54 protein-coding genes, 2 tRNA genes, 1 pseudogene and 1 riboswitch (2 of these 58 running past the window's edge) are annotated in these 56,068 nt (G+C 71.3%); of the genes and pseudogenes, 24 read left to right on the top strand and 33 right to left on the bottom strand.

Annotated features, from left to right (window positions below; genetic code table 11):
* Both KYY02_RS03315 and KYY02_RS03310 read left to right on the top strand, forming a co-directional pair.
* Positions 1-68: the 3' end of an ATP-binding protein gene (locus tag KYY02_RS03315; RefSeq protein WP_359046028.1), read on the top strand. Its footprint begins 346 nt before the window's first position; only the last 68 of its 414 coding nucleotides appear in the window; its start codon lies off the left edge, out of view; its stop codon occupies positions 66-68.
* A 17-nt stretch (positions 69-85) separates the two neighbouring features.
* Positions 86-1,183, top strand: a complete 1,098-nt coding sequence (locus KYY02_RS03310; RefSeq protein ID WP_371235861.1) for an RNA polymerase sigma factor SigF — start codon at positions 86-88, stop codon at positions 1,181-1,183.
* Positions 1,184-1,204: 21 nt separating this feature from the next.
* On the opposite strand, the gene KYY02_RS03305 is transcribed toward KYY02_RS03310, so the two are convergent.
* Positions 1,205-1,642, bottom strand: a complete 438-nt coding sequence (locus KYY02_RS03305) for a hypothetical protein (protein WP_371235860.1) — start codon at positions 1,640-1,642, stop codon at positions 1,205-1,207.
* A gap of 106 nt (positions 1,643-1,748) precedes the next feature.
* On the opposite strand from KYY02_RS03305, the gene KYY02_RS03300 reads away from it, so the two are divergent.
* Entirely contained in the window at positions 1,749-2,717 is a 969-nt protein-coding gene (locus KYY02_RS03300; protein WP_371235859.1) for a diacylglycerol/lipid kinase family protein, read from the top strand.
* Positions 2,718-3,035: 318 nt separating this feature from the next.
* Complete coding sequence (locus tag KYY02_RS03295; protein ID WP_030219886.1) at positions 3,036-3,293, top strand: WhiB family transcriptional regulator; 258 nt, start codon at positions 3,036-3,038, stop codon at positions 3,291-3,293.
* Positions 3,294-3,430: 137 nt separating this feature from the next.
* Here the strand turns inward: KYY02_RS03295 and KYY02_RS03290 are convergent, their stop codons facing one another.
* On the bottom strand, positions 3,431-4,906 hold the full coding sequence (locus KYY02_RS03290; RefSeq protein ID WP_371235858.1) for a sensor histidine kinase: 1,476 nt from the start codon (positions 4,904-4,906) through the stop codon (positions 3,431-3,433).
* Between the two features lie 505 nt (positions 4,907-5,411).
* Between KYY02_RS03290 and nagB the strand changes: the two genes are divergently transcribed.
* The 7 genes from nagB (at position 5,412) to KYY02_RS03255 (ending at position 13,500) form a co-directional block, all read left to right on the top strand.
* Complete coding sequence (gene nagB, locus KYY02_RS03285; RefSeq protein WP_371235857.1) at positions 5,412-6,197, top strand: glucosamine-6-phosphate deaminase; 786 nt, start codon at positions 5,412-5,414, stop codon at positions 6,195-6,197.
* Between the two features lie 159 nt (positions 6,198-6,356).
* Positions 6,357-7,121 carry a GntR family transcriptional regulator gene (locus tag KYY02_RS03280; protein ID WP_371235856.1) on the top strand — a complete coding sequence of 255 codons (765 nt, stop codon included), beginning with the start codon at positions 6,357-6,359 and terminating at the stop codon, positions 7,119-7,121.
* A gap of 218 nt (positions 7,122-7,339) precedes the next feature.
* Entirely contained in the window at positions 7,340-7,606 is a 267-nt protein-coding gene (locus KYY02_RS03275; protein WP_371235855.1) for a DUF3311 domain-containing protein, read from the top strand.
* Complete coding sequence (gene mctP, locus KYY02_RS03270) at positions 7,603-9,231, top strand: monocarboxylate uptake permease MctP (protein ID WP_371235854.1); 1,629 nt, start codon at positions 7,603-7,605, stop codon at positions 9,229-9,231. Before KYY02_RS03275 ends, mctP begins: the two co-directional genes overlap by 4 nt.
* Before the next feature lie 77 nt (positions 9,232-9,308).
* Positions 9,309-9,812, top strand: a complete 504-nt coding sequence (locus KYY02_RS03265; RefSeq protein ID WP_371235853.1) for a GNAT family N-acetyltransferase — start codon at positions 9,309-9,311, stop codon at positions 9,810-9,812.
* A gap of 15 nt (positions 9,813-9,827) precedes the next feature.
* A riboswitch (cobalamin riboswitch) is annotated at positions 9,828-10,001 on the top strand.
* A 125-nt stretch (positions 10,002-10,126) separates the two neighbouring features.
* A complete protein-coding gene (locus KYY02_RS03260) occupies positions 10,127-12,487 on the top strand; it encodes a ribonucleoside-diphosphate reductase subunit alpha (protein WP_371235852.1) in 2,361 nt (786 codons plus the stop codon).
* Positions 12,487-13,500 (top strand): ribonucleotide-diphosphate reductase subunit beta, encoded by a 1,014-nt coding sequence (locus KYY02_RS03255; protein WP_371235851.1) that lies wholly within the window; start codon positions 12,487-12,489, stop codon positions 13,498-13,500. Before KYY02_RS03260 ends, KYY02_RS03255 begins: the two co-directional genes overlap by 1 nt.
* A 72-nt stretch (positions 13,501-13,572) precedes the next feature.
* Here KYY02_RS03255 and KYY02_RS03250 read toward each other — a convergent pair whose 3' ends face one another.
* From KYY02_RS03250 to KYY02_RS03205, 10 genes are all read right to left on the bottom strand, one after another.
* Positions 13,573-14,943, bottom strand: a complete 1,371-nt coding sequence (locus KYY02_RS03250; protein WP_371235850.1) for a bifunctional albaflavenone monooxygenase/terpene synthase — start codon at positions 14,941-14,943, stop codon at positions 13,573-13,575.
* Entirely contained in the window at positions 14,940-16,025 is a 1,086-nt protein-coding gene (gene cyc1 / locus KYY02_RS03245) for an epi-isozizaene synthase (protein WP_371235849.1), read from the bottom strand. The genes KYY02_RS03250 and cyc1 overlap by 4 nt, the downstream gene beginning before the upstream one ends.
* 221 nt (positions 16,026-16,246) lie before the next feature.
* A complete protein-coding gene (def, locus tag KYY02_RS03240) occupies positions 16,247-16,897 on the bottom strand; it encodes a peptide deformylase (RefSeq protein ID WP_371235848.1) in 651 nt (216 codons plus the stop codon).
* 149 nt (positions 16,898-17,046) lie between these two features.
* Positions 17,047-18,027 carry a tetratricopeptide repeat protein gene (locus KYY02_RS03235; RefSeq protein ID WP_371235847.1) on the bottom strand — a complete coding sequence of 327 codons (981 nt, stop codon included), beginning with the start codon at positions 18,025-18,027 and terminating at the stop codon, positions 17,047-17,049.
* A 102-nt stretch (positions 18,028-18,129) separates the two neighbouring features.
* Entirely contained in the window at positions 18,130-19,431 is a 1,302-nt protein-coding gene (locus tag KYY02_RS03230; protein ID WP_371235846.1) for an HD-GYP domain-containing protein, read from the bottom strand.
* Positions 19,428-20,819 (bottom strand): HD-GYP domain-containing protein, encoded by a 1,392-nt coding sequence (locus tag KYY02_RS03225; RefSeq protein ID WP_371235845.1) that lies wholly within the window; start codon positions 20,817-20,819, stop codon positions 19,428-19,430. Before KYY02_RS03225 ends, KYY02_RS03230 begins: the two co-directional genes overlap by 4 nt.
* Before the next feature lie 145 nt (positions 20,820-20,964).
* Positions 20,965-21,276 carry a mycothiol system anti-sigma-R factor gene (rsrA, locus tag KYY02_RS03220; RefSeq protein WP_371235844.1) on the bottom strand — a complete coding sequence of 104 codons (312 nt, stop codon included), beginning with the start codon at positions 21,274-21,276 and terminating at the stop codon, positions 20,965-20,967.
* Positions 21,273-21,959, bottom strand: coding sequence for an RNA polymerase sigma factor SigR (sigR, locus tag KYY02_RS03215; protein ID WP_371235843.1), 687 nt, complete (start codon positions 21,957-21,959; stop codon positions 21,273-21,275). The genes rsrA and sigR overlap by 4 nt, the downstream gene beginning before the upstream one ends.
* 254 nt (positions 21,960-22,213) lie before the next feature.
* A complete protein-coding gene (locus KYY02_RS03210; protein ID WP_371235842.1) occupies positions 22,214-22,927 on the bottom strand; it encodes an alpha/beta hydrolase family protein in 714 nt (237 codons plus the stop codon).
* Position 22,928: 1 nt separating this feature from the next.
* Positions 22,929-23,735 carry an SOS response-associated peptidase gene (locus KYY02_RS03205; protein WP_371235841.1) on the bottom strand — a complete coding sequence of 269 codons (807 nt, stop codon included), beginning with the start codon at positions 23,733-23,735 and terminating at the stop codon, positions 22,929-22,931.
* Between the two features lie 981 nt (positions 23,736-24,716).
* Here KYY02_RS03205 and KYY02_RS03200 point away from each other — a divergent pair.
* The 4 genes from KYY02_RS03200 (at position 24,717) to KYY02_RS03185 (ending at position 28,380) form a co-directional block, all read left to right on the top strand.
* On the top strand, positions 24,717-25,439 hold the full coding sequence (locus KYY02_RS03200; protein ID WP_371236011.1) for a M50 family metallopeptidase: 723 nt from the start codon (positions 24,717-24,719) through the stop codon (positions 25,437-25,439).
* A gap of 148 nt (positions 25,440-25,587) precedes the next feature.
* Positions 25,588-26,928 carry a 3-phosphoshikimate 1-carboxyvinyltransferase gene (gene aroA, locus KYY02_RS03195; RefSeq protein WP_371235840.1) on the top strand — a complete coding sequence of 447 codons (1,341 nt, stop codon included), beginning with the start codon at positions 25,588-25,590 and terminating at the stop codon, positions 26,926-26,928.
* A gap of 9 nt (positions 26,929-26,937) precedes the next feature.
* The gene (gene rsgA, locus KYY02_RS03190; protein ID WP_371235839.1) at positions 26,938-27,948 is read left to right on the top strand and encodes a ribosome small subunit-dependent GTPase A; all 1,011 of its coding nucleotides are present in this window, start codon (positions 26,938-26,940) and stop codon (positions 27,946-27,948) included.
* A 108-nt stretch (positions 27,949-28,056) separates the two neighbouring features.
* Positions 28,057-28,380 carry a DMT family transporter gene (locus KYY02_RS03185; protein ID WP_371235838.1) on the top strand — a complete coding sequence of 108 codons (324 nt, stop codon included), beginning with the start codon at positions 28,057-28,059 and terminating at the stop codon, positions 28,378-28,380.
* Between the two features lie 7 nt (positions 28,381-28,387).
* On the opposite strand, the gene KYY02_RS03180 is transcribed toward KYY02_RS03185, so the two are convergent.
* Positions 28,388-28,510: a hypothetical protein gene (locus KYY02_RS03180; protein WP_371235837.1), complete on the bottom strand. Its 123-nt coding sequence runs from the start codon at positions 28,508-28,510 to the stop codon at positions 28,388-28,390.
* A pseudogene (locus KYY02_RS03175) lies at positions 28,501-28,569 on the bottom strand (TetR/AcrR family transcriptional regulator); the annotation flags it as partial. The pseudogene KYY02_RS03175 and the gene KYY02_RS03180, both read right to left, overlap by 10 nt.
* A 127-nt stretch (positions 28,570-28,696) precedes the next feature.
* On the opposite strand from KYY02_RS03175, the gene hisN reads away from it, so the two are divergent.
* Together hisN and KYY02_RS03165 are read left to right on the top strand one after the other, a co-directional pair.
* On the top strand, positions 28,697-29,497 hold the full coding sequence (hisN, locus tag KYY02_RS03170; protein ID WP_371235836.1) for a histidinol-phosphatase: 801 nt from the start codon (positions 28,697-28,699) through the stop codon (positions 29,495-29,497).
* Between the two features lie 169 nt (positions 29,498-29,666).
* Complete coding sequence (locus tag KYY02_RS03165) at positions 29,667-30,068, top strand: CBS domain-containing protein (RefSeq protein WP_371236010.1); 402 nt, start codon at positions 29,667-29,669, stop codon at positions 30,066-30,068.
* Between the two features lie 71 nt (positions 30,069-30,139).
* Here the strand turns inward: KYY02_RS03165 and KYY02_RS03160 are convergent, their stop codons facing one another.
* Positions 30,140-31,591: a catalase gene (locus KYY02_RS03160; protein ID WP_371235835.1), complete on the bottom strand. Its 1,452-nt coding sequence runs from the start codon at positions 31,589-31,591 to the stop codon at positions 30,140-30,142.
* A gap of 144 nt (positions 31,592-31,735) precedes the next feature.
* On the opposite strand from KYY02_RS03160, the gene KYY02_RS03155 reads away from it, so the two are divergent.
* Entirely contained in the window at positions 31,736-32,152 is a 417-nt protein-coding gene (locus KYY02_RS03155; RefSeq protein ID WP_371235834.1) for a Fur family transcriptional regulator, read from the top strand.
* Positions 32,153-32,253: 101 nt separating this feature from the next.
* Here KYY02_RS03155 and KYY02_RS03150 read toward each other — a convergent pair.
* The 4 genes from KYY02_RS03150 to KYY02_RS03135 form a co-directional block, all read right to left on the bottom strand.
* A tRNA-Met gene (locus KYY02_RS03150) sits at positions 32,254-32,327 on the bottom strand.
* Between the two features lie 174 nt (positions 32,328-32,501).
* Complete coding sequence (locus KYY02_RS03145) at positions 32,502-34,319, bottom strand: tetratricopeptide repeat protein (protein ID WP_371235833.1); 1,818 nt, start codon at positions 34,317-34,319, stop codon at positions 32,502-32,504.
* A gap of 223 nt (positions 34,320-34,542) precedes the next feature.
* Positions 34,543-34,616 (bottom strand) — tRNA-Met (locus KYY02_RS03140).
* Positions 34,617-34,671: 55 nt separating this feature from the next.
* Positions 34,672-37,608, bottom strand: a complete 2,937-nt coding sequence (locus tag KYY02_RS03135) for a UPF0182 family membrane protein (RefSeq protein WP_371236009.1) — start codon at positions 37,606-37,608, stop codon at positions 34,672-34,674.
* A gap of 164 nt (positions 37,609-37,772) precedes the next feature.
* Between KYY02_RS03135 and KYY02_RS03130 the strand changes: the two genes are divergently transcribed.
* A complete protein-coding gene (locus KYY02_RS03130; protein WP_371235832.1) occupies positions 37,773-38,315 on the top strand; it encodes a PPA1309 family protein in 543 nt (180 codons plus the stop codon).
* 9 nt (positions 38,316-38,324) lie between these two features.
* On the opposite strand, the gene KYY02_RS03125 is transcribed toward KYY02_RS03130, so the two are convergent.
* From KYY02_RS03125 to KYY02_RS03110, 4 genes are all read right to left on the bottom strand, one after another.
* Positions 38,325-39,419, bottom strand: a complete 1,095-nt coding sequence (locus tag KYY02_RS03125) for a YlbL family protein (RefSeq protein ID WP_371235831.1) — start codon at positions 39,417-39,419, stop codon at positions 38,325-38,327.
* 99 nt (positions 39,420-39,518) lie between these two features.
* Complete coding sequence (locus KYY02_RS03120) at positions 39,519-39,683, bottom strand: hypothetical protein (protein WP_371235830.1); 165 nt, start codon at positions 39,681-39,683, stop codon at positions 39,519-39,521.
* Between the two features lie 168 nt (positions 39,684-39,851).
* A complete protein-coding gene (locus KYY02_RS03115) occupies positions 39,852-40,310 on the bottom strand; it encodes a molybdenum cofactor biosynthesis protein MoaE (protein WP_371235829.1) in 459 nt (152 codons plus the stop codon).
* 97 nt (positions 40,311-40,407) lie between these two features.
* On the bottom strand, positions 40,408-41,520 hold the full coding sequence (locus KYY02_RS03110) for an SDR family oxidoreductase (protein ID WP_371235828.1): 1,113 nt from the start codon (positions 41,518-41,520) through the stop codon (positions 40,408-40,410).
* 192 nt (positions 41,521-41,712) lie between these two features.
* Between KYY02_RS03110 and KYY02_RS03105 the strand changes: the two genes are divergently transcribed.
* The gene (locus KYY02_RS03105) at positions 41,713-43,149 is read left to right on the top strand and encodes a zinc-dependent metalloprotease (RefSeq protein ID WP_371235827.1); all 1,437 of its coding nucleotides are present in this window, start codon (positions 41,713-41,715) and stop codon (positions 43,147-43,149) included.
* Positions 43,146-43,667, top strand: coding sequence for an NUDIX hydrolase (locus KYY02_RS03100; RefSeq protein WP_371235826.1), 522 nt, complete (start codon positions 43,146-43,148; stop codon positions 43,665-43,667). Before KYY02_RS03105 ends, KYY02_RS03100 begins: the two co-directional genes overlap by 4 nt.
* Before the next feature lie 47 nt (positions 43,668-43,714).
* On the opposite strand, the gene KYY02_RS03095 is transcribed toward KYY02_RS03100, so the two are convergent.
* The 4 genes from KYY02_RS03095 to KYY02_RS03080 all read right to left on the bottom strand — a co-directional run bounded on the left by KYY02_RS03095 (position 43,715) and on the right by KYY02_RS03080 (position 47,589).
* On the bottom strand, positions 43,715-44,470 hold the full coding sequence (locus KYY02_RS03095) for an AIM24 family protein (RefSeq protein ID WP_371235825.1): 756 nt from the start codon (positions 44,468-44,470) through the stop codon (positions 43,715-43,717).
* A gap of 17 nt (positions 44,471-44,487) precedes the next feature.
* Positions 44,488-45,168, bottom strand: a complete 681-nt coding sequence (locus KYY02_RS03090) for an AIM24 family protein (protein WP_371235824.1) — start codon at positions 45,166-45,168, stop codon at positions 44,488-44,490.
* 11 nt (positions 45,169-45,179) lie between these two features.
* Positions 45,180-46,838, bottom strand: coding sequence for a TerD family protein (locus KYY02_RS03085; protein WP_371235823.1), 1,659 nt, complete (start codon positions 46,836-46,838; stop codon positions 45,180-45,182).
* A 136-nt stretch (positions 46,839-46,974) separates the two neighbouring features.
* Positions 46,975-47,589: a M48 metallopeptidase family protein gene (locus KYY02_RS03080; protein ID WP_371235822.1), complete on the bottom strand. Its 615-nt coding sequence runs from the start codon at positions 47,587-47,589 to the stop codon at positions 46,975-46,977.
* A 205-nt stretch (positions 47,590-47,794) separates the two neighbouring features.
* Here KYY02_RS03080 and KYY02_RS03075 point away from each other — a divergent pair, with 205 nt between their 5' ends.
* Together KYY02_RS03075 and KYY02_RS03070 are read left to right on the top strand one after the other, a co-directional pair.
* Positions 47,795-49,021: a TOMM precursor leader peptide-binding protein gene (locus KYY02_RS03075; protein WP_371235821.1), complete on the top strand. Its 1,227-nt coding sequence runs from the start codon at positions 47,795-47,797 to the stop codon at positions 49,019-49,021.
* The gene (locus KYY02_RS03070) at positions 49,014-50,381 is read left to right on the top strand and encodes an ABC1 kinase family protein (RefSeq protein WP_371235820.1); all 1,368 of its coding nucleotides are present in this window, start codon (positions 49,014-49,016) and stop codon (positions 50,379-50,381) included. Before KYY02_RS03075 ends, KYY02_RS03070 begins: the two co-directional genes overlap by 8 nt.
* A gap of 386 nt (positions 50,382-50,767) precedes the next feature.
* On the opposite strand, the gene KYY02_RS03065 is transcribed toward KYY02_RS03070, so the two are convergent.
* The 4 genes from KYY02_RS03065 to KYY02_RS03050 all read right to left on the bottom strand — a co-directional run bounded on the left by KYY02_RS03065 (position 50,768) and on the right by KYY02_RS03050 (position 54,308).
* Positions 50,768-51,091 carry a putative WhiB-interacting protein gene (locus KYY02_RS03065; RefSeq protein ID WP_371235819.1) on the bottom strand — a complete coding sequence of 108 codons (324 nt, stop codon included), beginning with the start codon at positions 51,089-51,091 and terminating at the stop codon, positions 50,768-50,770.
* On the bottom strand, positions 51,088-51,456 hold the full coding sequence (locus KYY02_RS03060; protein ID WP_371235818.1) for a WhiB family transcriptional regulator: 369 nt from the start codon (positions 51,454-51,456) through the stop codon (positions 51,088-51,090). Before KYY02_RS03060 ends, KYY02_RS03065 begins: the two co-directional genes overlap by 4 nt.
* Before the next feature lie 166 nt (positions 51,457-51,622).
* Complete coding sequence (locus KYY02_RS03055; protein WP_371235817.1) at positions 51,623-51,928, bottom strand: hypothetical protein; 306 nt, start codon at positions 51,926-51,928, stop codon at positions 51,623-51,625.
* A gap of 163 nt (positions 51,929-52,091) precedes the next feature.
* A complete protein-coding gene (locus KYY02_RS03050) occupies positions 52,092-54,308 on the bottom strand; it encodes an ATP-dependent DNA helicase UvrD2 (RefSeq protein ID WP_371235816.1) in 2,217 nt (738 codons plus the stop codon).
* A 184-nt stretch (positions 54,309-54,492) separates the two neighbouring features.
* Between KYY02_RS03050 and KYY02_RS03045 the strand changes: the two genes are divergently transcribed.
* Positions 54,493-54,750 (top strand): mycoredoxin, encoded by a 258-nt coding sequence (locus KYY02_RS03045; protein ID WP_371235815.1) that lies wholly within the window; start codon positions 54,493-54,495, stop codon positions 54,748-54,750.
* Between the two features lie 224 nt (positions 54,751-54,974).
* Here KYY02_RS03045 and nudC read toward each other — a convergent pair whose 3' ends face one another.
* Positions 54,975-55,931, bottom strand: coding sequence for an NAD(+) diphosphatase (gene nudC, locus KYY02_RS03040; protein ID WP_371235814.1), 957 nt, complete (start codon positions 55,929-55,931; stop codon positions 54,975-54,977).
* A gap of 125 nt (positions 55,932-56,056) precedes the next feature.
* Positions 56,057-56,068: the final stretch of a dipeptidase gene (locus KYY02_RS03035; protein WP_371235813.1), read on the bottom strand. The gene runs 1,401 nt beyond the window's last position; 12 of the gene's 1,413 nt are visible here — the last part of the coding sequence; the start codon falls outside the window, past its right edge; it ends in the stop codon at positions 56,057-56,059.

Below are 56,068 nucleotides of genomic sequence, written 5' to 3'. Positions count from 1 at the left end.
TGGACGAGGACAAGACCGTGTCGATCAGCCTCCACAAACAGCGCGGCGCGGGACCCGGGCCGGCGTGAGGAGCGAGGACGGGCCGGTGCGGGACGAAGAACGCGGCACACGGGAGCTGCCGGCCGAGCGCGTGCCGGACGGCATCGACGGCATCCCCGAGCAGGCCCGGCCTCATCCGGAGGACGACTCCACGGAGACCGCCTCCCCGGGTGGCGGGCGGCCCGGGGGCACCGCGCGGAGCGCGGCCGGACCGGCCGGGGCCGGTCCGGCGGGGGACGAGGCGAGCGCTCGGGGAAGGGCGACGGGCGGGACGATGAGCGAGCACGAGCGACACGCCGAGGACGAGGCGCCGCGGGCGCCCGCCGCCCGGGGTGCCCGGAGCACCCCCGGCACTCCGGGCGCCCAGAGCGGGCACGCGCACCACGACCCGCAGGACCGCAGCGGGGCGCGCGCCCTTTTCCTCGAGCTGCGCACGCTGCAGGACGGCACCCCCGAGTACGCGGAGCTGCGCAACCGCCTGGTGCGCATGCACCTGCCGCTGGTCGAGCACCTCGCGCGCCGCTTCCGCAACCGCGGTGAGCCGCTGGACGACCTCACCCAGGTCGCCACCATCGGTCTGATCAAGTCGGTCGACCGCTTCGACCCCGACCGGGGCGTGGAGTTCTCGACGTACGCGACGCCGACGGTCGTCGGCGAGATCAAGCGGCACTTCCGCGACAAGGGCTGGGCGGTGCGCGTGCCGCGCCGGCTGCAGGAGCTGCGACTGTCGCTCACCACGGCCACGGCTGAGCTCTCCCAGCTGCACGGCCGCTCCCCCACGGTGCACGAGCTGGCCGAGAAGCTGGCCATCTCCGAGGAGGAGGTCCTGGAGGGCCTGGAGTCCGCGAACGCCTACTCCACGCTGTCCCTGGACGTCCCCGACACCGACGACGAGTCCCCGGCGGTCGCCGACACCCTCGGCGCCGAGGACGAGGCGCTGGAGGGCGTGGAGTACCGGGAGTCGCTCAAGCCGCTGCTGGAGGACCTGCCGCCGCGCGAGAAGCGGATCCTGCTGCTGCGCTTCTTCGGCAACATGACCCAGTCGCAGATCGCCCAGGAGGTCGGCATCTCGCAGATGCACGTCTCCCGGCTGCTGGCCCGCACCCTGGCCCAGCTGCGGGAGAAGCTGCTCGTGGAGGAGTGACCCGGCACGACCGCCCGGGTGCTACTTGCCGGCGTTCCCGGGTCCCCGGATGCCGAGGGCCCGGGTCGTCTCGGGGTTGACCAGCAGGACGAGGGCGGTGACCGCCACGACGGCGAGCGCGATCCCGGCGGGGATGGCCACGCTGTCGGAGCGCAGCAGGTTGTAGGCCACCGGCAGCGCGATGATCTGTGTGATGACGGCGGGGCCGCGGCTCCAGCTCCGCCGGGCGAACAGTCCCCGCGCGGCGAGCAGCGGGAGCAGCGCGAGCACGATCAGCGTCACCCCGCCGGTGACGGCCTGTCGGCGGTCGTCCGGTTCGCCGGTGAGGGCGAGGACCGACATCCACACTCCGCCGGCCACCAGCGCGAGCCCTTCCAGGGCGGCCAGCGCCGCGGCGTACGTCAGACGGCGCGGGCGGGGGCCGGTGGCGTCCGGGGTGGTGGTCTGCTCACTGCTCACCCCTGAAGGGTAGCCCTCGCCGTGCACCCTCCCCTGTCGAGGTACACGCCCCCTCCGCCCCGCCTCGGTCTGGGCCCGGTACCACTGAGTAGGTACCCTGCACGTCATGCGTGCACTTCTCGTGGTCAACCCGGCGGCAACCACCACCAGTGCGCGCACGCGCGATGTGCTGATCCACGCGCTCGCCAGCGAGATGAAGCTGGAGGCGGTCACCACCGAGTACCGCGGGCACGCACGCGACCTGGGCCGGCAGGCCGCGGAGAGCGACGACATCGACCTGGTGGTGGCCCTCGGCGGGGACGGCACGGTCAACGAGGTCGTCAACGGTCTGCTGCACGCGGGGCCAGCCCCGGAGCACCTGCCCGGCCTCGCCGTGGTCCCCGGCGGCTCCACCAACGTCTTCGCCCGCGCCCTGGGCCTGCCCAACCAGCCCGTTGAGGCCACCGGCGTCCTGCTGGACGCGCTGCGCGAGGGCCGCGAGCGCACCGTCGGCCTGGGTCTGACCTCGGGCACGCCGGGCTCGGAGGACGAGGCCGTACCGGCCCGCTGGTTCACCTTCAACGCGGGGCTGGGCTTCGACGCCGGCGTGGTCGGCCGGGTGGAGCAGCAGCGGGAGCGCGGCAGGAAGTCGACCCACGCGCTGTACATGCGCCAGGTGCTCCGCCAACTGCTCGGCGAGCCGCACCGGAGGCGCGGGGTGATCACCCTGGAGCACCCCGGCGAGGTGCCGGTCACCGATCTGGTGCTCTCCATAGTCTCGAACACCTCGCCGTGGACGTTTCTCGGCAATCGTCCGATCTACGCGTCGCCTAAGGCCTCGTTCGACACCGCGCTCGATCTCTTCGGTCTGAGCCGGCTCTCCACCGCCGCGGTTGCCCGGTATGGCACCCAGTTGCTCACTTCGTCCCCGGAGCGCGGACCTCGCGGCGGGCATGCGGTCTCCCGGCACGATCTGACACGCTTCACCTTGCATTCGAAGGTGCCGCTCCCCCTCCAGATGGACGGTGACCACCTGGGGCTGCGAACCAGCGTGACGTTCACAGGCGTACGCCGTGCACTGCGTGTGATTGTGTGAGCAGAAAGGGCCAAAGTCCTTTCAGTCGAACGTTTAGGCCAGGGTCCACCCCATGGAAGTACGGCTGTGACCTAGTCGACACCGAAGAATCAAAAAAAACTTTCCAGAAGGGGTTGTATCCGTAGCCGAGGTTTGCGAGTCTCTTCTTGGCGATCGGGACGGCCCGCAACATCGGCCTCCACAGATCGCCGGAACCCCTCTTCAAACCCAAGGACGACGTCAGGGAACCTGGCGTTCGGCCCTTCCCTTGTCGAGGGATTCGTGAAAGCGTTCACATTCACAAGCAATCGCAGTACATACCCAGGAGAGGTAGCAGCCATGGACTGGCGTCACAACGCCGTTTGCCGCGAGGAAGACCCCGAGCTCTTCTTCCCCATCGGCAACACCGGTCCTGCGCTGCTGCAGATCGAGGAAGCCAAGGCCGTCTGCCGTCGCTGCCCGGTGATCGAGAGCTGCCTGCAGTGGGCACTCGAGTCCGGTCAGGACAGCGGCGTCTGGGGTGGTCTCAGCGAGGACGAGCGTCGCGCGATGAAGCGCCGTGCCGCCCGCAACCGGGCCCGTCAGGCCTCCGCCTGACAATCCACCCCTGCTGACAGCCTGAGCTTGGCGGCGCGTACGGCGCGTACGCATCTCCCGCCCCCGAGCCGCAGCGCGCAGTTGAGCACGAGCCCCGGCCGCATTCAGCGGTCCGGGGCTCGTGCCGTCCGCGCCCGCTACTTGTCCGACTGCACCGGGACGTCCAGGATCACCCTGGTCCCCCGTTCCGGGGCCGGCACCATGTCGAAGGTGCCGCCCAACTCGCCCTCCACCAGGGTCCGTACGATCTGCAGGCCGAGGTTGCCCGCGGTGTGCGGGTCGAATCCCTCGGGCAGACCCACGCCGTCGTCCTGCACGGTGACCAGCAGGCGGGTCTCCTTCGTGGTGCCGCCGCGGACCGCCGACACCTCCACGGTGCCGGTCTCGCCCTCGCGGAAGCCGTGCTCCAGGGCGTTCTGCAGCACCTCGGTCAGCACCATCGACAGCGGTGTGGCGACCTCCGCGTCGAGTATGCCGAAGCGGCCCGTGCGCCGGCCGGTGACCTTGCCCGGGGAGATCTCGGCGACCATCGCGAGGACGCGGTCGGCGATCTCGTCGAACTCCACCCGCTCGTCAAGGTTCTGGGACAGCGTCTCGTGCACGATCGCGATGGACCCCACCCGGCGGACCGCTTCCTCCAGCGCCGCACGTCCCCGCTCGGACCCGATGCGCCGTGCCTGCAGCCGCAGCAGCGCCGCCACCGTCTGGAGGTTGTTCTTCACCCGGTGGTGGATCTCCCGGATGGTCGCGTCCTTGGTGATCAACTCGCGTTCGCGACGGCGAAGTTCCGTGACATCACGGAGCAGCACCAGCGAACCGATGCGCGTCCCCTTCGGCTTGAGCGGGATCGCCCGGAACTGGATCACGCCGTCGTGCGCCTCGATCTCGAACTCGCGCGGGGCCCAGCCACTGGCGACCTTGGCCAGCGCCTCGTCCACCGGCCCGCGGGAGGGGGCCAGTTCGGCGGTGGTCTGCCCGAGGTGATGCCCCACCAGGTCGGCGGCGAGACCCATGCGGTGGTACGCGGACAGGGCGTTCGGGGAGGCGTACTGGACGATGCCGTCGGCGTCGAGCCGGATCAGCCCGTCGCCGACGCGGGGCGAGGCGTCCATCTCGAGCTGCTGGTTCGCGAACGGGAAGGAGCCGGCCGCGATCATCTGCGCGAGGTCCGAGGCGCTCTGGAGATAGGTGAGCTCCAGCCGGCTCGGGGTGCGCACGGTGAGCAGGTTGGTGTTGCGCGCGATGACCCCGAGGACGCGCCCCTCACGCCGTACGGGGATGGACTCGACCCGTACGGGAACCTCCTCGCGCCACTCCGGGTCCCCCTCGCGCACGATCCGGCCCTCGTCCAGGGCCGCGTCCAGCATGGGGCGGCGTCCGCGCGGGACGAGATGGCCGACCATGTCGTCCTGGTACGAGGTCGGGCCTGTGTTGGGCCGCATCTGGGCGACGGAGACGTAGCGGGTGCCGTCGCGGGTGGGGACCCACAGGACCAGGTCGGCGAAGGAGAGGTCGGAGAGCAGCTGCCACTCCGAGACCAGCAGATGGAGCCACTCGAGATCGGTGTCGTCGAGGGCGGTGTGCTGGCGTACGAGTTCGTTCATGGAGGGCACGCCAGCGAGCGTACCCGGCGGTCTGCGAGGGCCCGGGACACCCGCGGGCCGCGGCGCCTGGGAGGGACCCTCAACCCTCCCGGCACCGCAGCCCGGAGCAACATCGGCCGTGGGGTGTGCGGTCCCGGTCGGCCGAGGGACGAGGAGCCGGGGCAGTCAGGGCAGAGAGCTCCGGTTCCTCGGTTCCGCCTTCCCGTGCGGGGAAGACAGGCTTGTCGTGTCCTGCTACGCATTGTGGACTAGACCACTGTCCCTGTAAATGCGTCGGACGTCGCTCTTCGGTTCTTCGCGGCGTGTTGCCGTCGGCCCGCTCCCGCGGGCGTCCGTCATGCAGCCTAACCCGTGGGGTTCCCGCGCGGGGCCGGTCGGCCGGGTCGATTTCTGCGCGCCCCCCGCACCCGCTCTGTTAGATTTAGATTGGTCTAAACCACATTGCACCACCGGACGGACCCGTGCCGACGGGTCCGGTCCCAGTCGAGTCCCTCTCGAGATCGGCAGGCCCACCGTGGAAGTTGTCATCGTTGCGGACGCCAGGACGGGCGGCGAGCTCGTCGCCGAGGCCATGGCGCAGCTCCTGCGGCGCAAGCCCGACGCCCTGCTCGGCGTGGCCACCGGCTCGACACCGCTGCCCGTCTACGAGGCGCTGGCGGCCAAGGTGCGCTCCGGTGGCGTGGACGCCTCCCGGGCTCGGATCGCCCAGCTCGACGAGTACGTGGGACTGCCCGCCGACCACCCCGAGTCCTACCGCTCGGTGCTGCGGCGCGAGGTGCTGGAGCCGCTCGGCATCGGGATGGACTCCTTCATGGGCCCCGACGGCACCGCCGAGGACGTGCAGGGCGCGTGCGAGGCGTACGACAGGGAGCTGGCCGGGGCCGGCGGCGTGGACCTCCAGCTGCTCGGGATCGGCACGGACGGGCACATCGGGTTCAACGAGCCGTGCTCCTCGCTCGCCTCCCGCACCCGGATCAAGACACTGACCGAGCAGACCCGGGTGGACAACGCCCGCTTCTTCGACGGCGACATCGACCAGGTCCCGCACCACGTCATCACCCAGGGCATCGGCACCATCCTGGAGGCCCGGCACCTGGTCCTGCTGGCCACCGGCGAGGGCAAGGCGGACGCGGTCGCCGCGACCGTCGAGGGGCCGGTGGCGGCGGTGTGCCCGGCGTCCGCGCTGCAGTTGCACCCGCACGCCACGGTGGTCGTCGACGAGGCCGCCGCCGCCAAGCTGAAGCTCGCCGACTACTTCCGCCACACCTACGCGAACAAGCCGGACTGGCAGGGCATCTGAGCGGCCGCCCGTGGTCTGGACCATCCCTCGCCCCAGGGGTATACAGAGGAGATCACGGAGCGTGCGGGGGCAGACCCCCGCCCCGAGCCGTGCCACGATGTCAGCCGTGGCCGACGGGGATGTCGGTCGTTTCGGCACTCGAAGCCGGGAAGGCAGAGCATGAGCACCGACGTCAGCAGTGCGGAGAACGAGGGTGGGACCACGGTCCGTACGGCGCGTGTGCCCAAGTACTACCGGCTGAAGAAGCACCTGCTCGACATGACGGAGACGGCGCCGCCCGGCACGCCGGTCCCGCCCGAGCGCACCCTGGCGGCGGAGTTCGACACCTCGCGCACCACCGTGCGCCAGGCGCTCCAGGAGCTGGTGGTCGAGGGGCGCCTCGAGCGCATCCAGGGCAAGGGCACCTTCGTCGCGAAGCCCAAGGTCTCCCAGGCGCTCCAGCTCACCTCGTACACCGAGGACATGCGCGCCCAGGGCCTGGAGCCCACCTCGCAGCTGCTGGACCTCGGCTACATCACCGCCGACGACCGGCTCGCCGGGCTGCTCGACATCACGGCCGGCGGGCGGGTGCTGCGCATCGAGCGGCTGCGCATGGCCAACGGCGAGCCGATGGCCATCGAGACCACCCATCTGAGCGCCAAGCGCTTCCCCGCGCTGCGCCGCAGCCTGGCGAAGTACACCTCTCTCTACACCGCCCTCGCCGAGGTCTACGACGTCCGTCTCGCGGAGGCCGAGGAGACCATCGAGACGTCCCTGGCCACCCCGCGCGAGGCCGGTCTGCTCGGCACCGACGTCGGCCTGCCGATGCTGATGCTGTCCCGGCACTCGCGGGACCGCGGCGGACAGCCGGTGGAGTGGGTGCGGTCGGTGTACCGGGGTGACCGGTACAAGTTCGTCGCCCGTCTGAAGCGCCCGCAGGAGTGACGCCGGCGGGCCCGAGCCGGGCCCGAGCCGTCTCCGGAACGCCCCGCGGACTCCCGGTGGAACGGGTGGTCGACAAGGTTCTCGTCGCTGCCGGCTCCCGGTCGAGCCGCTTCCCGGGCGCCGCTCCGCCGACGAGGGGGTTACGGCCGCACCGCACCCTGACCTAGATTTCCCTGCGCACGACCGCCGGTGATCAGTGAGGGGACGGGAGCCGTCTGATGTCGCAAGCCCCAGAAACCAGAGGAGGGCCGGTGGTGACGCCCATGCGGGTCGTCATCGCCCTCTGTCTCGTCGCGCCGTTCGTGGCCCTGCTGTGGGTCGGTTCGTACGCCAGGACCGAACCCGTCGTCATCGGCATCCCGTTCTTCTACTGGTACCAGATGCTGTGGGTGCTCGTCTCCACCGTGCTGACGATGGTCGCGTACAGGCTCTGGCAGCGTGACCAGCGCGCCCGCTCGGCCTCGAAGGGCGGTGCGTCGAAGTGAACGACGGCGTGAACGGCGTGGCACTCGCCGTCTTCGTCTTCTTCTTCGTGCTGGTCACGGCCATGGGATTCCTGGCCGCACGCTGGCGCAAGGCCGAGAACGAGCACAGCCTCGACGAGTGGGGACTGGGCGGGCGGTCCTTCGGGACCTGGGTCACCTGGTTCCTGCTCGGCGGCGACCTGTACACCGCGTACACCTTCGTGGCCGTACCGGCGGCGATCTACGCGGCGGGCGCGGCCGGCTTCTTCGCGGTGCCGTACACGATCCTGGTGTACCCGCTGATCTTCACCTTCCTGCCCCGGCTGTGGTCGGTGTCGCACAAGCACGGCTACGTCACGACGTCCGACTTCGTGCGCGGCCGGTTCGGCTCGAAGGGCCTGTCGCTGGCGGTCGCGCTCACCGGCATCCTGGCCACGATGCCGTACATCGCGCTCCAGCTGGTCGGCATCCAGGCCGTGCTGGACGTGATGGGCGTCGGCGGCGGCGAGGACACCCACTGGTTCGTCAGGGACCTGCCGCTGCTGATCGCCTTCGGCGTGCTGGCGGCGTACACGTACTCCTCGGGTCTGCGGGCCCCCGCGCTGATCGCGTTCGTCAAGGACACGCTGATCTACCTCGTGATCGCGGTGGCGATCGTCTACATCCCGATCAAGCTGGGCGGCTTCGACGAGGTCTTCGCCTCCGCGAGCGAGGCGTTCGGCCGGACCGACCCGGCCACGGGCGCGCCGCGCGGTGCGCTGGTACCGGACGAGGCGGGCCAGTGGACGTACGCCACGCTGGCGCTCGGCTCGGCGCTCGCGCTGTTCATGTACCCGCACTCGATCACCGCGACGCTGTCCTCGCGCAGCCGTGAGGTGATCCGCCGCAACACCACGATCCTGCCGCTGTACTCCCTGATGCTGGGCCTGCTGGCGCTGCTCGGCTTCATGGCGATCGCGGCCGGGGTCGAGGTCGACAACGGTCAGCTGGCGATCCCGCAGCTGTTCGAGAACATGTTCCCGGACTGGTTCGCGGGCGTGGCCTTCGCGGCGATCGGCATCGGCGCGCTGGTGCCGGCGGCGATCATGTCGATCGCGGCGGCGAACCTGTTCACCCGCAACATCTACAAGGACTTCATCAAGCCGGACGCGACGCCGAAGCAGGAGACCCAGGTCTCCAAGGCCGTGTCCCTGCTGGTGAAGGTGGGCGCGCTGGTCTTCGTCCTGACCATGGACAAGACGGTCGCCATCAACTTCCAGCTGCTGGGAGGCATCTGGATCCTGCAGACCTTCCCGGCGCTGGTGGGCGGTCTGTTCACCCGCTGGTTCCACCGCTGGGCGCTGATCGGCGGCTGGGCGGTCGGCATGGCCTACGGCACGGTCGCCGCGTACGGGGTGGCCTCGCCGACGCAGAAGCACTTCGGCGGGTCGTCGAAGGAGATCCCCGGCATCGGCGAGATCGGCTACATCGGCCTCACCGCGTTCGTGCTCAACGTCCTGGTCACGGTCGTGCTGACCTTCGTCATGAGGGCCGTCAAGGCGCCCGAGGGCGTCGACCGGACCAAGCCGGAGGACTACACGGCGGACGTGGGCGACCCCGGTGTCCGGGTCGAGCTCCCGCCGGCCACGGCGGACAGCGCCCACTGAGGCGGCGGGTACGGAGGTGACGGGCCGTCGGGGAGAACCGGTGGCCCGTCGTCGCACCCGTCCGGCACACTCCGCTCATGGACCTCGTCATCCGGCCGGTGGAACCCGGCGAGTACGAGGAACTCGGTGAGATCACCGCGCAGGCCTACCTGCTCGACGGGCTGCTGGACTTCGGGGAGAGCGACGGGTACCTCGGTGAGCTCAGGGACGTGGCGAAGCGGGCCGCCGCCGAGGTGCTGGTCGCCGTGGAGAACGGGGCGGTGCTGGGCGGGGTGACCTTCGTGCCGGGTCCCGGCCCGATGGCCGACACAGCGGGGCCGGGCGAAGCGGAGATCCGGATGCTGGCGGTCGCCCGCGCGTGCCGGGGACGGGGCGCCGGGGAGGCTCTGGTGCGTGCCTGCGTGGACCGGGCGCGGGCCGTCGAGGGATGCGGACGGGTCGTGCTGTCGGCCCAGCGCACCATGCGTGCCGCCCACCGCGTCCACGAGCGGGGCGGTTTCACCCGCACACCGGAACGCGACTGGTACCCGCTGCCGGAGCTGGACGACATCGTGCTCCTCACCTATGAGTTGACGCTCTGAGACCAGCACGACACAAGATATGGGGTTGCTGGCGGCAGTCGGCACAAGATGTATGCTCATGCTCGCTGTCGTCGCAGGGGAATCCGGTGTGAGTCCGGAACTGTCCCGCAACGGTGTACCCATGCCTGCCCTCCCCGAGGCGCGCGCACGGGCGTCAGTCCGAGGACCTGCCGACAGTGCGCCCGGCCGTCCGGTCCGGGTGCCTGGACGTCCGGGCCTCGTGGAATGGGCCGGTGGACGCGGCGCCGCGTGCGCTCGTGTGCTGCCCTCCTGCCCTCTTCGAGGCCCCGTGCCGAGCGAGGGAGAGCCCCCACGTGACCATCGCGCCAGCCGATCCGGCCTCAGCGATCGACGTGACCGAGGAGAGCGGCGGTCCCGGTGCCGCGCTGCTGCGGACCCTGACCGAGCTGACCGCCGACCTGCCGGACGCCGACCCCGGCCGGGTCGCCGCCGCCGCGCTGCGCGGCCGGTCCGCTTCCGCCGACGCGGCGGAGCTGCGGGAGCTGGCCACCGAGGCGGCGGCCGGGCTCATCTCCGAGGACCCGGCCTACTCCCGGCTCGCCGCCCGGCTGCTGACCATCGGCATCCGCGCCGAGGCCGCCTCGCAGGGCGTCACCTCGTTCACCGGGTCCGTCGCGACCGGGCACCGCGAGGGCCTGATCGCCGACCGGACCGCCGGGTTCGTCCGGTCGCACGCCGCCCGCCTGGACGCGCTGATCGCCCCCCGGGCCGACGACCGCTTCGGCTACTTCGGCCTGCGCACCCTGTACAGCCGCTACCTGCTGCGGCACCCGGTCACCCGCAAGGTTGTCGAGACGCCCCAGCACTTCCTGCTGCGGGTCGCCGCCGGACTCGCCGAGGACGACAGCGCGCGCTCCGTGGACGAGGTCGCCGCGCTGTACGGGCTGATGAGCCGCCTGGACTACCTGCCCTCCTCCCCCACGCTGTTCAACTCCGGCACGCGCCACCCGCAGATGTCGTCCTGCTACCTCCTCGACTCCCCCAGGGACGAGCTGGACTCGATCTACGACCGCTACCACCAGGTCGCCCGCCTCTCCAAGCACGCCGGCGGCATCGGCCTGTCCTACTCCCGCATCCGCGCCCGGGGTTCGCTGATCCGCGGCACCAACGGGCACTCCAACGGCATCGTCCCGTTCCTGAAGACGCTCGACGCCTCGGTCGCCGCCGTGAACCAGGGCGGGCGGCGCAAGGGAGCGGCGGCGGTCTACCTGGAGACCTGGCACTCCGACATCGAGGAGTTCCTGGAGCTGCGCGACAACACCGGTGAGGACGCCCGCCGCACGCACAACCTGAACCTCGCGCACTGGGTGCCGGACGAGTTCATGCGCCGGGTGGACACCGACGGGCAGTGGTCGCTGTTCTCCCCGGCGGACGTGCCCGGACTGGTCGACCTGTGGGGCGAGGAGTTCGACGCGGCGTACCGGGCCGCCGAGGCGGAGGGCCTGGCGCGGAAGACCCTCCCGGCCCGCGAGCTGTACGGCCGCATGATGCGCACCCTCGCACAGACCGGCAACGGCTGGATGACCTTCAAGGACACCGCCAACCGCACGGCGAACCAGACCGCCGAGCCGGGCCACGTCATCCACTCCTCGAACCTGTGCACGGAGATCCTGGAGGTCACCGACGACGGGGAGACCGCGGTCTGCAACCTGGGGTCGGTCAACCTCGGCGCCTTCGTGGCGGACGGGGACATCGACTGGGAGCGCCTGGACGCGACCGTGCGCACGGCCGTGACGTTCCTCGACCGGGTCGTCGACATCAACTTCTACCCGACCGAGCAGGCGGGCCGCTCCAACGCCCAGTGGCGCCCCGTCGGTCTCGGCGCCATGGGCCTGCAGGACGTCCTCTTCAAGCTGCGGCTGCCCTTCGACTCCCCGGAGGCGAAGGCCCTGTCCACGAGGATCGCCGAGCGGATCATGCTCGCCGCGTACGAGACCTCCGCCGACCTCGCCGAGCGCTGCGGCCCCTTCCCGGCCTGGGAGAAGACCCGTGCCGCCCGGGGCGTGCTGCACCCCGACCACTACGGCGTCGAGCCCACCTGGCCGGAGCGCTGGGCGGCGCTGCGGACGCGGATCACCTCCGTCGGGATGCGCAACTCGCTGCTCCTCGCGATCGCGCCCACCGCCACCATCGCGTCGATCGCGGGCGTGTACGAGTGCATCGAGCCGCAGGTGTCCAACCTGTTCAAGCGCGAGACGCTGTCCGGTGAGTTCCTCCAGGTCAACTCGTACCTGGTGGACGACCTGAAGCGGCTCGGCGTGTGGGACGCGCGCACCCGTGAGGCGCTGCGCGAGGCGGGCGGCTCGGTGCAGGGCTTCGCCTGGATCCCCGAGGACGTGCGGCGGCTGTACCGCACCGCCTGGGAGATCCCGCAGCGCGCTCTGATCGACACGGCCGTCGCCCGCACCCCGTACCTCGACCAGGCCCAGTCGCTGAACCTGTTCCTGGAGACGCCGACCATCGGCAAGCTCTCCTCGATGTACGCGTACGCCTGGAAGCAGGGCCTGAAGACCACGTACTACCTGCGCTCCCGCCCGGCGACCCGGATCGCCCGCGCGGCGGCCCGGACCACCGTCCCCGTCCAGCAGGCGGCCGACCCCGAGGCCGTCGCCTGCTCCCTGGAAAACCCCGAGTCCTGTGAGGCCTGCCAGTGATGACCAGCGGAACCAAGAACCTGCTCGACCCGGGCTTCGAGCTGACTCTGCGCCCCATGCGCTACCCCGACTTCTACGAGCGCTACCGGGACGCCATCAAGAACACCTGGCACGTCGAGGAGGTGGACCTCCACTCGGACGTGGCCGACCTGGCGAGGCTCAGCCCCGAGGAGCAGCACCTGATCGGCCGGCTGGTCGCGTTCTTCGCGACCGGCGACTCGATCGTGGCGAACAACCTGGTGCTGACCCTGTACAAGCACATCAACTCCCCGGAGGCGCGGCTGTACCTGTCGCGGCAGTTGTTCGAGGAGGCGGTGCACGTCCAGTTCTACCTGACCCTGCTGGACACGTACCTGCCCGACCCGGACGACCGGGCGGCGGCCTTCGCGGCCGTGGAGAACATCCCGTCCATCCGGGAGAAGGCCGAGTTCTGCTTCCGGTGGATGGACTCGGTGGAGGAGATCGACCGGCTGGAGACCCGGTCGGACCGCCGGCGCTTCCTGCTGAACCTGATCTGCTTCGCCGCGTGCATCGAGGGCCTCTTCTTCTACGGGGCGTTCGCCTACGTCTACTGGTTCCGCGGCCGGGGCCTGCTGCACGGTCTGGCGACCGGCACCAACTGGGTGTTCCGCGACGAGACGATGCACATGTCCTTCGCCTTCGACGTGGTCGACACCGTGCGCAAGGAGGAGCCGGAGCTGTTCGACGAGCAGCTCGGGCAGCAGGTCACCGACATGCTGCGCGAGGCGGTCGAGGCGGAGCTGCAGTTCGCGCGTGACCTGTGCGGGGACGGGCTGCCGGGCATGAACACCGAGTCGATGCGCCAGTACCTGGAGTGCGTCGCGGACCAGCGGCTGGTGCGGCTGGGCTTCGCGCCGGTGTACGGCTCGGAGAACCCGTTCTCCTTCATGGAGCTCCAGGGCGTCCAGGAGCTGACGAACTTCTTCGAGCGGCGTCCGTCCGCGTACCAGGTCGCCGTGGAGGGCACGGTCGACCTGGACGAGGACTTCTAGGACGCCGTGCGCCCCGGTGCCGCCCCACGCCGCCCCTGCGGTGCGGTGCGGCGCCGCGCGCCGGGCGGCCGGTCAGCGGGGCACCGCCCGCAGCAGCAGGCCGCGCGGCCGCAGCGTGATGCCGATCCGGGGCCGGAGGTCGGAGCCGGGCACGTGGGCGAAGCGGTAGGCGGAGGCGACCACCGCGGTGACGAGCGTGAGTTCGGCCATCGAGAAGTGGTCGCTGGGGCACTTGCGGTTGCCCACGCCGAACGGGCTCATCGCGTACCTGGGCACGTTCCCCGCCCGCTCGGGGAGCCAGCGGTCGGGGTCGAACTCCTCGTGCCGCTCGTACGAGCGCCGGTCGCGCTGGACCGCGTACGGGCTGTAGATGAGGTCCGCTCCCTCGGGAATGCGGTATCCGCCGAGTTCCGTGTCGGTCACCGCGCGGCGGGTCAATATCCACACGGCCGGATACAGCCGCAGGGTCTCGACGACGACATTCGCGGTGTACTCCAGCTTCCGGACGTCCTCGAATGCGACCGGTCGGTCGCCCACGACGGTTCTCACCTCTTCGCGGATCCTGTCACCGACTTCCAGGTGCTCGGTGAGAACCAGGAGGAGCGACATGATCGTGGCTCCGACGGTTTCACTGCCGGGGGTGAGGATGGCGACGACCTGGTCGTGGATCTCCTGTTCCCCTATGGGCTCGCCGTTCTCGTCCCGCGCCTCCAGCAAAGCCGTCAGCAAATCGTTCGGCTTTCGACCGCTCGCCCGCCGGTCGGCGACGATCTCGTCGACCAGGACATGCAGATCGGCCAGCGCGCGGTTGAATTCCCGGTTGGCCGGGAGCGGAACCCTGTAAAGCGGTCCGAGCGGTACCACCATGCGCCGGTACATGCCGCTGAACAGCGTGGCGAGGTCGGCGCAGACGCGCTCCGCCCGGGCGTCCATGGAACTGCCGCGCATCAGGCAGCGGGCGGTGACCCGGACGGCCATCCGGAAGGACTCCGCCGTGACGTCCAGCACCTCCTTGGAACGCCAGCGCTCCACGAGCGCGTACGCCTCCTCCGCCATGATCGGCCCGTACGCGGGAATGGCGTCGAGCTTGAACGCGGGCTGGATGGTGCGGCGCTGGCGCCGGTGCAGCGGGCCGTTGGCGGTGGCGACGCCCTCCTTGCCGAGCAGGTCCTCCAGGGACTCCCACAGTGGTCCGGCGATGATGTAGTCGGGGCTCAGCGCCACCGCCCCGGTGAGGGCGGGGGTGGTGACGGCGTACACCGTCTTCGGGCCGAGCTTGAGGCGCACCACGTCGCCGTGGTCGCGCAGCCGGGACATGAAGGACAACGGATCGCGCGCCAGCCTCCAGCCGTGGCCGAGGACGGGCACTCCTCCGCCGGCCACGGGGGGTTCGCGCAGCGGGGGCACCTCGGCCGCCCCGGGGTTCGCCGACCCGACGCTCATGACTCACCTGCCGCTTCGTTGTCGACGTACGGGGGTGTGGACCGGTCGTCCCAGCTGTCGACCCGGTACCGGCCGGACTCGTGGTGGAACCAGTAGACGGAGCTGAACCAGTTCCGCATGTTGCCGACGCAGGCGCGTACGGCGGCACTCGTTTCCTTTCCTCCCACCGTGCCGTCGTCGAGGGTGTCCGCGAAACGCAAGGCGTCCCTCTCGGCGTCCTGGAATTCGCTGATGCATTCCTCGACGCGCCGCCTCACTTCCGTGATCGCCTCTTCGAGTGCGAGTTCCTCGTGGATGACGAGACTGATACCGAGGTTGTGCACCTCACTGCCCGCCATCTCCTTCGGCAGCGAACACAGGTCGTTGTACCAGGCGGCGAATTCCTGACTGAGCAGTGCCGCTTTCCGGTAGGCGGGGTTCTGTCGTACCTCGTCCGGCAGTTCCCTTCCCGCGCTCGGCTCCAGGAGATCGGTCCATATCCAGTGCGCGAAGGTGAGCCGGCGCAGTTCCAGGTATTCCTCGACGGTGGGGACGATCCCCTCCGTGCGGTTGCGGAACTCCCGGTCGTACGCCTCGATCACCTCGTGGAAGTGCCGGGCGAACCGGTCGTTCCAGCCGCCCGGCAGGAACGCGTACAGCCGCTCCACGCTGTCCGCGAGCCCCGCCACCACCGGGTCCCCGTGATCCAGGTGGTCGCCGGGGCTGTCGAGGGCCCTGTGCAGCCGGTCCTTCAGCCGCAGCCAGGCGGCGGCGCGGCCGTGGACGATGTCACGGTCGTGCCGGTCGTCCCAGACGAAGAACCACGCGCTGTAGTCCGCTATCGCCTGCAGGACGTCGTCGGGGGCGCCGATGTAGTAGCCCGCCATGAGGTCGGTGTAGCACAGGCCATCGGCATGTTCCTCCACCTTGTCCGCCGGCATGAGCCGCTTTCCGAGCAGCCATGCCCGGGTCTCCTCCCGAAGCCGCGGCCAGTACGGGTGGAATTTCCGGGGAAAAGCCGTCTCGATCACCGGGAGGGACAGCGCCGGTGGAACTGCGATGATGGTCGGTGTCGATGTGGTGCCGTGTGACAACGCATGCACGAACAATCCCCTCTCTGCCGCCAGTCGGCGTGCGCCCGCCCCCGAGCCGGGCGCACGCCGTGCGTATCCCCGCACACCCATTCAGCACCACGAGTGACCGTTCTGGGGACGGATTTGCTTCTTTCGCTCCCACAAGGGGCCGCACAGGCGAACGGCGCCCGATCGAGGAAGTGCTCGATCGGACGCCGTCGGTGAGGAGGCGGAGGGGCTCCGGAGGCCGGTCAGTCGTTGGCCACCACGGGGTAACGCGGCTCGTTCTCGGCCATCTGCCGCAGCGCGTCCTTGCGTTCGCGCTTGGACAGCCGGTCGATGTAGAGGTAGCCGTAGAGGTGGTCGGTCTCGTGCTGCAGACACCGTGCGAAGTAGCCGGTACCGCGCACCCGGACGGGGTTGCCCTTCTCGTCCTGGCCGGTCACTTCGGCGTAGTCGGGACGGGCCAGCGGCATGTACGCCGTGGGCACCGACAGGCAGCCCTCGTTGCTGTCGTCCAGCCGACGCCTCTCGGCGGGCAGTTCGACCAGCTTGGGGTTGCAGAGCACGCCGACGTGCCGCACGCCCTCGTCGTCCGGGCAGTCGTAGACGAAGACCTTCTTGTCCACGCCGATCTGGTTGGCGGCCAGGCCCACACCCTCGGCGGTGCGCTGACTGGCGAACATGTCGGCGACCAGTTGCTGGAGCTCGTCGCCGAAGTCCGTGACGTCCTCGCACTCCTGGTGCAGTACCGGGTTGCCGACCACGGTGATCGGGCGCGAGGTGCCGCGCTCCCGCCACGCCGTCTCGCGCTCCTCGCAGTCCTCCGTATCGATGACATATCCCTCGTCGTCGACGGGGAGCACGCCCGCGTTCTGCTGATCGGTGTCCTGCTGAGCCATGACCGACGTACGCCTTCCTCAGTGAAACCCAGGTTGATGCTCGATACAGGGTACGGGGAACGCGTCCCGAAAGGGCGCGGGACCGCGTCGACGGGCGGCTCCGCCGCACGGGCGCGATCACCCCGTGAACCCACGGCCGGCGAACGGTCTCAGCACACCTCTTCGAGATCCCGCCAGTCCCGCGAGTCCGGGCTGTCCGCAACCCACCCGTCCAGCAGCCCCCGAACGAGAGAGGCGGGGGCCGCCACCCCGCACTCCCGCTCCGGCACCCACAACTGCCCGTCCGTACGGTGCCCCAGCGGCCCGGGGTGCCCCGGCTCACTGTGGTCGTGCGGATCCAGGTGCTCGCCCTCCCCCTCGTCGGACGGCATCCGGGACTCCGAGCACATCCGGCACAGCAGCCGCACGGAGGACGACCAGTCCTCGGCCGCGAACCCGGCGTCGGAGGCGAGCTGCTCCAGCGCGTCCCGGTCGTCCTCGGTCGCGGCCTCCAGCAGCACCACCCAGGTCGGTACCGGTGAGGGCGCCCACAACTCGATCTCGTCGAACACCGGGTAGGTGTGCCCCGCGGCGGTGCTCCGCTCCCCGTGCGGTACGCCGTCGTGCAGGACGACCTCGCCCCAGCGGCGCCCCGAGGACGGCAGCGGAATGGAGAGCACCTCGATCCGGGCGGGGTCGAGGCGTCGCCCCCACACCACCTCCGCCTCCCCCTCCGGGGACAGCCGTACGGCCGCGCTGCCCAGGTCCATGCCGAGGGGCTCGCCGGAGTCGGTGGCCGGGCCGGGGACCTTGAGTCCGTAGGCCTGCCAGGCCCGCCGGGCCAACGGCCAGTCCTGCAGGGCGGTGGCGGCGATGCCGACGTTCCACCAGTCGGGGGCCCCGGTGTCACGGTCGAGCAGCGCCACGGCCCGCAGTCCGGCGGCCCGCGCCTGCTCCCAGTCGTGCCGGAACTTGTGCAGCAGCGCGAGGTTGAACCAGGACTCCGACAACCAGGGCTCCAGATCGGCGGCACGGGTCAGCAACGCACCCGCGTCCTCGTACCGGCCGTCGCCGATGAGCGTGAACGCACGGTCCGTGGCCTGCCGCCAGGAGGCGGAGGGCCGGTTCCGTCCCTTGCCGAAGATCCTCACGATTCCCGCCTGCCAGTTCCGTCGGTGGGCTGGCTGTGCCTGTCCGCGCCCCCGGACACCCTCTCCTTCGCATCCAACCACGTACGGCCGCGAGGGCGCTCATTACCCATGGGTTACCCAGCCTCGGCCGGGGTCAGACAGTCCCGTCCGTGGTCCCCGCCACGATCGGCCTCCGTGTTCACGCGTACCCTCCGTGTTCCGTGACAGCACCCGGGCCAGTGCTTCGACCACCTCCGGCGCGTACTCGCCGGCGGCGCCCAGGCGCAGTTCCTCCAGCGCGGTCAGCGGCCCGCCCGGCCCTCCTTCCCTGGACGTCTCCTCGTACGCGTTGACCACCCGGACGATACGCGCGGCGAGCGGCTGCTCCCGGTGCGGGTCGGCCTGGCGTTCGACGATCGCGGCCACGCGCGGGTCCACCCCGGTCTGGCGCACCACGGCGCCGCCGAGCAGCGCGATCCGCCGCTGTTCGGCGACCGGAAGGACGGCGGTGGCGCCGCCGGGGACCGGGTCGACGAGGCTGAGCTGGCCGATGTCGTGCATCAGGGCGGCGTACTCCAGCACGGTCAGTTCGGGTTCGGTCAACCCGAGGTCCCTGCCCACCGCCCGGCTGAGCCCGGCGACCCGGCGGGCGTGTCCGGCCGGGGTGTACCCGGCGATCTCGGTGGCCCGTGCGAGGGAGGCGATGGCCTGCCGGTAGGTGGCGCGCACGGCGGCGTACCTCCGGTAGGACAGTTGTGCGAGCAGCAGGGGTACGGAGAAGACGGGCAGCGCCCACAGCCCCACGACCGCGACCCCGAGCGCCATCACCGCGCCCGTGGCGATGACGGCGGCCCCGATGCCGGGCACGGCCCGCAGTTCACCGCGCAGCGTCGGCAGGAAGGGCCATCCGGCGCGGGAGTGGGCCAGCGCGGCGGCGAGCACGGCGTCGCACAGCGCGGTGAGGGACAGCAGGGCGAGCAGCAACAGCGCGTGGGCGGGGCCTCCCCAGCCGTCGAAGGCGCCCCGGTTGTACAGCGGCTGGAAGCACACGGCGGCGAACCCGACGGTCAGCACCCTGCGGGCCGACAGGTCGAGGGCCGGGCCCCCGCCACGCCCGACGTGCGGCACGCTGCCGAGCAGGAACGCGGCGAGCACCACGGTGACGACCTGGGCGGCGCCGTGCTGGGTGGGCCGCCCCGCGGTCTCGCCGAGCAGCGCGTACGACAGCGAACCCGCGGCGGCGAGCGGCGCGGCCTCCCTGATCCGTGTCCCGTTGCGCCGGGTGAGCTCACCGACGGCGATGAGCACCCCGAAGGCCAGGGCGGTACCGCGCTCCTCGACGCCGTCGTAGAGGGTGGCGCCGAGGGAGCCCGCGGCGAGGCCGGCGGCACACAGGTGCAGGACGGTGTGGAGCCGGGGTCTCATCGGCGCGCCCCGGGCCGGCCGGCGACCGGTTCGGCGGGCCCGGACACGGCGCCGGGCCGTATGCCGCCGGCCGGCCGGGGGTCGTCGGCGGTCACCGCCGGATGCCAGCCACCCCGGCCGATCGCCCGGGTCAGCGCGGCCACCATCCGCGGGTCGAAGTGGGCGCCCGCGCACCGCCGGAGCTCCTCCAGTGCCACGGGGACGGGCCGCGCCCTGCTGTAGGAGCGGTTGGAGGTCATCGCGTCGAAGGCGTCGGCGACGGCGACCACCCGCGCGGACTCCGGGATCTGACCGCCCGACAGCCCGTAGGGGTAGCCGGTGCCGTCCAGCCGTTCGTGGTGGTGCAGGACCGCCGCGCGGGCCTCGCCGAGGAAGGAGATCCCCCGCACCATCTCGTGCCCGTACTCGGGGTGCAGTTCGATCACCCGGCGCTCCTCGGGGGTCAGCGGACCGTCCTTGGTGAGCAGCCGGGTGGGCACGCCGAGCTTGCCGACGTCGTGCAGGATGCCCGCGAAGCGGAGCACCTCGACGCGTTCGTCGTCCATGCCGAGTTCCCGCGCGATCATCATGGACGCCCGTCCGACGCGTTCGCTGTGCCCGCGCGTGTAGCCGTCCTTGATGTCGACGGCCTGGACGAGCGCGCGGATCGTCGCCTGGTGGGCGGCCCGCTCCCGGTGGTACTGGGCGAACGCCCACCAGGAGACGCCCATCGGCGGCAGCACGAGCAGCGCGGCCACGGGACCGTAGGGGCTGCGCCACAGCAACGCCATCATGAGTCCGGCCAGGCCGTGCACGGTGATCGGTGCCAGCGACCTGAGGAACAGCCGCCACCAGGCGGCCGGCGCCGAGATCCGCTTCCCGCGCGGGAGCGCGCCGGGCGCCGGAACGCCGCCGTCCAGCAGGGTGAGCACCAGACAGAACACCAGCACCGCGGCCCCGGCCGTGCCGAGCGCGCCCGGGACGTCGCAGTCCGCCACCGCGTCCCGGCCGCCGACCGCCAGGTGGACCCGGCCCGCCGCCCATACGGCGAGCACCAGCCGGCCGGCCCGCCAGAGCCTGCGTGCCGGGCACGTGCGCTGTCCCACGGGGAGCAGCAGCGCCCCGGGGAGCGCGACCAGCGCCGCGGCGGACGGTGGCAGCAGGAAGGCCCCGGCGAGCAGGACGGGGTGAAAGGTTCCGCCCGGATGCGAAGCCGCGGCCGGACGCGGCCGGGCGAGGTGCTCGCAGCCCGCGTACAGCGCGGCGAGCAGGACCACCGCCCACCAGGAGAAGCGGACACCGCCCGGCGGTGACACCGGGCTCCCGGGGACCAGCGGCAGCAGACAGAGCAAGGCGGGCGCGGCGACACAGGCGGCATATGCGCGGGCCCGCGCCGGTAACGCCTCCATGAACCCCTCCCCGACCGTGCCCGCCGGCACTCGGCCTGTCGCCTGCCAGGTTCTGGAGCCTAGGGCGACGGAGCGTGCCTCCACGGGCCGATAACCGGCGGATTAGCACGTTCGAGTGACACAGGGGCCGGGGAACCGCGGGGTGTCAGGACTCCTGCGGGGTGGCCGACGCGGCCGTGACGTCCTGGTCGGGAACGGCCTGGCCGGAGCGGATCAGGTCGAGCCGGCCCATGACCTTGGAACGCAGGTCGCCCGGCACGTCGTCCTGTCCGCAACAGCGCTTGACCAGCTTCTTCACCGCCTGCTCGAGCCCGTACTTCTCCAGGCACGGCGAGCACTCCTCGAAGTGGTGCTCGAACTTCACGCAGTCGGAATCCGGCATCTCACGGTCGAGGAACTCGTAGAGATGATCGAGGATCTCGCTGCAATCCGTCTCGTGCGGCTCTCCGCAGCTCATGACCCCGAGCCTTTCGCTTCGTTCGACTCCCCGGCGCCGGCCGGGACCAGTCCGCGCTCGCGCGCGTAGTCCTCCAGCATGCCGCGCAGCTGACGGCGGCCACGGTGCAGCCGGGACATCACCGTACCGATGGGTGTCCCCATGATGTCCGCGATCTCCTTGTAGGCAAAGCCCTCCACATCGGCGAGGTATACCGCGATGCGGAACTCCTCGGGGATCGCCTGGAGCGCTTGCTTGACGTCCGAGTCGGGCAGGTGGTCCAACGCCTGCGACTCCGCGGAGCGCAGACCGGTGGACATGTGCGACTCGGCGCGCGCGAGCTGCCAGTCCTCGATCTCCTCGGCCGCGCTGCGCTGGGGTTCGCGCTGCTTCTTGCGGTACGAGTTGATGAAGGTGTTGGTGAGGATCCGGTACAGCCACGCCTTGAGGTTGGTGCCCTCGCGGAACTGGTGGAATGACGCGTACGCCTTGGCGTACGTCTCCTGCACCAGGTCCTCCGCGTCGGCCGGGTTGCGCGTCATGCGCAGGGCGGCCGAGTACATCTGGTCGAGGAACTCGAGCGCGTCCCGTTCGAAGCGCGCGCTGCGCTCCGCGGTCGACTCCCCGCCCGTACCGCCCTGGCCCTCGGGCTGCTCCGCCTGGCCGTGTTCGGTCCCTGCGTCGGTACCGGGAACCGGACCCACCTCCTCCAGAGTTGTCGCGGGACCGAAGGCGGCCCCACCCGAATCGGAGGATAGACGACGATCCGGTCCGCCCGCCGCCCGAATGGGGGCGGTCCTGGCCGCGTGCAGCACCGTCCAGTCCAGATCGGCGCGGCTGCTGCGGGCCGGGCAGGTTGTCGAACCCATGCGGCGGACTTCCTCTCCTACGACGGTGGTGCCGGCGGCCGGCACGTACGACCGTCCCAACAGCGGGAGCCGCCCGGGCATTCCCGGAGTCAGCCGAGCGTGCCGGTCCACCGCACGACGGCGTCGGTGACGACCGCCACGGCCCCGTCCTGAGTGATGTCCGCCCGCTTGGGCACGGCGAAGCCGTGGTCGCCGTGGGGGACCTCGACCAGTTCGAAACCCCCCACGGGGAACTCCTCGGGCCTGCCGAAGGGGTCGTTGCCGCCCTGGACCACGAGCGTGGGCACGCCGGTGCCCAGCAACTCGTCGGCGCGGGACCTCTCGGGCCTGCCCGGCGGATGCAGGGGGAAGCTCAGGGCGAGCACGGCGTACGCGCCGAGTTCCGTGGCGGTGCGGCAGGCGACGCGGGCGCCTGCGCTGCGCCCGCCCGAGACCACCGGCAGGCCCGGCTTCGCCAGCGCGGGCCAGACGCCGCGCCAGCCGGTGTCGAGGGTCTTCGGCGCGGGGGCCACCTTCTTGCCGGCCACCCGCCAGGGCTGTTCGACCAGGGCGACGGTCACGCCGTGTGCGGGCAGTCCGGCGGCGAGCGCCTTCAGGTCCCGGGCCTCGACGCCGCCGCCGGCGCCGTGCCCCACCGCGAGGACGAGGCGGGCGCGGTCATGAGCGTGGTGCCAGGTGACGCGTGCGGTGCCGGCGTCGGTCTCGACGGTCTCGGTCGCGTCCGTCGTGCCTGTCGCGTCCGTCGTGTCCGTTGTCTCCGTCGTGTCCGTCGTGTCTGTCGTGTCTGTCGTGTCGGAAGTCACGTCAGAAGAGTGTGCCCTCCTCCGGTGCGGCCAGCTCGGTCAGCAGCTCCGGTCCGTTGTTGCGGACGTTGCTGACCGCCGTGGCGACCGGGTAGGCGCGCATCAGGCCGGGGGGCGGCGGGGCGAGCAGTTCGCCGGCGTCCGTGCGGGCGGGGTCCAGCCAGGCGTCCCAGCGGTCCGGGGTGAGCATCAGCGGCATCCGCGGGTGGATCTCGGCGAGGGTGTGCGGGCCGTCCGCCGGGGACACGGCGAGCGGGCCCGTCTCCGCCTCGGTGGTGATGACGGAGCACGTCACCCACCAGGCCTGGGGATGGTCGTCCGGCAGCGTCTTGTCCCGCCAGAACTCGTACAGCCCGGCCATGGCGAACACCGAGCCGTCGGCCGGCGTCACGAAGTAGGGCTGCTTGCGGGGCCGCTTCTTCCTCCCCTCGACCTCCAGGTCCCGCTCCTGCTTGCCGGTGACCCACTCGTAGTAGCCGTCGGCGGGCAGGATGCAGCGCCGGGAGGAGAAGGCGCGGCGGTAGGAGGGCTTCTCGTGGACGGTCTCCGCGCGGGCGTTGATCATCCGGGCCCCGCCCTCGGGCGTCTTGGACCAGGAGGGCACCAGGCCCCATTTCAGCTTCCGCAGCTGCCGCACCGGGCGCGGGTCCTCCGCGTCCTTGAGGGCACGGTCGAGAACGGCGTAGACCTCCTTGGTCGGCGCCACGTTGTAGTCGGGTTCCAGGGCCTCCTCCGGCTCCCACTTCTCGATCCCGAAGATTCCCGCGAGATCCTCGGGCCTGCGACTCGCTGCATACCGTCCGCACACGTCAAACCCCGTCCGCGCCTGTCAGGACAATGTGTCACCACCCTACGGAAGGGATCCGGGCGTTCCGAGCGGGTGTCCCGGAACCCGGTGACCGTCCGGACGGGGGCCGGGCGCGGGAGGGGTCCCGCGACGGGCGCGGACACTGGCCGGTGCGCCGTACGCCCGGCGAGAAACTCTCGGCCCCGGACGCCGTCGCGGCCGGGCCCAGGAACCGAGGAGAGCGGCGATGCCCCTCTCCGCCGGTCTCGCGCGCGGTGTCGCGCCCACGGTGCCGGGGACCCTGCACGCCCGTACGCTCACCGATGAGCTCAGCGCTCCGCCCCGGCAGGGGCTCACGGTCCGCTTCGGGCACGGCGAGGAACCCGACGTGGACCTGGGGATCGGCGTGGACGATCTGCGGGTGAGCCGGCGGCACGGCGAGCTGACGTACCAGCGGGGATGTGGTGGCTGCGCAACACCGGGCAGCAGCTCGTCCGACTGCCCCGGGGCCGGACGCTGCGCCTCAGCACCGAGCCGGTCCCGCTCGCCGGTGCTCGACGAAGGCCGTACAGGTGTCACCGTGCACCGGGTGCCGCGCACTTGCTCTCCCGAGCGGACCGTCAGCATCGGTCCGGCGTCCGGTACCGGAACCAGCGCCCTCCCCCGTGGCGTCCGCAAGGGACTCGGCGGGGGGAAACCGCGGCAGCGGCCGACCGTCCACCACGGGGTCGTACGTCATCGGGTGCGTCACCAGCCTCTGTCCTCCTTCCGGCGCCGACCGCCGCCGTTCCCGCACCACGGGCATCACGAGCAAGCGGTCCCCGAGTACCAGCGGCCGCCCGGGCCCCCTCCCGGGGGCGCCGGAGGCACCGCCCCTGACCTGCCTGTTCGCTGTCAGGAACGATCGCCGCTCCGTCGGCGTCCCCCCTACCGTCCACACATTCGTGCAACACTGCTGGACCCCGTACGCCCAGAGGGAGCGATTCGAAACGCATGGAAAGCATGGTCAGCACCGCGTCCGCCTCGTTCGCCTCCCTCTGGGACGAGGTCTCCGGCACCCAGCCCGACCCGGATGTGTGGGTGGTCGTCGCCACCCTGGTCGCCGCGGCCGCCGTCGTCGTGCCGCAGGGACTGTGGCGGCTGTCCCGGAACGCCGTCACGATCGCCCACGAGGGCGGGCACGGTCTGGTGGCACTGCTCACCGGCCGCACGCTGACGGGGATACGCCTGCACTCGGACACCAGCGGCCTGACCGTCAGCCGCGGGAAACCGCACGGCATCGGCATGATCCTGACGGCCGCCGCCGGCTACACCGCTCCCCCGCTGCTGGGGCTGGGCGGTGCCGCGCTGCTCGGCACCGGCCGCATCACGCTGCTGCTGTGGCTGGCCACGGCGCTGCTGGTGGCGATGCTGGTGATGATCCGCAACGCGTACGGGGCGGTGTCGGTGCTCGTCACGGGCGGCACGTTCGTCCTGGTGTCCTGGCTGACCGGGCCCCAGGTGCAGGCGGCGTTCGCGTACGCCGTGGTCTGGTTCCTGCTCCTGGGCGGAGTGCGCCCGCCCTTCGAGCTCCAGGCCAAGCGGTCACGCGGCGGCGCGGGCGACTCGGACGCGGACCAGCTCTCGCGCCTGACCCACGTGCCGGCGGGCCTGTGGCTGTTCCTGTTCCACGCGGTGTCGCTCTGCGCGGTGCTGGGCGGGGGCAGGTGGCTCCTGGGACTGTAGGGCACGGGGGCACGGCACGCCCGTCGCCGGGGCAGCGGGTCCGGCGGCCCGTGCCGGTGTGCGGCTCGCCGCGCGGGCACGAGCAGGCATGACGGATCCGCGGCCGACGAACGGCCCGCCCGCTCCCCCTCCTTATAGAGTGGTCCCCATGGCCCGAACCTTCGCGCACACCGCCCTCTGGCCCGCCCCGCACGCGAGCGGAGCCGTCGACGCGACGGTCCACGTGCCCGGGTCCAAGTCGGTCACCAACCGTGCCCTCGTCCTCGCCGCCCTCGCCTCCGAGCCCGGCTGGCTGCGCCGCCCGCTGCGTTCCCGCGACACCCTGCTGATGGCCGACGCCCTGCGCGCCATGGGCGTCGAGATCGAGGAGACGGTGTCGTCCAGCTCCTCCGTCGCGGGGGGCCCGGACAGCACCGGCGAGGCCTGGCGGGTACTCCCCACCGGCCTGCGCGGCCCGGCCACCGTCGACGTCGGCAACGCCGGCACGGTGATGCGGTTCCTGCCCCCGGTCGCCACGCTGGCCGACGGCTCCGTCCGCTTCGACGGGGACCCGCGCTCGTACGAGCGTCCCCTGAACGGCGTCATCGACGCGCTGCGTCGGCTGGGCGCCCGGATCGACGACGAGGACCGCGGCACGCTGCCGATGACCGTGCACGGCGGCGGCGCCCTGGACGGCGGCACCGTGGAGGTCGACGCGTCCTCGTCCTCCCAGTTCGTCAGCGCCCTGCTGCTGTCCGCGCCGCGCTTCAACCAGGGTGTCGAGGTCCGGCACACCGGTGAGACGCTGCCGTCCCTGCCGCACATCCGGATGACCGTCGACATGCTCCGCGCGGTGGGCGCCCAGGTGGACACCCCCGAATCGGGCGGCGAGCCCAACGTCTGGCGGGTCACGCCGGGCGCCCTGCTGGGCCGGGACCTGACCGTCGAGCCGGACCTGTCCAACGCCCAGCCGTTCCTGGCGGCGGCGCTGGTGACCGGCGGCAGGATCGTCATTCCGGACTGGCCGGCCCGTACCACCCAGCCCGGTGACCGGCTGCGGGAGATCTTCACCGGGATGGGCGGTTCCTGCGAGCTGACCGAGTTCGGGCTCGTGTTCACCGGCTCCGGGTCGGTCCACGGCATCGACGTGGACCTCGGCGAGGTCGGCGAGCTGACACCCGGCATCGCGGCCGTGGCGGCGCTCGCGGACTCCCCGTCGACCCTGCGGGGCGTGGCCCACCTGCGGCTGCACGAGACGGACCGGCTGGCCGCGCTGACCAAGGAGATCAACGAGCTCGGCGGCGACGTCACCGAGACCGCCGACGGGCTGCACATCCGCCCGCGTCGGCTGCACGGCGGGGTCTTCCACACCTACGAGGACCACCGCATGGCCACCGCCGGCGCGATCATCGGCCTCGCGGTCGAGGGCGTGCAGATCGAGAACGTGGCGACCACGGCGAAGACCCTGCCGGACTTCCCCGAGCTGTGGACCGGGATGCTCGGGGCTTAGGGGTTCACCATGCGCCGCTACGGCAAGCACACCGACGAGGACGACATCCGCTCCCGTCCCCACCGCAAGGGCAACCGGCCGCGCACCCACATCCGGCCCAAACACGAGGACGCGGCCCCGGGGCTGGTCCTCACCGTGGACCGGGGCCGGCTGACCTGCCTGGTCGGCGACCGGACCGTGCTGGCGATGAAGGCCCGCGAACTGGGCCGCAAGGCGGCCGTGGTCGGTGACCGGGTGGCGATCGTGGGCGACCTGTCCGGGAAGAAGGACACGCTGGCGCGGATCGTGCGGATCGAGGAGCGTGCGTCGGTGCTGCGCCGTACCGCGGACGACGACGACCCCTACGAGCGGGTCGTCGTCGCCAACGCCGACCAGCTCGCCGTCGTCACCGCCCTCGCCGACCCCGAACCCCGTCCGCGGCTGATCGACCGCTGCCTGGTCGCGGCGTACGACGGCGGTCTCGAACCGCTGCTGGTGCTGACCAAGTCGGACCTCGCACCGCCGGACAAGCTGCTGGAGCTGTACGGCGACCTCGACATCCCGTACGTCGTGACCAGTCGCGCGGAGCTGGAGAGGGGCGAGGCCGCGGACCGGGTGCGAGAGTATCTGGACGGCCGGATCACCGCGTTCGTGGGGCACTCCGGGGTCGGCAAGACGACGCTGGTCAACGCGTTGGTGCCGGAGGAGCGACGGCGTACGACCGGCCACGTCAACGCGGTGACCGGGCGGGGGCGGCACACGACGACGTCCGCGCTGGCGCTGCCGCTGGCGGGGGCCGAGGGCTGGGTGATCGACACACCGGGGGTGCGGTCCTTCGGGCTCGCCCATGTCGATCCGTCCCGGGTGATCCACGCCTTCCCCGACCTCGAGTCGGGCACGGAGGGCTGTCCGCGCGCGTGCAGTCACGACGAGCCGGAGTGCGCGCTGGACGCGTGGGTGGCCGAGGGGCACGCGGATCCGGCGCGGTTGTACTCGCTGCGGCGACTGCTGGCGACGCGGGAGCACACGGAGGGCGACTGACCTCCGCCTTGTTTGTCGTGCCCTCCGGACGGTAAGTGCATAATCGCACCGAGCCGGACCCGGACCTGATGAAGCGGTCACTGTACGTGGAACGCGGGAGGACGACACATGGCGTGGCTGCTGGTCGTAGTGGCCGGGTTGCTCGAGACCGGCTTCGCCGTGTGCCTGAAGCTGTCGCACGGCTTCACCCGGCTGTGGCCGACCATCGCGTTCTGCGCCTTCGCGCTGGGCAGCTTCGGGCTGCTGACGCTGGCGCTGAAGAAGCTGGACGTGGGGCCCGCGTACGCGGTGTGGACGGGCATCGGCGCGGCGGGGACGGCCATCTACGGGATGGTGTTCCTCGGGGACCTGGTGTCGACCCTGAAGATCGTGTCGATCACGTTCGTGATCGTCGGTGTGATCGGGCTGCAGTTGTCGGGGTCCGCGCACTGAGCGTCCGCTACGGCACCACCGGCTGCCGTTGCAGGACGCCGCGCACCAGCTCGGCGACGCCGCTGTCGGCCGGGGGCACGGTGACGCAGGACAGGGCGAGGCGGACCACCGGCTCGCAGGAGCGGGCCACGGCCGGCGCGCCAGTGCCGTGTAAGCGGCGTCCAGCAGGGACTCGCGCGCCGCAGGCATCTTCGCCTCCCTCGGGGCGAACGGCCGGTCCCGCGGTCAGGTTTGACGCGCCGTCGGACCCTGTCGAGGGTGCGCGGGTCCCGCCCCCGGTGGCCTCGCACCGGCCTCGGCGGATACCGTTCGGTGCATGCCCGACTACCTCGACGACCTGCGTCTCGCCCATGTCCTGGCGGACGCCGCCGACGCCGCCACGATGGAACGGTTCAAGGCCCTCGACCTCAAGGTGGAGACCAAACCGGACATGACGCCGGTGAGTGAGGCGGACAAGGCCGCCGAGGAACTCATCCGCGGCCACCTCAAGCGCGCCCGCCCGAGGGACGCGATCCTGGGCGAGGAGTACGGGGTGGAGGGGACGGGGCCGCGGCGCTGGGTGATCGACCCGATCGACGGCACCAAGAACTACGTGCGCGGGGTCCCCGTGTGGGCCACGCTGATCTCCCTGATGGAGGCCGGCGAGGGAGGCTTCCAGCCGGTCGTCGGGGTGGTCTCCGCCCCCGCCCTCGGCCGTCGGTGGTGGGCCGCGCGGGGGCACGGCGCCTTCACCGGCCGCAGTCTGTCGTCGGCCTCCCGGCTGCACGTCTCCCGGGTCTCCCGGCTCTCCGACGCCTCCTTCGCGTACTCCTCGCTCAGCGGCTGGGAGGAGCAGGGGCGGCTGGACGGCTTCCTCGACCTCACCCGCGAGGTGTGGCGCACACGCGGGTACGGGGACTTCTGGCCGTACATGATGGTCGCCGAGGGGTCGGTCGACCTGTGCGCCGAGCCCGAGCTGTCGCTGTGGGACATGGCGGCCACCGCGATCGTGGTGACGGAGGCGGGCGGCAGTTTCACCGGACTCGACGGCCGCCCCGGCCCGCACAGCGGCAACGCGGCCGCGTCGAACGGGCTGCTGCACGACGAGCTGCTGGGGTATCTCAACCAGCGTTACTGAGCGGCACGGGGCGAGCGTGCGCGCCCCCGATCGGCCGCACGCGTCCTCTTGTTGACCCCCGCTTTGCCTGCCACTCCGGGAGCCCCCCACTTGTGAACCTGTGAGATCACGAACGAGCGGACTCCCACGTCCGCGACCTCGCGTTTTCCGGTAGGAGGTGGCTCCACCCCTGCTCGTCCGTGACGCCATGAGCACCGTGGTCCTCACCATCGGCCCCGCCCACACCCTCCGCCGGGCCGCCGCCCTGATGTCCGCCCGCCGAGTGGGCGCGGCCGCGGTCCTCGATCCCGACGGCACCGGCGTCGGCATCCTCACCGAGCGGGACGTGCTCGACTCCGTAGGGCTCGGCCAGGATCCCGACACCGAGCGCGTCCACGCCCACACCACCACCGACGTCGTGTTCGCCGCTCCGTCCTGGACCCTGGAGGAGGCCGCCGTCGCCATGGCCCACGGAGGTTTCCGCCATCTGGTCGTCCTGGACCGGGACGGGCCCGCCGGCATCGTCTCGGTCCGCGACATCATCCGCTGCTGGGTGCCTCGGCGGCAGCGGTCCCAGCAGGTACCGGCGTAGCGGCACGCCGAACGGGCCGGGCCCCGAAAGGGGGTCCGGCCCGTGTTTCGACAAGCGGTCCAGCGCTGGGATCAGCCGCGCAGGGCCTGGACCGCGGCCTCCAGCCGCTTGCCGAAGTCCTCGTCCGCCTGACGGAAGTTGTTGATCGCGCGCTCGGCGATGTCGTCGCGCGTGACCCCGGAGATGGCGTTCGCCAGGTTCTTCACCAGGCGCTCCTTCTCCTCCTCCGTCATCAGCCGGTACAGGTTGCCCGCCTGGACGAAGTCGTTGTCCTCGGCGTGGACGGGCGTGACCGTCTCACCGGTGACACCGGTGACCGCGATGGACTGCCACAGCGGACGGCCCGTCTGGGCCGGGCCGCCGAAGCTGTTCGGCTCGTAGTTCTTCGCGCCCTTGTGGCGGCCGTCGTAGAGGTAGCCGTCACGGGAGTGGGTGCGCGCCTCGGTGGCGTGCGGGCGGTTCACCGGCAGGTGGTCGGCGTTGATGCCGACGCGGTAGCGGTGCGCGTCGCCGTACCCGAAGAGACGGCCCTGGAGCATCTTGTCCGGGGAGGGACCGATGCCCGGTACGAAGTGGGCGGGGCTGAAGATGGACTGCTCGACCTCGGCGAAGATGTTCTCCGGGTTGCGGTTGAGCTCCAGCTTGCCGAACTCGATCAACGGGTAGTCCGCGTGCGGCCAGACCTTGGTCAGGTCGAACGGGTTGAAGCGGTACGTGGCCGCGTCGGCCGCCGGCATCACCTGGACGTAGGCCGTCCAGGACGGGAACTCGCCGCGCTCGATGGCCTCGCGCAGGTCCCGCTGGTGGGAGTCGGGGTCCTTGCCCGCGAGGATCTCGGCCTCCTCGGCGGTCAGGTTCTTGATGCCCTGGTCCGTCTTGAAGTGGTACTTGACCCAGAAGGCCTCGCCGGCCTCGTTGTTCCACTGGAAGGTGTGCGAGCCGAAGCCGTCCATGTGGCGGTAGGACGCCGGGATGCCGCGGTCACCGAACAGCCAGGTCACCTGGTGCGTGGACTCCGGCGACAGGCCCCAGAAGTCGAAGACGTTGTCCGCCTCCTGCGAGCCCGTGTACGGGTCGCGCTTCTGGGTGTGGATGAAGTCCGGGAACTTGATCGCGTCCCGGATGAAGAACACCGGGGTGTTGTTGCCGACGAGGTCGTAGTTGCCCTCCTCGGTGTAGAACTTCAGCGCGAAACCGCGCGGGTCGCGCACGGCGTCCGCGGCGCCCAGGTTCCCCGCCACCGTCGAGAAGCGCAGGAAGGTCTCCGTCTGCTTGCCGACCTCGGAGAGGAACGCGGCCCGCGTGTACTGCGTGACGTCGGCGGTCACCGTGAAGGTGCCGTAGGCACCGGCACCGCGGGCGTGCACCACACGCTCCGGGATGCGCTCGCGGTTGAAGTGGGCCAGCTTCTCCAGAAGGAGCTGGTCCTGAACGAGGACCGGGCCACCGACGCCCGCGGTCTCGCTGTTCTGGTTGTCGGCAACCGGGGCACCGGCCTCCGTAGTAAGCGGTCCCTGCGTCACGTGCGCCTCCTGCGTCGTTACTGACCAACCTGTGCCTTGGCCAAATCCGAGCTCGATCCTACAATGGACAATGTCTAAGTCAAGTGAAGCTCCAAAGTCACACCCGTTCGGGACTCCTGTCCCCCTGCTGTTAGGCTGGTGCCTATGAGTGACCTTCTGGAACGGCTCCGTGGACGTGGATGGCGGATGACCGCACAGCGCCGTGTCGTGGCCGAGGTCCTCGACGGCGAGCACGTCCACCTGACGGCCGACGAGGTGCACGCCAGGGCCGTCGCCAAGCTGCCCGAGATCTCCCGGGCGACCGTCTACAACACCCTGGGCGAACTGGTCTCGCTCGGCGAGGTGCTGGAGGTCGCCACCGACAAGCGGGCCAAGCGGTACGACCCCAATGCGCACCGTCCGCACCACCACCTGGTGTGCGCGCAGTGCGGTGCCATCCGCGACGTCCACCCGGTCGGCAATCCGCTGGCCGACCTCCCCCACACGGAGCGCTTCGGTTTCACGGTCTCCGACGTCGAGGTGACGTACCGCGGAGTCTGCCCGAACTGCGCGGCGGCTTAGGCGGCACACCACACACGCAAGCGAAAGCCCCGGCACCCACAGGTGCCGGGGCTAAAGGCCGAGGGCCGGAACCCTTCCGGGTTCCGGCCCTCGGCCTTCAGTAGCGGGGACAGGATTTGAACCTGCGACCTCTGGGTTATGAGCCCAGCGAGCTACCGAGCTGCTCCACCCCGCGTCGATGAATGGAACATTACGTCAAGGGATTCGGCAGAAGCAAATCCGGGTGGCCGCGGGCAGCCGTGCCGCCGGGGCGGCACGGCTGGGCGGTCGGGACACCTCCCACTCGGGCGAAGTCGAGAGTGGGGGACGCCCCCGCGGACGCCGGGCTGCGGAACCCGTCCCGCCGGCCTTACGCAGACAGCTCCTCACGCAACGCGTCCCGCAGCCGCGCCGCCCGCTCCGTAACCGCCGGAGGCCCCAGCGCCGCCGCCCGCTCGGCCCACCGCTGCCCCTCCGGGAGCTCCCCTCGCCGCGCGTAGACCAGCGCGAGCCGCAGCGCCGCCCGCCCGTGCCCCGCATCTGCCGCCCGGGTCCACCACACGGCCGCCTCCGGCTCGCTGCCCTCCCGGGCCAGCAGCAGCCCCAGGTTGAAGGCGCCGTTGCGCGACCCGGCCTCCGCCGCCTCCCGGTACCAGCGCGCCGCCTCCACCACGTCCCCCCGGGCCGCCGCGAGCATCCCGACCCGCACCTGCGCCCGCCGGTGCCCCTGGGAGGCCGCCCGCTCGTACCACTCCTCGCACTCGCTGCGCCGGTTCACGGGCTCCCCCAGCTCGTGCGCGGGTTCCGGCGGCCTGCGGGCGTCCAGCACCGTCGCCAGCCGGTACGCGGCCTCCGCGCTCCCCCCGCCCGCCGCGCACCGCAGGAACCGCTCCGCCTCGCCCTCCTCGCCCTCCCGCAGCCGCGCCATCCCGACCTGGAGCGCCGCCTCCATGTGCCCGGCGGCCGCCGCCTGCTCGTACCAGCGCAGCGCGGACCGCTCCTCGCCCCGGCCCGCGTGCAGGATGCCGAGGTTGAAGGCGGCGTCCACGCTGCCGGCCTCCGCGGCCTTGGAGAACCACGGCTCCGCCCCGGTCTCGTCCCCGGCCCGCAGCAGCAGGATCGCCAGCGCGTTCGCCGCTTCGCGGTGACCGGCGTACGCGGCCCGGCGGTACCACTGCTCGGCCTGGGCGGTCCGGCCCTGGTCGGCGCAGAGCAGCCCGAGGTTGTACGCGCCGTTGATGTCACCGGCGTCCATCGCGGCCCGGTACCAGCGCTCGGCGGTCTGGGTCTCACCCCGCTCGGCGTGCAGCGCGCCCAGCGCGTTGGCGGCGTTGCCGTCGCCGTCCTGGGCGGCCCGCAGCCACCACACGGCGGCGTTCTCGGTGTCCCCGGCGTCGCGGAGCAGGAAGCCGAGCGCGCAGGCGGCCCGGACCTCGCCGTCCTTGGCGGAGGTCAGGTACCAGCGGCCGGCCTCCTTGAGCTCGCCGCGCCGCTCCAGGATCGTCCCGAGGTGCAGCGCGGCCCGGCGGTGTCCGCGCGCGGCGGCCTGCCGATACCACTGCTCGGCCTCCCGCACCAGTGCGGCGGCGTCGTCACCGCGCTCTCCTACGGCCCTGCGGTCCAGCGAGCGGGCCAGCCGGTACGCCCCTTCCCGGTGCCCCCGCTCGGCGGCGACCCGCATCCAGCGCTCGGCTCCGGCCGTGTCCCCGCGGTGCTCCAGCAGATCGGCGAGGGCGTACGCGCCGAGGGTGTGGCCCTGCTCCGCGGACTGGCGCAGCCAGTACTCGGCGGCGGGTTCGTCGCCGCGCTCCCGGTGGTGGCGGCCGAGCGCGTGGGCGGCCGCGGTGGAACCGGCCACGGCGGCGATCCGCCACCAGCCCGCGGCCTCGTCGGCGTAACCCCGCTGGTGCAGCAGGACGCCCAGGTTGTTGGCGGCGGCGCGGTCTCCCGCGGCGGTGGCGGCACGCAGATGGGGTTCGGCTCCGTCGAGATCACCGCGGCGCAGCAGCATGGCGCCGAGGACACTCATCGCCTCGACGTCGCCGGCCTCGGCGGCGAGCCGTTGACGCAACTCCTCGGCCGCCTCGTCGGCGGCCTCCCCCGTCTCGTCGCGGGGGTCCTCCCAAGGGGAGGACTGCACAAAACGCCCAGTCCCGAACAGAGTTGCCTTGTCCCCCATAACATCCATCGTCGCACCACCTGCAACCTGGGTACACCCGGTATACCGCAGTCAGTGAGGTCACTACAGCGTTTTGTCGACATGCCCACAGAGAGACAAGTCAAACACAGATCGGTCAACTCCCGTCGGCGGCACGGCCGTCACCCGCCCAGGCACATGCGTTCGCCCATCACAAAGGCCCGGATTCCTTGAGGAATCCGGGCCTTTGACGTCGCCTGCTTCGCGACCTGAGTAGCGGGGACAGGATTTGAACCTGCGACCTCTGGGTTATGAGCCCAGCGAGCTACCGAGCTGCTCCACCCCGCGCCGTTGTGTGACAACCGTAGCACGGCGCGGGGCGGGCGTTTGACCAGCCTGCTCGCTAACTGCTCGGGCTCGCGCTGGGACCGGGGCCGCTGCCCCCGCCGCCGGCGCCGCCCCCTTCGGCCGACTGGGCCTCCTCAGCCCTGCGCAACGCCTCCTCCAGGTCCTTCTGTGCCCTGCCGTAGGCCTCCCAGTCGTTCTTCTGCAGGGCTTCCTGGCCGGCCTCGAAGGCCTCCTGGGCCTCGTTCAGCGCTTCCTGGACCGTCGGGTCGTCGGACGCCGGCGGTGGTGTAGCGCCTTCCTCCTCGCCGGTCCCCTCGCCCTCGTCCGCCGGCGGCTCGGTGGTCATGCCCTCACCCCCGAAGATCTTGTCGAGGGCCTGGTCGAGGGTGTCCTCGAAGGCGGTCTGCCCCCCGTAGGTCACCAGCACCTTCCGCAGCAGCGGGTACTTCAGCCCACCACCGCGTACGTAGACCGGCTCCACGTAGAGCAGTCCTCCGTCGAGGGGGACAGCCAGCAGGTTGCCGTACTCGACCTCGGAGTCACCGCCTCTCAGCAGCCTGATGGCCTCGGCGATGTCCTGTTGGGAGTTGAACTGGCTCTGGACCTGTTTGGGCCCGGCGGCCGTGGTGCTGGTCGGCAGTTTCAGCACTCTGATCTTGCCGTAGTCCTTGGTGCCCGGATCGGCGTTGACCGCCATGAAGGCACTGAGGTTGTCACGGCCGTTCGGTGTGAACGTCGTGGTGAGCGAGAAGGTCTGCTCCTGCTGGTCGGGCATCTTCATGCTCAGGTAGTACGGAGGCACCGCGTCGCCCGTCTTGTTGGTCGGGTCGTCCGGCACCTGCCACACCTCGCTGCCCGAGAGGAACGTCGTGGCGTCCTTCACGTGGTAGCGGGTCAGCAGCTCGCGCTGCACCTTGAACAGGTCCTGCGGGTACCGCAGATGGGCCATCAGCGCGTCGGAGATCTCGGTCTTCGGCTGCACCGTGTCCGGGAAGGCCTTCATCCAGGTCCTCAGGACGGGGTCCTGGGTGTCCCACTGGTAGAGGTTGACCTCGCCGTTGTAGGCGTCGACGGTCGCCTTCACCGAGTTGCGGATGTAGTTGACCTGGTTCTGCTGGGCCACCACCGCGCGCTGGTCGTTGGTGGCGGTCAGCGAGTCGGCCGTGGTGTCGCCGAGGGTCGTCCGCGACGCGTACGGATAGCCGTTGGTGGTGGTGTAGGCGTCGACGATCCACTGGATACGGCCGTCCACGACCGCCGGGTAGGCGTCACCGTCGATGGTCAGCCACGGGGCGATCGCCTCGACGCGCTCCTTGGGCGTGCGGTTGTAGAGGACCCGCGAGCCCTCGCCGATCGCCCCGGAGTACAGGATCTGCGGCTCGCTGAACGCGACCGCGTAGGCGGCCCGGTTCACCGGGTTCTCGAGGCTGACCCCGCTGTCCCCCTTGTAACTGTACGTCTTCTCGCCACTGTCGTCGGAGTAGTCGATCTCCTTCTGGGGACCGCCGACGATCGAGTACGCGGTGGTGCGCTCGCCGTAGTAGACACGCTGCTCGTACTCCGGGAGTTCACCCTTGGACGGCAGATCGGACTCGATGAAGTTCGGACGGCCTCCGGAGTCCACGCTGGTGCCCTCGGCCGCGACGACACCGTATCCGTGGGTGTACCGGAAGTGGTCGTTGATCCAGTTCCGCTTGGGGACGCCGTTGAGGTTCAGCTCGCGCAGACCGATGACCGTGTCCTGCTCCTTGCCGTCGACGGGGTACCGGTCGACGTCCAGGTTGGTCGGGAACGCGTAGTAGTTCCTGATCTGCTGGAGCTGCTGGAAGGTCGGCGAGACGATGTTCGGGTCCATGATCCGGATGCTCGCCGTGCTGCCGACCTCGTCCCGCAGCCGGGACTTGTCCTCGGTCTGGCTGGTGCCCGGGTACTCGGTGACCTGCGAGTCGTCGATGCCGTAGGCCTCACGCGTGGCCTTGAGGTTCTTCTCGACGTACGGCGCTTCCTTGGCCTGCTCGTTCGGCTGGACCTGGAACTTCTGCACGATCGCCGGGTACAGGCCGCCGATGAGGATCGCCGACAGCACCATCAGACCGAAGCCGATCACGGGCAGCTGCCAGGTGCGCCGCCACAGGGTGGCGAGGAACAGCAGCGCGCAGATCACGGCGATGCAGAACAGGATCGTCTTGGCCGGCAGATAGGCGTTGGCGTCGACGTACCTGAGGCCCGTCCAGCTGTCGGTGGCCTTGAAGTCGCTGGACTTCACCGCCAGCCCGTACCGGTCGAGCCAGTAGGCGACCGCCTTCAGGGCCACGAAGACGCCGAGGAGCACCGACAGGTGTCCGGTGGCCGCGGCCGTGGCGCGCGCGCCCGGGCTGGTGATGCGGAGTCCGCCGTACAGGTAGTGGGTGAGCGCGGCGGCGATCAGCGCCAGGATCGTGGCGGCGAAGCCGAAGCCGAGCAGGAACCGGTACCAGGGCAGGTCGAAGGCGTAGAAGGAGACGTCGAGCTTGAACTGCGGGTCCTTCTGTCCGAAGGGCACGCCGTTGACCCACATCAGCCAGGTCCGCCACTGGCTCGACGCCGAGGCGCCGGCGATCAGGCCCACCAGCGCGGTGATGCCGAGCAGCAGCCACTTCTTGTACGGGGCGATGCCCATCCGGTACCGGTCGAGGTTCTGCTGCTCCATGGACATGGCGCTCAGCGGCGGCCGCATCCGGTGTGCCAGCCAGACGTTGAAGCCGACCGCGAGGGCCATCAGCAGACCGAAGACGAAGAACAGCCCGATCTTGGTCCACAGGGTCGTCGTGAACACCGACGAGTAGTCGACCGAGCGATACCACAGCCAGTCGGTCCAGAAGCCCGCGAACATGGTGAACACCATGCCGAGGACGGCCAGGACGCCCAATGTCATGAGCAGGGTCCGGACCCGCCGGGACGGGCGGCCCACTCTGATCCGTGGCCCCGTCGGGCCTCCGCCGCGGTCCGGCATCTGGAAAGCCAAGGTAGGCACCTCGAAGTTCGCTGTTGATTCGTCAGGCCCGCGTCTTCACGGACCGTGTGTGGTGCCCCGTGATCGTGGGCCCACACCTATGCAACTTACTCACGCTTTACTCGGTTCCCGATTCCGGGCAGGAACGAGAGAGGATTGTGACCATGTCCAACACACCCATGGCGGCCAACCCGCTCACCCGGGCCGTGCTCGAGATCGACGAGTACGTCTCCGGCCTCGGCTGGGACCAGCCCGCCCGTCTGTTCGCCCTCGTCGACACCGCCCGCCTGCGGACCGAACAGCCCTCGCTCGCGGACCGGCTCGGTCTGGGCGACGCGCAGGAGACGACCGCCCTCACCCCGATCGAGCAGGACGAGATTCCCCCGGGCAGGCCGCTCGACGAGTTCCTGGGCACCATCGCCTGGCCCGACGCGGTGGCCGGTTGCGCCCTGAGCGTGGAACGGCTGATGCTGCCGCCGTCGGCCGAGGCCCAGGTCCCGGAGGGCCTGGACGAGGCCGCGCTGACGAAGTGGGTGGCGCGCCACCCGGAGCGTCAGGAGGTGCGGATGACGGTCGCGGTGCTGCGCGACGGGGCCCGCGAGTCGGCTCTGCGGCTGCGCGAGAAGGACTCCGCCACGGAGGTCCTCACCGGCTCCGGGCTGGTGCCGGGCCTGGCGGAGGCGCTGGCGGCCACGTTCGAGGAGTAGCGGGGCCGGTCAGGACGCCGTGCACCTCGGAAGGTCCGAGGTGTCGCCGGAGCGGATGTCCTCCAGGGCGTCCAGGGCGTCGTCGATGGTGTCCACCTTCACCAGGGTGAGGCCCTCCGGGGTGTCCTTGGCGGCGGACGCGCAGTTGTCGGCGGGCGTGAGGAAGTACTCGGCGCCCTTGCCTCGCGCGCCGACCGTCTTCATCTCGATCCCGCCGATCGGCCCCACCTTGCCGTCGTCGTCGATCGTGCCGGTGCCGGCGACGAACCTGCCGCCGGTCAGGCTGCCCGGAGTGAGCTTGTCGTAGATGCCGAGGGCGAACATCAGGCCTGCGCTCGGCCCGCCAACGTCGGCGAGCTTGATGTCGACGGTGAACGGGAAGGTGTGGTCGGTCCCGGCGGATATCCCCACGAGGGCGCGCTTCTCGCCGCCGTCCTCGGAGACCGTGGTGGTGATCGTCACCTTCTCGGTCCTCGTCGCCGTCCGGTTCTCCTTCTCGGCGGCGGCCTGCTCCTTGGCCGGCACGATGGTGAAGACGACGTCCTCGCCCGGCTTGTGCTCGGTCACCCGCTCGGCGACGTCGGCCGGCTCCTTCACCGCCTTGCCGTCGACGGCCTTGATCACGTCGCCCGCGTGCAGCTTGCCCTCGGACGGGGACCCCTTGACCACCGTGGAGACGATCACCCAGGACCTCACCGGGACGCCGAGTTCCTTCAGGGCCGCGACCTTGGCGCTCTCCTGGGACTGGCTGAACTCCTCGGCGTTCTCCTGGGTGGACTCCTCCTCCGTCTTGCCGTCGGGGTAGAGGGTCTCGTGCGGGACGACCTTGTTGTCGTGCGCGAGCCATCCGTAGACGGCCTCGACGAGGTTCATCCGGTAGTCGGCGCCGGTGACCCGCACCGTGGTCATGTTGAGATGACCGTCCGTCGGGTAGGTCTTGTGCCCGGAGATCCGCAGCACCGGCTCGCCGTCGTGCTCACCCAGCGTGTTCACCGTCGGCCCCGGGGACATCTCCGCGTAAGGGACGGGGAGGAACACTCCCGCGCACAGGAGCGCGATCAGCATCAGGGTGGAGGCGAGCATCGTCGCGGTGCGGCGTGGCATGTCTCGACAGTACGGGACAGGCCTGTCAGCGCACCGTCAGGGCCGCCCGGACGGGCGGCCCTGCTCGCGTCGTACGCCGTGACCTGCTGCGATCAGCCTTCAGCCGCCCGATCGCGGCCTTTCCATGGCCTCGCGGAACCGGGCGTAACCGATGAGTTCGGGGCCGTCGCTCCGCACCTTGCGCGTGCGGTTGGCCCAACTGCCCCACAGTCCCGCTCCGATCACGGCCACAAGCGGAATCAGCAACCAGGCGAGCACCGCCATGCCGGCCTCCCAACCCCATGAGCGTCCGCAACACTGACTGATCAGCAGATTAACCATCCGCAGTGACAACGCTCACGCCAGGGGTGGGGTTGTGCAACCGGAGGTCCGGTCCCGCTCAACAGGCCCCTACCCGCCCTCCCGTCCCCCGGCCAACGCCCCTCGACGGCGCTACGCGCCGACCCACTCCTCGGTCCCGTCGGAGAACCTCTGGTGCTTCCAGATGGGCACCTCGTGCTTGAGGTCGTCGATCAGCTTCCGGCAGGCCTCGAAGGCCTCCCCCCGGTGCGGGCACGACACGCCGACGACCACGGCGAGGTCGCCGACCCGGAGGTCCCCCACACGGTGCACGGCGGCCAGCGCCCGAACGGGGTACTCGGCGGCGACCTTCCCGGCGACCCGCCGCATCTCGTCCTCGGCGCCGGGGTGGCACGAATAACCGAGCCCCTCGACGTCGGCGCCCCCGTCGTGGCTGCGCACCGTCCCCACGAACAGCGCCGTCCCGCCGGCCGCGTCGTCCCCGACCGCGCGGAGGACCTCGTCCACGGACAGCGGCGTGTCGCGAATCGAGACCAACTTGATCGGGTCCTGTGCGGCCTGCTCACCCGGGTGATCGTGCGTGGATGCCATGCCCCCATCGTGCCCCACTCCGACGACAACGCGGAACGGCGTCGTCGTCCGGCCCGCGCGCACTCCCGCCCGCCCGGAGCTTCCTGCGGGAGACACGTCAGATCCGGCGCCGGACCTTGCGCGCCCGTCGTACCACCGCCGCCGCGCCCAGCAGGGCCACCGTCGCCCCCGCGGCGCCCGCCGCCGTCGCGTCCTTGCGCCCCAGTCGCCGGCCGGCGACCGTGTGCCTGCCGGACACCTCCTCCAGCAGCTGCGCGAGCACCTCCTCGTTGGTGTGCGCGGGCCGCCACCCGGCGTCGTGCAGCCGACTCCCGCTCACCACCCAGGGGTGCATCGTGTACGCCAGGTCCCCGGCCGGGGAGGGGGTGAGCCCGATCCTGTGCAGCCGGGCCGCCGCGCCGAGCGCGACCGCCGACGGCAGCTCCATCCGCCGGATCCCGCTGAGCTCCTCGACCTCCTCCTGCTCCAGCCATCCGTCGCAGCCGACGGCCAGCTCGCCGTCGACCTTCTCCAGGACGGCGTACTCCAGGGCGCTGCACAGGTCCTCGACGTGGCAGAACTGCCACGCGGGCCGCGACCCGGCCACCACGAGCAGCCTGGGCGACTCGAAGTACCTGGTCAGCGCGGTGTCGGTGCCTCCCACCAGCACGGCGGGGCGCACGACCGTGACATTGAGCCCCGGGTGCGCCCTGGGCGCCCGGCGGGCGAGTCGCTCGACCTCCAGGAGATCGCCGACCCCCGTGGCCTCCGCCGTGGCCCGCAGCTCCGCGTCCTCGGACAGCGGCAGCTCGTTGTCCGGCAGCGCCCCGTAGACCATCGTCGACGTGCACAGCACCACACGGTGCACTCCGGCGGCCGCCGCGGCCGTCAGCACCGTCTGCGTCCCCCGTACGTTGTAGGCCGTCCGGGCGGCGGCATCGGTCTCGAGATCGAGATCGAGCGCGAGGTGGACCACCACGTCGGCCCCGCGCAGCTTGTCCGCGATGGCCGGGTCCCGTACGTCCAGGATGTGCCAGAGCGCCTCGGCGCACTCGCCGCGCCGTTCGTCGACGGCGATGACCTGCTTGACCTCCTCCGAGGCGGCGAGCCGCGCGGTGAGCAGCGCGCCGACGCCGGACGCGGCACCGGTGACCGCGACGACGGGCCCGCGCGGGGCGGCACTGGTCGAGCTGTTTCGCGCTGCGCGAACCTGTGGATCTGGGGAACTCACCGGGCGTCTCCAGCGGTTGTCTTCAGTACGAGCGCGAGCGACGCGTACGTACCAGGTGGCATCCATCCTGCCGCAGGCCTCCTGTCGGCGAAGCACCGAGGCCCGAACCGCTTCAGGTGTCTACGCTGGGTGGTGTTGTCGGGCAGCCGTGCCGCCGGAAAGAACCGGTGGCCCTACCAGCCGAGGAAACCCGTGAGTGACACCCCATTCGGATTCGGCCTTCCGCCGGAGGAGCCGGACGACGGCGACGAGGGCAAGAAGAAGGACCCGCAGAGCGGTGGTGGTCAGGGCCCGGCCAACCCGTTCGGCTTCGGCGCGCCCGGAGCAGGAGGCTTTGGCGGCCCGGGCGCGGACAATCCGTTCGCCGCGATGTTCGGGTCGCTGAACCCCACCGACCTGGGCGCAGCGTTCCAGCAGCTCGGCCAGATGCTCTCCTACGAGGGCGGGCCGGTGAACTGGGACATGGCCAAGCAGATCGCCCGGCAGACCGTCTCGCAGGGCACGGCGGAGGGTTCGAAGGACGCGAGCGTCGGCCCCGCCGACCGCAGGGCCGTGGAGGAAGCGGTCCGGCTGGCCGACCTGTGGCTGGACGACGCGACCTCCCTGCCGTCGGGCGCCCACTCCGCCGTGGCCTGGAGCCGCGCGGAATGGGTGGAGGCCACCCTCCCGGCGTGGCGGGAGCTGGTCGACCCGGTGGCCGAGCGCGTCGGGAACGCGATGGGCGATGTCCTGCCGGAAGAGATGCAGGCCATGGCCGGTCCGCTGATCGGCATGATGCGCTCCATGGGCGGCGCCATGTTCGGCACGCAGATCGGGCAGGCCGTCGGCGTGCTCGCCGGTGAGGTCGTCGGCTCGTCCGACATCGGCCTGCCGCTGGGCCCGGCCGGCCGGGCCGCGCTGCTGCCGCTGAACATCGAGACCTTCGGCAAGGACCTGGGCGTCTCCCAGGAGGAGGTGCGGCTGTATCTCGCCCTGCGCGAGGCCGCCCACCAGCGCCTGTTCGCGCACGTCCCGTGGCTGCGCTCGCACCTGTTCGGCGCCGTCGACGGCTACGCGCGCGGGATCAAGGTCGACACCGGCAAGCTCGAGGACGTCGTCGGCCAGTTCGACCCGCAGAATCCCGAGCAGCTGCAGGAGGCTCTCCAGCAGGGCATGTTCCAGCCGGAGGACACACCGGAGCAGAAGGCCGCCCTGGCCCGCCTGGAGACGGCGCTGGCGCTCGTCGAGGGCTGGGTGGACGCCGTGGTGCACGCCGCGGCCAAGCCACGGCTGTCATCGGCCGACGCGCTGCGCGAGACGCTGCGCCGCCGCCGCGCCTCGGGCGGTCCGGCGGAGCAGACGTTCGCCACGCTGATCGGTCTGGAGCTGCGCCCGCGCCGACTGCGCGACGCCTCGCGCCTGTGGGCCTCGCTCACCGACGCGCGCGGGGTCGACGGCCGGGACGCCCTGTGGGCTCACCCGGACATGCTGCCGACGGCGACCGACCTGGACGACCCGGACGGTTTCGTGCACCGCGAGCAGATCGACTTCTCCGAGCTGGACAAGATGCTGGGCGAGGCCGCCGACAAGCCCGACCTCAAGAAGAAGGACGAGGGCGAGGGCGGGAGCAGGGGCGACGACGCCGAGTGAGCCTCCACGACGACGCTGTCCTCGTGCTCAAGGGGTACGAGGACCAGCCCGAGCTGCGCCAGACCTATCTGGACCATCTCGCGGCGCATCCGGACGGCATGTGGAAGGCCTGTGCGGACGGTCACATCACGGCGAGCGGCCTGGTGATCGATCCCGAGCGGGGCCGGGTCCTGCTGACCCTGCACCGGAAGCTGCGGATGTGGCTCCAGATGGGCGGGCACTGCGAGCCCGGTGACGTCTCGCTCGCGGCGGCGGCCCTGCGGGAGGCGACGGAGGAGTCCGGCATCACGGGACTGACGCTGGTGCCCGGTGGGCCCGTGCGGCTGGACCGGCACTCCACACCGTGCGCCTGGCACCTGGACGTCCAGTACGCGGTACTGGCTCCCTCCGGAGCCGTGGAGGCGATCAGCGACGAGTCCCTCGACCTGCGCTGGTTCCCGTACGACGAGGTGGCGGAGGTGGCCGACGCCTCGGTCACCTGTTTGGTGGAAGCGACCCGGACGAGACTGGGCGTCTGACACAGGGGGCGACCGCCCGGGCGGTCGCCCCCTGTCTCCGTGCCCCGTCAGCTCCAGACGCTGCCCTGGTTCTGACCGCGGGCGCCCTGCTGCCCCATGCCGTACTGCGCGGCGAGACCCGATCCGATCTGAGCGTTCTGCGGCGGCAGCAGTTCGCTGGGCTGGACGAGCGCGAAGCCGCTGCCCATGAAGCTGAGCTCCCAGCCCTCACCGGTGTTGCCGCGGCGCCGCCACACCCCGGAGGAGTGGGTCTGGGCCTGCATCTGCACGCGCAGGGACGTGGACCAGGCGACGATCGCGTCGGCGTCGCAGCTGACGTACTTGTCCGGCGTCACCTGCATCAGCAGCGGCATGCCCGAGGTCATCAGGGCGACCTTGCCGTTGCCGGTGATGTTGAGCTGGTACTTCCCCGAGCCGGAGATGCCGTACAGGCTGTCGACGGCGATCACCTCGTGGTGCAGCGAGGAGTCCATCGCGAGCACATGGCTGCTGTCGACCGTCAGCCCGTCGTGATCCACCTCCATGAGGTGGATGCGCTGGGCGAGGTTGGCGAGGTAGACGGTGCCCTGCCCGTGGCAGCGCATCAGGTCGAGTCCCTCGCCTGTCTGCGCACGCGCGCGGGACGCGCTGGTGCCCTGGAACTCGGCGTCGAACTCGACGAGCCCCTGGTAGGCGACCATGGTGCCCTTGCGGGCGAGGACGTCGTCGTGGCCCTCCAGGGCGACGCGGAGCATCTGCTGGTTCTGCAGGCTCCAGCGCTCCTGGGTCTGCTGGTCGTTGAAGGCGAAAAGCGGGCTCTGCATGGTGTGGTTGATCCCCCTCAGCCCCGGATCCGGAGACGGTCGGTGCTGTCCTCACTGGGCTGGACGACGACGATGCCCTGACCGGAGAAGGCCATCTGGTAAGCCTCTCCGCTGCCGCGGCCGATCAGCGACTGGGCCCGGAAGCTGCGCTTGCCCTTCACCTTGAGGTTCGGGGACCAGGCGACCAGGGCGTCCGGATCGACGTACGTCTCGTCGTCGCCGCCACCGCAGTCGACGACGATCGGCTTGCCGCGCGAGGTCAGCGCGACCCAGCCCTGTCCGGAGATCTTGGTGTTCCACAGGCCCTGTCCGGCGAACTTCGCCAGGCCCTTGACCCGCTCCACGCCCCATGTGAGGTGGGCGTCGAAAGCGAGAAGGTTGGTGGCGTTGACGGAGATGCCGTCGCCGTTGAGGTTGATCACGACGACGTTGGCGCCGTAGTCGGCGAGGTAGAGCAGGCCGTCGCCGGAGCACTTCATCAGCGGCGCACCCTCACCGGTCATCCAGTCCTTGGCGATCTGGCGCACGGCCGGCGGGTTGGGCTCGTACTGGACGAACCCTTCGTAGGCGACCATCGAGCCCACGCGCGCGAGGAGGTCGTTCCCGGTCTGCATGGCGACCTTCAGCATGTGGTTGCCGTGGTTCTCCATGCGGGCGGTGACGGGGGCGGGGGCATAGCCCGCGAGTGGCTGGTTCATGACGGGCTCCCTCAGATCTCGTACGGCTGGACGACGATGAAGTTGCCGGGCACGCCCCGGAACTGGAGGTTGACGCTCTCCCCGGTGTCGCCGGGGTAGGAGTTGCGGCGCATCCTCACCTGGCTGGAGACGACCACCTGGGAGGCGGCCGACCAGGCGACCACCGCGTTGCAGTCGGCGAAGGTGGTGGGGGTGACCGGCAGCACCACGGGTGTGCCGTGGGTCTTGACGACGATGGTGCCGGTCCCCTGGAACTGCATCGTGAACAGCGCGCCGCCGGGGATGCCGTGCCCCTCGATGCGGCGGACCTCGTACTGGAGGCCCTCGTCGAAGGCGAGGACGTTCTCGGCGGAGACGCACACGGCGTCGCCCTGGAGCTCGATCGGGTGCAGCATCGTGGAGTTCTCGGCGAAGAACACCTGGCCCTGTCCGGTGCAGCGCATCAGCTGCATCTCCTGGCCGGTGGCGTTGCCGACGATGCGGCCGGAGAAGCCGGCGCCCTTGTAGCCGAAGTCGACCTTGCCCTGGTAGAGCACCATGCTGCCCTGCCGGGCCAGCACGGGCTGCCCGCCGATGCCCAGGTCGACACGGATCAGCTTCTTGTTCTGCTGGGTCCAGCGCTGGCCGGTGGGCGTCTCCTTGAACTTCTGGAGCGCGCCGAGCACACCGGGGCTCTGCGGTGCGCCCTGGGGAGCACCGTACGGGGCCGGCTGGTGCGGCACCTGTCCGGGCGGGGGCTGCCGGCCGTAGCCCGGAGGGGGCACGGGGTGTCCGTAGCCCGGGGGCGGGGCGGGAACCTGCGGCGCCTGCGGCTGTCCGTAGCCCGGGGGCGGCGGGGCGGGCCGGCCGTACGGCGGCTGCTGGCCGTGGGGCGCGGGCGCAGGCGGCGGCACCGGAGAACCGCCGGGCGGGGTGTGCAGGGGGGCGACGATGGTCGGCGCGGCGTGCACCGGCGGCACGGGAGGCGCGGGAGCCGGCGGCGACGCGAAGCCCTGCGCGGCGGGCTGGGGCGCGGGCGCGGGGGCGGGCGCGGCCCCGCCGGGCGCACCGAACGCGGGCGGCGCGGCGGGCTGGGCGGGCGGAGCGAAACCGGGCACGGCTCCGCCGGCCTCCGGCTGCTGCCGGGGAGCGGCCGGCTCGTCCTCGGCCACCTCACCGCCGAAGTTCCGCAGGAGCGCGTCGAGCCCGCCGTCGAAGCCCTGTCCGACGGCGGCGAACCGCCAGACGTCCTTGAAGTAGAAGTCACCCAGCATCACGGCCCGCTCGGTGGAGAACTCCGAGCCGCTGAAGGGGTACCGGGCCACTTCCTCGCCACCCGCGACGATACGGATGTACCCGGGACCGACCTGCGACATCTGCCCGGCACCGTCGAGGGTCGCCGTGAAGGACAGCTTCCTGATCTGCTGCGGGATCCGGTCCAGCGTCACGCGGAACGACTCGGTGTCGCCCGCCTGGGCGCCCAGGAGCTGAATGGATTCCTCGGGGGACTTCGGCTGGTTGTAGAAGATGAAGTAACGGTCGTCGGAGAGCCGTTCGTCGGCGTCGAGACCGAAGCAGCTGATGTCGAAGGTCAGCCCCGGACCGGAGATCTGCACGCCCACGTACAGATCCGTCCCCGCCGTGAGGTCACTGATCCTGGCCTTGTGGCCGCGTTGGAATTCCCTGGCCATGCGTACGACCGTCCCCCATCCCGAATGTGAGTGCGTCGCGTCAGGCTAACGGCAAACACGGACACCGGATGAAGTCGGTACAAACCCGGTACACAACGCGTGCACGGACTCACGGTGCGTTCACCTCGGACGGTGCTCACGCATCGCGCGCACCCGGCGCACCCGGCGCACCCGGCGCACCCGGCAGCCGCTCGGCCGCGACCACCCCTTCGAGATAACCGCGGGCCCGTTCGGTCCTCGGATACGCCTCCAGCAACCGCCAGAAACGCGGGCCGTGCCCGGGCACCAGTAGATGCGCCAGCTCGTGGCAGAGAACGTAGTCGACGACGTACTCGGGCATGCCCTGCAGCCGGTGCGACAGCCGGATGCTTCCCTCGGCAGGGGTGCACGAGCCCCAGCGCGTGTTCTGGTTGGTGACCCAGCGCACCGAGGCGGGTCTGGCCCGTCCGCCGAAGTACTGGTCGGACAGTCTCCGGGCGCGCTCGGCCAGCTCCGCGTCCCCGAGGGTCCGCCTGCTCTCCTGCGCGGCCAGCCTGTCGAGCATGACGGTCACCCAGCGCTGCTCCTCCGCCTCGGACATCCGGGCGGGGATGAGCACGACCGTGCGATCGCCCTCGCGGTACGCGGAGACCGTTCTGCGACGGCGGGCGCTCCTGCGGACCTCGATCGCGCTCGCCCGTGAGCCGTTCGTCGGCTGGCTCGTCGTGCTGCGCTGTGGCTTTCCGGCGCGGTGCAGTGGATCGGCGGGCACGTCCCGACGGTACCCGCTGCACGCGGGGAAGTCCTGGCCTCGGGACGGTTATCCCACCGAGCGCCGGATTTATACGATGAATCCCACCCCCTGTGGACAACTTTCGGCAACCGCCGACCCGGCCCGGCATGCTGGTATACGTCGGACGAGCTGCGAAGGGCTCGACCACCCAACGGGGACGATCCGGGACATACGGGGGCCTGTCATGCATCCGATGGTCAAGCCCGCGCTTCGGCGCGGATGGCGCGATCTCCACACCGTGCAATTCGGGGTGACGCCGGCGCACGCATTGACGCTGAGCCCGGTGGACACGGCCACGGGCAGCTTCCTCGACCTGCTCGACGGCACCCGCGGGCTGGAACTCCTGCGGGAGGAGTCACGACGCATGGACCTGCCCGAGGGGCATGTCGACCGGCTGGTGCGCCGGCTGTCACGGGCCGGACTGCTGGACGACTCGCGAGGCGGCGGACCGGCCGCCGAGGCCCTGCGAAAGAAACCGGAGGTACTCGACCGACTCCGTCCGGATCTGGCGTCCCTCGCCCTGACCACCTCCGCACCGGGCGATCCACTCCGCCGGCTGGCAGCGCGCCGCAGTGCGCGGGTGCAGGTGAGAGGAGCGGGCCGGGTGGGCGCCGCCCTCGCGGCGCTGCTGTCGGGAGCCGGGGTGGGCGAGGTCGACGTGCGCGACGTCGGACGGGTCGAACCGTGGGACGTCACGCCGGGTGGGCTACCCGCCGATGCCCTCGGCGACCGTAGGGACGAGGCGGCCCGCCGCGCGGTACGCCGGGCCGCCCCGGACCGCCCGCAGCGCCGGACCGCCCGGTCCTCCCTCGAAGAAGGCGACCCCGGCTTCGGCCTGGTCGTCCTCGCCCCGCGGGACGACATCGCCGTGCACGCACCCGATCCGGGGGCCGCCGAGACTCTCGTGTCCTCGGGCACGCCCCACCTCTACGCCGGTGTCGTGGAGGGGACGGGTGTGGTCGGGCCGCTGGTCCTGCCCGGCGAGACGGGCTGTGCGGGCTGTCTCCAGCAGGACCGCACCGACCGGGACCCGGTCTGGCCGCGCCTGGCCGCCCAGTGGCGTTCCGGGCGGCAGCGCCGGGTGGGCGCCTGCGACCTGACGCTGGCCACGGCGGTGGCCGGGCTGGCGGCCGCTCACGCGCTCGCCTTCCTGGACGGCCGGGTCCCGTCCAGCTCCGGCGCACGCTGGGAGGTCTCCCTCCCCGCCCTGCACTGGCAAACGCGCCCGGTCAGCCCCCACCCGGCCTGCCCGTGCGGAGCCGCGCGCAAAGGTCCGGAAAAAGGTAAGGGAGAACACACCCCCGGGGACGGGGGGTCGCACGAGACAATGGCCGTGCACGGGCCGTCGGAGGAGTGGCGCCGCAAGGCGGACGCGAAACGGCCGGCAGGGACTTGGAGGGCGCATGTCTGATCTTCCCCGCAAGGCGGTCACCCGGACCGCCAAGCTGGCCGCGCTCCCGCTCGGCTTCGCCGGGCGGGCCACCTGGGGGCTCGGCAAGCGGATCGTGGGCGAGTCCGCGGAGCTTGTCGGCCGAGAGCTCCAGCAGCGCACCGCCGAGCAACTGTTCAAGGTGCTCGGCGAGCTCAAGGGCGGCGCGATGAAGTTCGGCCAGGCCCTGTCGGTCTTCGAGTCGGCCCTGCCGGAGGAGGTCGCCGGTCCCTACCGGGCGGCACTGACCAAGCTGCAGGAGGCCGCACCTCCGATGCCCACCCGTACCGTCCACGCGGTGCTGGCGGAGCGGCTGGGCGAGGGCTGGCAGGAGCTGTTCCTGGAGTTCGAGGACAAGCCGTCCGCCGCGGCCTCGATCGGCCAGGTGCACCGGGCGGTGTGGCACGACGGCCGTGAAGTGGCGGTCAAGGTGCAGTACCCGGGCGCCGGCGAGGCCCTGCTGTCCGACCTGAACCAGCTGAGCCGCTTCGCCCGTCTGCTGGGTCCGCTCATCCCCGGCATGGACGTCAAGCCGCTGATCACGGAGCTCAAGGACAGGGTCTCCGAAGAGCTGGACTACGGCTTGGAGGCCCGGGCCCAGCGAGCCCACGCCGAGGAGTTCGGCGGCGACCCCGACGTCGTCGTGCCGAATGTGGTCCACCAGTGCGAACAGGTGCTGATCACCGAGTGGATGGACGGCGTCCCGCTGTCGGAGATCATCTCGGACGGCACGGAGGCACAGCGCGACCGGGCCGGCCAGCTTCTGGCCCGCTTCCTGTTCTCCGGTCCCGCCCGCACCGGTCTGCTGCACGCCGACCCGCATCCCGGAAACTTCCGTCTGCTGCCCGGCGGTCCGGAGGGCGAGGACGACTGGCGCCTGGGCGTACTGGACTTCGGCACCGTGGACCGCCTCCCGGGCGGGCTGCCCAAGCCCATCGGCGAGGCCCTGCGCATGACACTGGACGGCGAGGCGGAGGCCGTCTACGACATGCTCCGCGCCGAGGGCTTCGTCAAGGAGTCGATCGAGCTCGCCCCCGACACCGTTCTCGACTACCTCCTGCCGATCATCGAACCGGCCCGGGTCGACGAGTTCACCTTCACCCGCGGCTGGATGCGGAGCCAGGCGGCCCGGATAGCCGATCCCCGCTCCCCCGCCTCTCAGCTGGCCAAGCAGCTCAACCTCCCCCCGGCCTACCTGCTGATCCACCGGGTGACCCTGAGCACGATCGGCGTGCTCTGCCAGCTGGGCGCGACGGTGCGGCTGCGGGAGGAACTGGAGGAGTGGCTGCCGAACTTCCTCCCGGAGGAACCGGTGGAGGAGGAGCCGGCCGCCCAGGCCTGACGGACCTGATGGGTGTGTCGAGCGTTGCGACCGGCGCTGCCACCACTGCCACCACTGCGAGTCCAGGCGGCCCTCGATCGCCCGCAGGTCGTCGCGGGAGCACGTCTCGCAGTGGTGACGGCGGGCGCCGCCTTCCCCGAAGAAGGTCCAGAGGCCGGCTGCGGTCCCTCGGCGCGGTGCCGCAGCCGACGCACACCGACGACGGCTCCGGCACAGCCGTCGTCACTGCCTCCGGGATGGCTCCGTCACCCGGCGACGACACCGCCGTCCCCGACGTCCCGCCCCGCGCAACGCACCGCGGGGGCCGGTCCGTGCGCACGGACCGGCCCCCGCGGGAAGAGCTGGCCTCCTCCGGTGGAGGAGGCCGCTGTTTCAGGTGGGGTCGGTTACTGCATCACCGCCATGGCGAGCGCGCGGCGGGCGCGACGGGAAGCGCGCTCGGCCCGGCGCTGCATCCGGCGAGCGGTCACCAGGCGCGCGGCCTGGCGCTCCCGCTGCGCCTCCTGCAGTCGCTCGTGCATATGCGCACGGGCCAGGGCTTCTGGAATAAGTTGCATCTCTCGGGTCCTGTTCTGGCGCGAGTCGTTCGCACCGCTGGTGGTGAAGTCTTCGGTCGCGGAGCCTGCGGGCTCGTGAGTGGACGGCATCATCGGGGCCTGCTTCTGGGGGTCGTGCGTGAGGGGGCGGTCGATCGTTCCTGGGATGCTCATGCTGTGACCGGGTTCTTGCGCGGGCGGCCACGCGGCCGCTTGCGGGCGACGACAACTCCCTGGACGAACAGCTCGCCACCCCAGACGCCCCAGGGCTCACGCCGCTCCTTGGCGCCGGCGAGGCAGGCCTCGATCAGCGGGCAGGTGCGGCAGAGGGACTTGGCGTACTCGACGTCCGCCGGCGACTCGGCGAAGAAGACCTCCGGGTCGTAGGAGCGGCACGGGACGGGCACGCCCAGCTTCTCGATGGCGTCGTCGAGCGCGGTGAGCGCAGTGAGCGGAGTCAAGGTCGGGTCCTCCGTGGAGCCGGGCTTGGGGATCGTCTCGGAAGGCGGTACGGACGGGACGTGCGCTTCGAGTTGCACGGTTCGTCTTCCTCGTCTGGTCGTTTCCGGCCTGTTGGCCGGGCGGCGGCTGGTACCGGGCTCTTTTCTTGTCCCGAGGCGCTTCGCTTCCCCCGTTCGGGGAAAACAGAAGGGCCGCGGATCCCGGATGGGGTTCCGCGGCCCTGAAGGCGCCGGCCTGATCGAATCAGGCTGGATCACTCCAGGGTTCTGGCCCACGGAAGGCCCACATCAGGTGGTGCTGCGTCGTCTGCTTCCGGAATCCGGCACCGGCTGCCGCAAAGGCATAGGCCTTCGCCTGTGCCACTACCGCTTCCAGTGCCTTGGTCGGTCGCTCATCGCGCTCGCGGACGGCAGGAGCGAGGGAGGACGCCAGGTGCGCGGCACGAATGCCGGACAGACCGGTGCCCTGGTTCGAGGCGCCGAGCATGCACAGGGAGACGGCCGAGCGATCGGTCAGTTTGACGATGGAGCTGGTGTTGATCCTGATCACTGGACTCGCCTCCTCTCGGCGTCTAGGGGACTGGGGTGAGCCAGTCCACGGATATGCAAGTACAACACGGAGCCAGGGCCTTGGAGAAGGCCACCGTCCCCGTGCCTAAGAACCTATGGGGATCGCCGGGGCATGCGCAAACTATTTTTCCGACGAGTTCGGATCAGTCCTGATCCCGTTCCTCGTCGAGGTCACGGCCTGCGCAGATGGCCAGAACATCGGCTCCGTAGCGGCCCAGCTTGCGCATCCCCACCCCCGGGATCCTGGCCAGTGCGTGCTCGTCGTCGGGGACTGTCTCGGCGATGGCCATCAGCGTCTTGTCGGTGAAGACGCAGAAGGCCGGCTGCCCGCTGCGCCCTGCCTGGACGGCGCGCCACTCACGGAGCCGCTCGTACAGACCCTCGTCCATGTCGGTGGGGCAGTCCTCACAACGCATCAGCTTCATCTCGCCCGCGTCGGTCAGCGTGCGGCCGCACACCCGGCAGCGGGCGGGACTGCGCTGTCCGCGCCTCGGACTCGGAACGTTCGAGGCGGACGCCGCCCCGAACGGGCCGCGCTCCACACCCCCCGCGCCGACCGCGCCGACCGCGCCGCCACGGCCCGCGGCGGCGTGCGAACCGGGGCGCAGCCCGTGCAGGAAGCGGCTGGGGCGCCGGTTCGGCCGGCCGCCGGGTGAACGGGAGAGTGCCCAGGAGAGATGGAGGTGCTCACGGGCGCGTGTGATGCCGACATAGAGGAGGCGGCGCTCCTCCTCGATCTGCTCGTCGGTCTTTGCGTAGGTGATCGGCATCATGCCCTCGGCGACGCCGACCAGGAAGACGGCGTCCCACTCCAGGCCCTTGGCCGAGTGCAGCGAGGCGAGGGTGACGCCCTGCACGGTCGGGGCGTGCTGGGCGCCGGCCCGCTCGTCGAGTTCGGCGACCAGGTCGGCGAGGGTGGCGCCGGGTCTGGCGGCGGCGAAGTCCTGGGCGAGGTGCACCAGCGCCGCCAGTGACTCCCAGCGTTCCCGGACCGCTCCGGAACCGGCCGGCGGCTGGGTCGTCCAGCCCTCCCCCGAGAGCACGGCGCGCACCTGGGAGGGCAGGTCGGGGGCGTCGTCGAGGAGGGGGTCGTTGCCGCCGAAGCGGGCCGCGCCGCGCAGGGCGATACCGGCCTTGCGCACCTCGGGACGGTCGAAGAACCGCTCGGCGCCCCGCAACTGGTAGGGCACGCCGGCATCGGCCAGGGCCTGCTCGTAGGTCTCGGACTGGGCGTTCGTCCGGAACAGGACGGCGATCTCGCTCGCCGGGACCCCCGCGTCGATCAGCTCACGGATGCGGCGTGCGGCGCCCTCCGCCTCGGCCGGTTCGTCGGCGTACTCGGTGAAGACCGGCTCGGCCCCCGCGGCGCGCTGGGAGACCAGTTCCAGCCGGTGCTCGGCGGCCCGGCCACGGGCCTGGGCGAGCAGGCCGTTCGCCAGGCCGACGACCTGGGGGGTCGAGCGGTAGTCGCGGACCAGCTTGACGACGGTGGCCCCGGGATGACGGGTGCGGAAGTCGAGCAGGTGGTCGGGGGTCGCGCCTGTGAACGAATAGATCGTCTGGCTGGCGTCACCGACCACGCACAGGTTCTCCCGCTCGCCGAGCCACAGCTCCAGCAGGCGCTGCTGGAGCGGGCTGACGTCCTGGTACTCGTCGACGACGAAGTGCTGGTACTGGGCGCGGACCTGCTCGGCGATGTCGTGCCGGTCCTGCAGGACGGCGACGGTCAGCAGCAGCACGTCCTCGAAGTCGATGACGGCGCGCTCGCGCTTGAGGTCCTCGTAGGCGGAGTAGAGCTGGGCGATCTCGGCGGGGTCACGGGGGGACTCCCGGCCGGCCTTGGCGGCGGCGGCCGCGTAGTCGGCCGGAACGGTCTGGGTGACCTTGGACCATTCGATCTCCGCGGTGACGTCCCGCAGCTCGCCCCGGTCGAGCCGGATGCGGCAGGCGACGGCCGCGTCGGCGACCAGCTGGATCTTGCGGTCGACGAGCCGGGGCAGGGAACCACCGATCGCTTTCGGCCAGAAGTACTGGAGCTGGCGCAGCGCAGCGGAGTGGAAGGTACGGGCCTGGACGCCGACGGCACCGAGCTGGCGCAGTCGGCCGCGCATCTCCCCGGCGGCGCGGTTGGTGAAGGTGACGGCGAGCACGCTGGAGGGCTGGAGAATGCCCGCGCGCACCCCGTAGGCGATCCGGTGGGTGATCGCCCGGGTCTTGCCGGTGCCGGCGCCCGCCAGCACGCACACCGGCCCCTGCAGCGCGGTGGCGACGGCGCGCTGCTCGGGGTCGAGCCCTTCGAGCACCGCGTCGGCCGAGTCCGGTACCTGTGGGAAGAGGGTGGAGTGCGTTGCTGCTGTCACACAGCCATGCTGCCAGGTCGCCGGAGACAGGCGAGCCGGTCGTCCACAGGGAGGCTCCGTAGTCATACCAATGCGGCAGGCATCATGTGGGAGCCGTGCGGCCCCCGGCGGGAATGCCGGTGCTCCCCCGTATGTTCCTCCCACGACGAGGACTTCCCCGATCCGCCGAAGGAGCGCGAGAGGCATGCAGGGCACTGTGACGATGTACAGCACCACGTGGTGCGGCTACTGCCGCCGGCTGAAGAGCCAGCTGGACCGTGAGGGCATCGCGTACACCGAGATCAACATCGAGCAGGACCCGGAGTCCGCCGCCTACGTGGAGAAGGCGAACGGCGGGAACCAGACGGTGCCCACGGTGCGTGTGATCCCCTCCACCGGCGGCGACGAGGTCGTGATGACGAACCCGAGCCTCGCCCAGGTGAAGCAGGCTCTCGCGGTCTGACGCCCCGGGCACCGTGCCCCCTCCGGTCGAGGTCACCGGAGGGGGCCGACGTGTGTTCGGGGGTGCGGGAAGGACGGGACCGGACGGATTCGAACCGGCGTCCTCGCGGTTCGGGAGACCGTGCGCGACGACCTCTGCGCTACGGCTCCGCCCGGCCCGGCAGCGCAGCCGGTCCACAAGACGGCGGCTCGGCGCCGGCACCCGTCGAGGCGCCGGGCGCCCCGTCAGAAGACGCTGCGGGTGGGGAGCTCCTTGCCATACCAGCGCTCGATCAGGCGGGCCGCGATCGAGATGCCGTACGGCGGCAGCACCTCGCCGGACTCGAAGGCGGCCCCGAGCTCGTCGCGGGAGAACCAGCGGGCCTCGTGGATCTCGTCGCCGTCCACGTTGATCTCGGTCGAGGTGGCACGGGCGGTGAAGCCCAGCATGAGGCTGGACGGGAAGGGCCAGGGCTGGCTGGCGACGTACTCGACCTCGCCGACGCCGATGCCGGCCTCCTCGTGGACCTCGCGGCGCACCGACTGCTCGATGGACTCCCCCGGCTCGACGAATCCGGCGAGCGTGGAGAAGCGGCCCTCGGGCCAGTGGACCTGGCGGCCGAGGAGGATGCGGTCCCGGTCGTCGACCACGGCCATGATCACCGCCGGGTCGGTGCGCGGGTAGTGCTCGGCGCCGCAGGCGGGGCAGCGGCGGATGTGGCCGGCGGCGGCGATGACGGTGCGCTCCCCGCAGCGGGAGCAGAAACGGTGCAGCCGCTGCCAGTTCTCCAGGGCGACCGCGTGCACCATCAGGCCGGCCTCGCGCTGCGACAGGAGCAGTCCCGCCTCCCGCAGGCCCGCCGGGCGGGCGGAGTCGTCCATGCGGCCGGGCAGGGAGTCCTTCTGGAGGGCGAAGTAGCTGACGCCCTCGTCGTCGATGCCCAGGAAGTAGCGGTGGGCCTCGGTGAGCGGGGCCTCGAAGGACGGGGTCATGACGAGTTCGGTACGCCCGTCCGCCGTCTCGTCGATGAGGACCTGGCCGCCGGAGACCACGAAGCAGCGGGTCGAGGGGTGACTCCACGCCGCGGCGAGCCATGCCTCGTCGAGCCGGTGGTGGGCGGCGCGGTCGATGCCGCTCGGGGCGGTGAGCGAGATGGGCCGGTCGGCGGTGTGGTCGGTCCAGGTGGTCACGGGTGCTTCCAACTCCCCCGGTGGAACGGATTGGGTCGGCGGACGGTTCGGCGGGAGGGACCGGTTCCTGCGGGGCGCGGCGGCGGGTCCCTTCCAGTGTGCCCCGCGCGGGTGTCCGGTTCGGACGGCGTGCGAGGTCAGGGGGCGTG

The sequence above is a fragment of the Streptomyces pimonensis genome, assembly GCF_041380215.1.
Lineage (GTDB): Bacteria > Actinomycetota > Actinomycetes > Streptomycetales > Streptomycetaceae > Streptomyces > Streptomyces pimonensis.
Note: the sequence above shows the minus strand (reverse complement) of the source record. Positions and strands in the feature narration are given on the sequence as shown.

Coding starts and splice junctions, on each gene's coding strand:
- KYY02_RS03300 (WP_371235859.1), top strand. CDS start 1,749: ATGCGTGCACTTCTCGTGGTCAACCCGGCGGCAACCACCACCAGTGCG.
- KYY02_RS03295 (WP_030219886.1), top strand. CDS start 3,036: ATGGACTGGCGTCACAACGCCGTTTGCCGCGAGGAAGACCCCGAGCTC.
- KYY02_RS03280 (WP_371235856.1), top strand. CDS start 6,357: ATGAGCACCGACGTCAGCAGTGCGGAGAACGAGGGTGGGACCACGGTC.
- KYY02_RS03275 (WP_371235855.1), top strand. CDS start 7,340: ATGTCGCAAGCCCCAGAAACCAGAGGAGGGCCGGTGGTGACGCCCATG.
- KYY02_RS03265 (WP_371235853.1), top strand. CDS start 9,309: ATGGACCTCGTCATCCGGCCGGTGGAACCCGGCGAGTACGAGGAACTC.
- KYY02_RS03255 (WP_371235851.1), top strand. CDS start 12,487: ATGACCAGCGGAACCAAGAACCTGCTCGACCCGGGCTTCGAGCTGACT.
- KYY02_RS03250 (WP_371235850.1), bottom strand. CDS start 14,943: ATGAGCGTCGGGTCGGCGAACCCCGGGGCGGCCGAGGTGCCCCCGCTG.
- def (WP_371235848.1), bottom strand. CDS start 16,897: ATGGCTCAGCAGGACACCGATCAGCAGAACGCGGGCGTGCTCCCCGTC.
- KYY02_RS03230 (WP_371235846.1), bottom strand. CDS start 19,431: ATGAGACCCCGGCTCCACACCGTCCTGCACCTGTGTGCCGCCGGCCTC.
- KYY02_RS03225 (WP_371235845.1), bottom strand. CDS start 20,819: ATGGAGGCGTTACCGGCGCGGGCCCGCGCATATGCCGCCTGTGTCGCC.
- rsrA (WP_371235844.1), bottom strand. CDS start 21,276: ATGAGCTGCGGAGAGCCGCACGAGACGGATTGCAGCGAGATCCTCGAT.
- KYY02_RS03200 (WP_371236011.1), top strand. CDS start 24,717: ATGGTCAGCACCGCGTCCGCCTCGTTCGCCTCCCTCTGGGACGAGGTC.
- aroA (WP_371235840.1), top strand. CDS start 25,588: ATGGCCCGAACCTTCGCGCACACCGCCCTCTGGCCCGCCCCGCACGCG.
- rsgA (WP_371235839.1), top strand. CDS start 26,938: ATGCGCCGCTACGGCAAGCACACCGACGAGGACGACATCCGCTCCCGT.
- KYY02_RS03185 (WP_371235838.1), top strand. CDS start 28,057: ATGGCGTGGCTGCTGGTCGTAGTGGCCGGGTTGCTCGAGACCGGCTTC.
- hisN (WP_371235836.1), top strand. CDS start 28,697: ATGCCCGACTACCTCGACGACCTGCGTCTCGCCCATGTCCTGGCGGAC.
- KYY02_RS03155 (WP_371235834.1), top strand. CDS start 31,736: ATGAGTGACCTTCTGGAACGGCTCCGTGGACGTGGATGGCGGATGACC.
- KYY02_RS03145 (WP_371235833.1), bottom strand. CDS start 34,319: ATGGATGTTATGGGGGACAAGGCAACTCTGTTCGGGACTGGGCGTTTT.
- KYY02_RS03135 (WP_371236009.1), bottom strand. CDS start 37,608: ATGCCGGACCGCGGCGGAGGCCCGACGGGGCCACGGATCAGAGTGGGC.
- KYY02_RS03130 (WP_371235832.1), top strand. CDS start 37,773: ATGTCCAACACACCCATGGCGGCCAACCCGCTCACCCGGGCCGTGCTC.
- KYY02_RS03125 (WP_371235831.1), bottom strand. CDS start 39,419: ATGCCACGCCGCACCGCGACGATGCTCGCCTCCACCCTGATGCTGATC.
- KYY02_RS03120 (WP_371235830.1), bottom strand. CDS start 39,683: ATGGCGGTGCTCGCCTGGTTGCTGATTCCGCTTGTGGCCGTGATCGGA.
- KYY02_RS03115 (WP_371235829.1), bottom strand. CDS start 40,310: ATGGCATCCACGCACGATCACCCGGGTGAGCAGGCCGCACAGGACCCG.
- KYY02_RS03095 (WP_371235825.1), bottom strand. CDS start 44,470: ATGCAGAGCCCGCTTTTCGCCTTCAACGACCAGCAGACCCAGGAGCGC.
- KYY02_RS03090 (WP_371235824.1), bottom strand. CDS start 45,168: ATGAACCAGCCACTCGCGGGCTATGCCCCCGCCCCCGTCACCGCCCGC.
- KYY02_RS03085 (WP_371235823.1), bottom strand. CDS start 46,838: ATGGCCAGGGAATTCCAACGCGGCCACAAGGCCAGGATCAGTGACCTC.
- KYY02_RS03075 (WP_371235821.1), top strand. CDS start 47,795: ATGCATCCGATGGTCAAGCCCGCGCTTCGGCGCGGATGGCGCGATCTC.
- KYY02_RS03070 (WP_371235820.1), top strand. CDS start 49,014: ATGTCTGATCTTCCCCGCAAGGCGGTCACCCGGACCGCCAAGCTGGCC.
- KYY02_RS03065 (WP_371235819.1), bottom strand. CDS start 51,091: ATGAGCATCCCAGGAACGATCGACCGCCCCCTCACGCACGACCCCCAG.
- KYY02_RS03045 (WP_371235815.1), top strand. CDS start 54,493: ATGCAGGGCACTGTGACGATGTACAGCACCACGTGGTGCGGCTACTGC.